Below are 55,574 nucleotides of genomic sequence, written 5' to 3'. Positions count from 1 at the left end.
TTCCACCTGGACGAATTGGGCCGAGTGGTTTGCGGCGTTCTCCGTCCCGATGCCGAGCAAGGGCTTGGGCATGCATTGCAGCTTCTATACCGAGGCGATCTACGCCGCCTTGAACGGCCACGGCATCGCACTCGGCTGGCGCCGGCTGGTCGAGGACCTGCTTACCCAGAACCGGCTGGTCAGGCTGACGAACGAAGCCATCGTGACGCAAAATGCCTATTTCTTCATCGCGCCGCGGCGCAAGGCGAGGAAGGCGGCCGTCGACCTATTCATAGACTGGTTGAAGCGGGAAGCGAACGCTCCCCAACCGCAAGGCCAGGACCGCTTCGATCAGCTCATGCGAATTTGAACGAAGGCTGGAAGATCTCCTCGACCGGCGGATGACGCCAGGTGCGCAGCGGATACTTGTTGATCAGTCGCTCGAACTGGGTCTGGGCCCGCTGGCGATAGTCTTCCAGGTCGATGCCCGGCAATTGCCGATCGCGCATCACCACCCGGCCGTTGATGATAGCGGTCTTGAAATCCCGGCCGGTGCCGCTGAGCATCATGGTCTGGATGGGATCGATGACCGGGCCGAGCTCGAAGGCGCCGAGATCGAACAAGGTCATGTCGGCCTTGGCGCCGGCGGCGAGCCGGCCGAGATCGGGGCGCCCGAGGGCGTCGGCCGCCACGATGGTGGCGGCATTGTAGAAATCGGCCGAGCTGCAGGCAGTGACACTCGCATCGGCGACGCGGCACAGGCTGATGCCGACGCGCATGTTCTCCACCATGTCGGGCGGGAAGGTATCCGTGCCCAGGCCGATCGGAATGCCGTGGCGCTTGAGGCGCGCGAAGGATTCCATGGCGCCGCCATAGCGCGAGAGCACGAGCGGGCAATGGATCAGGGCGGCGCCCGATTGCGCCAGCAGGCCGACATCGTCGCCGGCCCGCGCCACCTTGGAGTGACCGGTCAGGTAGACGCCGTGGGGCAGCAGCGAGCGCCTGGAGAGGAAGCCGAGGGAGGCGAGCCATTCCACCGGCGTCTTGTCGTGGCGCTCGACGATCGTCTCGAACTCGTCCATGCCCTGGCAGCAATGCAGGCGGATCGGGCAATCGAGTTCGTTACGGATGCGGGCCGAACGCAGCAGCAGCTCAGGCGTGCAGTTCTCGACGCGGTCGGGTGCCAGCATGCCGCGGATCAGCCCGCCATGCGCGCCGTCATAGGCGCGGACATAGTCCCTGGCCGTCTCCAGTCCCTTGAGGCCACGCTCCTCGTCCCAGAAGGTATCGAAGCTGCCGTCCTCGCGAATGATGGTGACGCCAGTCATGTAGCAGGGGCCGAGATAGGCCCGGATGCCGATCTCCGCCGCACTGTCGGCCGAGCGCGCGAATTCGTCATAGGTCTCCGCCCATTGCCGGTAGAACATCGAGGTGATCGGCAGGGCCGTGGTGATGCCGTTGCGCACCAGCTGCGCGAAGGCATATTTCATCTTGAAGGTCTGCTCTTCGGCCGAATACATCTCGATCGGGCCGGCGGCGAGGTAATCCTCGGGCCAGACGCGTCCCTTCGCCCAATCGGGCTGGTTGTCGAAGGCGAGGACGGTGGTGTCTAGATCGCCCAGGGCGTTGAGATCGATGAAGCCCGGCCCGAGAATGGCATTGCCGCCATCGATTTCCTCGTCGACCTCGCCCGGATAGCCGCGCCCGACGAAGAGGATGGTGTTGCCGCGATAGACGACCTCGGCGTCCTTCAATGTCCGATGCTGCTCGCCGTCGAAGCCGATGACATAGCGCGCCTTCACTCTGGTGGTGGTCATGATATCCAGTCCGTTCGGGATGGTGGAGGAGGAATCAGGGCGTCATCGGCCCCGCCCAGCGGTGCATGCCGACCGGCGTTGCGAGAGCCTGGCGGTACATGCGCCGGTAATGGGGTTCGAGTTCATCGGCGGCGGATTTGCAGCGGGCCATGTAGTCGGCGAATTCGCCGGCCAGGAAGCGGGCTTCCTGCTTGAGGGCGCTTTCGTCGACGGTGAGCAGGCGCCGGTTCTCGACGACGACGTGCCCGCCCACCAGCACAGTGCTGACCGACGAGCCGGTCTCGCAATAGACGAGCTGGCGTTTGAGATCATTGAGCGGCGTGAAGGCGAAGCTGTCGAGGTCGAGCAGGATGATGTCGGCCTGCCAGCCCGGCGCCAGCCTGCCGGTTGGGCGGGGCAGGCGCATGGCCCTGGCACCGGCCGAGGTCAGTGCGGTCAGGATTTCCAGGGGCAGGGGCCAGCGGTCGAAATCGGGATCGGCGACGTTGTGGACGAGGCCGGCGACCTTACCGACGGTCCACAGATTGATGCCGTCATCGGTGGCCGCTTCGTCATTGCCGAGGCAGACATTGATGCCGCGCTGGCGCAGCCGTCGGAACGGCATGATGCCGCTGCCGATCTTGAGGTTCGACACCGGATTATGGGCGATCGAGCAGCCGGAATCGGCCAGGAGCGCCAGGTCGTCCTCATCGATCCAGATGGCGTGGATGACCATGGCCTGCTCGTTGAGCACGCCCCTATCATGGGCATAGCGGATCAGCGACTTGCCGTAATTGACCTCGCCGAGCACACGCTGCAGGCGCGTTTCCAGGATATGCATGTTGTAGGGAAGGTCGCGTTCGCGGGCGAGCGCGCCGAGCGCCTTGAAATAGGAGCGTGTGACGCGCTGGGGCGCCGAGCACGACACCGCACAGCGCAGCCGTCCCCCGGCGCGATCATGCCAACGCTCGAGGAAGCCCTTGTAATGGGCGAGCAGGTCGGCGTCCGACATCAGGGGCACCGCTTCCATGCGCTCGCGCAGGTGGGGCGGCAGCAGATCCTTCAGGAAGGGGTATTTGGCGTGCTCGACCACATTGGGCTGGTCGAGCGTTACCGTGGCCCGCATGCCGGCATCTTCATAGGCCTGCATGACGTTGTCGACTTCCGTCTGTGTGACCACCGGCACGAAGAAGCAGTCGTCATGCACGGAGGTGACGCCCTGGCGCAGCATCTCCATGGCGCCGAGCATGGTGCGCACATAGGCAAAGCGCGCGGAGACGACCTCGCGCATCAAAGGCGGCACCTCATAGAGCATGAAGAGCTCGAGCGGCCAGTTGTCGAGCGCGCCTTTCATGAAGTTGGCCGGGGAATGAAAATGGCCGTTGACCAGGCCCGGCATGGCGAGCTGGCCGGCGGCTTCGATCACCCGCACCCCGTCGGTGGTGACCTGCGCGGCGAGATCCGGGGCGATCGCCTCGATGGTGTCGCCGCGGATGAGGATGTCGGCCTTCAAATGCTCGCCGTCGGCCTCGTCGAGCGTGAGGACGCGGGCATCCTTGATCAGGGTCAGCATGGCCTCACGGCTCCTTATCGGCCGGATCGGCCCGGTGCTTGACCAGTTGCAGGCGCGTCTTGGGATCGAGGGAGTCACGCAGGGAATCGCCGAGCAGGTTGAAGGCCATCACCAGGATGGTGATGGCGAGGCCCGGAATGGCGGCGATATGCGGCGCCACGAACACGAAGCTGCGGCCTTCGCTGGTCATGATGCCCCATTCGGCGATCGGGGGCTGCACGCCGAGGCCGAGGAAGCTCAGGCCGGCGGCGGTGATCACCACCGCGCCGACGATGGTGCAGCTATAGACGACGGAGGCGGCCACCACGTTCGGCAGCATTTCCACGAACAGGATCTTGAGATCGGGCGTGGCCATGGCGCGCGAGGCCTCGACATAGGCAAGGTCGCGCTCCTGGCGGGCCGCGGCATAGACCACCCGGGTGTTATAGGGCACCAAAGTCACCACCAGGGCGATCATCATGTTGACGAGGCCGGGGCCCATCAGCGCCGCGAGCATGATGGCGAGCAGCGCCATGGGGAAGGCGAACAGCACGTCCATCAGGCGCATGATCGCCTCGCCGAGCCGGGGATACCAGGCGCCGATGAGGCCGAGTGGGATCGAGATGGCCGCCCCCAGGAATACGGGGATGACGCCTGAGATCAAGGTGAGGCGCGCGCCGTAGATCAGGCGCGAAAGGATGTCCCGGCCCTGCTGGTCGAGCCCCAGCAGATGGCCCGGCGTGCCAGGCGGGCGAAGCCGCAGGGCCGGATTGGCTTCGTTGGGCGGGAACGGGGCGAGAAGAGGCGCGAAGATCGCCGTGAGGACCAGCACGATGATGATGCCGGCGGCGATGCGGGCAACGGGATCGCCGAGTACGCCGCGCCAGACGAAGTAGAGATTGCCGCGGCGCTGCGGCGAAAGCTTGCTGGCCGGCGCCAGGGAAGGGACCGCGGTCATGGCAGCCTCACCGTTGCTTGGGATCGAGGGCGTGGACGATGACGTCCGAGATCAGATTGCCGAGGACGAAGACGATGGCGACCGCGAGCACGCAGCCCTGGATCACCGGCACGTCGCGCTGCATGATGGCGTCGAACAGGAGTTGGCCGACGCCGGGCCAGTTGAAGATGATCTCGGTGAAGATGACGCCACCGAACAGATAGCCGATCTGCAGGCCGCCGATGCTGGCGAAGGTCGGCAGGGTGTTACGCACGCCGTGGCGCAGCACGATCTGCCGGCGGCTGAGGCCGCGGGCGCGGGCGGCCAGGATATAAGGCTGGCCGAGGACATCGAGCATGCGCGAACGGGTGACGCGGGTGACGACGGCGATCGAGGAGGCCGCGGTCGCGATCGCCGGCAGCACCATATGATGGAGCAACTGCCCGAGGCCGCCGGGATCGATCATGTTGTACATGCCGGAGATGGGGAAGAGCTTCCATTTGAAGCCGAAGAAATAGAGCAGCACGATGCCGAGCCAGAACACCGGCAGCGAGGCCAGCACCAAGGTGAGAGCCACCACCGACTTGTCGGTGAAGGTGCGGAAACGCGGCGCCGAGAGCACGCTGAGCCCGAAGCCGCAGGCCAGCACGATCACGAGGCTGCCGGCCATCAGGATGAGCGAGTTGAGGATCTTGGGCAGCAGGATCTGCAGCACCGGCAATTGCTGCGAGACGGAATTGCCGATGTCGCCATGCAGGAGATTCCACAGCCAGCGCAGATATTGCAGGATCAGCGGCTGGTCGAGACCGAGGCGCTGGCGCAAGGCTTCGAGCTGCGCTTCGGTGGCCATGCGCCCGAGCAGTGTCAGGGCGATATCACCGGGAATGAGCTGGAGCGACAGGAAAACCACCAGTGTCACGCCAAGCAGCACCGGAATGGCATAGAGCAGCCGATTGCCGGCAAAAGCGAAGATGGACATGGAACCCCTCTCCTTGATGCGTCCGGCTACTCCCACTGAGCTCCTGGATTCGCACATTTTGACCGGGACGAATAAAGCGCTGAGATCCCTCCCCGGCTTCGGGGAGGTCGCACACACAATTTGTGTGTGCTGGGGCCGGCAAAGCCGGCTCGGGTGGGGGAGAGTGGCGCCAATGGCAACTGACCGGTCCACGGTCGTGCCGCTCGCCCCCATCCGCCGGTGCCGAGCACCGGCACCTTCCCCGAAGTCGGGGAAGGATTTCAGCTCTTCACTCGTCCCGGTGCCGGGTTGTGAATACCGCAGCCTCACCGGGGCGACGGCGGAACGAGGATTGCTGCTATTGCTTGGTGATGCCGGTGAGGTCGAACCAGTGCTGCGGCGCCAGCACGAAGCCCTTCACCTCGGGCCTGGCCGCATAGACGGAGTCGGCCGTGTAATAGGAGGTGAAGGCCATGTCGGTGGCGATGGCGTCGCGCGCCTCATGCAGCTTCTTGTCCATGGCCTCGGCCGAGGCGGAACCGCGGGCCTCCGACAGCAAAGTGTCGATCTTGGGGTTGTTGTAATAGCCCGAATTGCAGCAATTGGGCGGCAAGGCGGTGGTGGTCACCATCTGGTCGAGCCAGGCGAAGGTGCTTTCACCCCAGGAGGCCGAGGTCAGGCCGGTGCCCTCGCGCATGCCCTTCGACATCATCTCCCAGAAGGTGTTGTTGTCGAACATCTCGATGCTGGCTTTGATGCCTATCTTCTCGAAATCGCGCTGCAGCCACTCGGCATCGCCCTTGGTGTTGACGTCGGCGCCGGCGCCGAAGGTCCAGTCCATCCGCGTGGTGAAGCCATTGGGATAGCCGGCCTCGGCCAGCAGCTTCTTGGCGCCCTCGGGATCGTAATTGCAGTCTTTATAGGCAGGATCGAAGCCCGGGCCGCCGGGATTGAGCACGCCATAGGCCGGACGGGCCAAGCCCTTGCGCTGATATTTGGCCATGTCGTCGCGATTGATCGCCATGCAGGCGGCCTTGCGCACACGCACGTCCTTGAAGTGCTCGTCCTTGTGGTTGAGCCAGAGCACATAGATCATCGGGCTCGGCCCCGAGATGATCTGGATGCCTTGCTGCTTGAGGAAATCGAGGGAATCGGGGGAGGGGGTGCCGATCACGTCCACTTCGCCACCGGCCAGTGCCAGTTCGCGCGTGGAGACCTCGGGAATTCCCCTGAAGATGATCTGGTCGGCCTTGGGCTTGCGCGCCGGATCCCAGTAATTGTCGTTGCGGGCGATGACGAGCTTCTCGCCCACCACCCTTTCCACGAATTTGAAGGGCCCGGTGCCGATCGGGTGCTGCTCGATCTTGTCGTTGCCATAGGTTTCGACGGCGGTGGGGCTGATCATGCGCGGCGCGCCCGAGCCGCCGGCGGCCATACGGCGCAGGAACTCGGCGTTCGGCTGCTTGAGATTGATCTTGAAGGTATAGTCGTCGACCACCTCATAGCCGGCGAGGTCCTGCCACATCCAGCCCATCAGGCCGGGTGAGACGGGCTGGAAATACTTGAAATTCTTGTCCGTCATGCGGTCGAGATTGAACTTGGCTGCCTGCGCGTTCCAGGGCGTGCCGTCATGGAACTGCACGCCCTTGCGCAAATGGAAGGTATAGCTCCTGCCGTCGGGCGAGACGTCCCAGCTCTCGGCCAGGGCCGGCACGATCTTGGGCGCGACGTCGGGGCCCTTGGTGAGATCCTCCTCCACGAAGGTCTCGAACAGATGGCGCACCACCTTGAAGGTGTTCCAGGTGCGTGAGGCATGCGGGTCAAGCCGGCTGAAATCCGATTCCACCGCGAAGGTGATGGTGTTGCCGGCCGCGAAAGCCTGTGGCGCGTCGAAGGCGGCATAGGCGCCGGCAATCAGCGCGGCCGCCGTCACGCCGGCGCGCAGCAGGCGGGCCCAGGATGCGTGCGGGCTCGTTCGATCGTATCGATGCTCTGTCGTCATGATGGTTCCCCTCGTGATTTTTGATTGTCGTTGGGATGGTGTTCGGACGTTCAGGGCCCGCTGTGGCGGAAGCAGGCGACCCTCCTTTCGCCGGCGAGGGCCGTCAGGGCGGGTGCCGAACGGTTGCAGGGCTCGAAGCGCTCGGTGCAATTGCCGGCATAGATGCAGCCCGATCCCGCCAGGCTTGCGGTGCCTTCCAGGTCCTCTGCCCGCTCGGCCGCCTGTTCCCAGCGCGTGTCCTTGCGCAGATGCAGCACGGTGCCGAGAAAGTCGCGCGTGAAGGGGTGCAGCGGTTCGGCATAGACCTCCTCGCTGGTCCCCTGTTCGAGCACGCAGCCGCGATACATCACCATGGTGCGGTCGCAGAACTGCTTGACGATCTTCAAATCGTGCGAGACGAACAGGAAGGTGAGGTCGAGCTTTTTCCTCAACTCCGCCAGCAGGTTGAGGATCTGGGCCTGGATCGAGACGTCGAGGGCCGAGACCGGTTCGTCCAGGAACAGGAATTCGGGCTCGAGTGCCAAAGCGCGGGCGATGGCGATGCGCTGGCACTGGCCGCCGCTATATTCATGCGGATAGCGGTAGGATTGGCGTGGATCGAGGCCGACGAGATCGAGCAATTCATCGACGCGCCGGTTGGCAGCTGTGGTCGACACGCCGAAATTGAGCAGGGGCCGGGCGATGTTCTCGGCAACCGTGCGCCGCGGATTGAGCGATTGCAGCGGATCCTGGAAGACGATCTGCAGCCGGCGGCGATATTGGCGCATCTGCTCGCGCGTCAGGGCGCGCAGATCCGCGCCGCCATAGCGCACTTCGCCGCTGTCGGGCTCGATGAGGCGCAGGATGATGCGCCCGAGCGTGGACTTGCCGGAACCCGAGCCGCCGACACAGCCCAGGATCTCGCCCTTGGCGATGGTCAGGCTGACATCGTTGACCGCCTTGGTGCTGGCGGCGGGCCGGCGAAACAGGCCGCCCTTGCTGACCGTGAAGGTCTTGTTGACGGAACGGACCTCGATCAAGGGAGGGCGGCTCATTGGGTCGCTCCCGCGGCGGCGAGGTGGCAGCGCACCATCCGGCCCGGACCGGCAGCACGCCAATCCGGCAGTTTCTGGTGGCACAGTCCGATCGCCTGGTCGCAGCGCGGTGCGAAGCGGCAGCCCGGTGGCGGTGCCAGCAAATTAGGCGGCTCGCCCTTGATGAAGGTCATGGTGTCGGCAGGCGCATCCGGATCGGGAATGGAGCGGATGAGAGCCTTGGTATAGGGGTGCAGCGGCTCGGTCAGGAGTTCGTCGATCTCGCCGGCCTCCTGGACATGGCCGCCATACATGACGAGGACACGGGTGGCGATGGCACGGACCACGCCGATATCGTGCGTGATAATGACGATCGGCAGGCCGGTCTCGCGGCTGCGCTTCTTAAGGAGCAGCAGGATCTTGGCCTGGACGCCGACATCGAGGGCCGTCGTCGGTTCATCGGCGATGAGCAGTTCCGGCTTGCAGGCCAGCACCATCGCAAGGCCGATACGCTGGCACATGCCGCCGCTCAGCTGGTGGGGATAGCTTGCCAGCACGCGCGGGATGTCGGGAAAGCCGACTTCCTGCAGCGCCTTGGTCGCCGCGGTGCGGGCGCCCTTGCGGCCGAGGGCCGGGTCGTGGCGCATCAGCGTCTCGACCAACTGGGATTCGATGGTGAAGGAGGGATCGAGCGAGGCGCGCGGGTTCTGGAAGATCATGCCGATGGTCTTGCCGCGAACCGTCTCCATCGCCGTCTCGTCGAGGCTGAGGAGGTCGCGGCCGCCGATCTCGATCGTACCGCCGAGATAGCGCCCGGGCGGGGTGGTGATCAGCCGGATCAGCGAGAGCGCCGTCACGGTCTTGCCCGAGCCGGATTCGCCGATGATCGCCAGGATATCGTTGCGATGAAGATCGAAGTCGACGCCGTCGACCGCCACCACCATGCCTGCCGGCGTGGCAAACCCGGTCTTGAGATTGCGCACCCTGAGGACAGGGTGGTTATCGCCATCCATCGACATCTCCCTTGCAGGCGGTTCTGTCGGATACGATTCAAAGCCTCACATGTATACAATTATGTGTCAACAATGAAATTCAATCTGGAGTAGAATTGCATCCTAAGGTGATGAGGCATCGGATTTGGCGCGCCAATGTGGCTTTTCGTTCGAGATACGTGACGATCTGGGGTCATTTTGGAGCGATCCGTCGGACTTGAGGCGCCCGGTGCGCTGGCCGAGCACGCCATGGGGCGCGGATATCGTCGCGCATCAATGGCATTGACGCTTGCCGGAAATCACATAAAGATACAATGTAGTATACAATATTAAGAACAAGACTGCGTGCCCCCCGTCCGAGGAACCCCATGCGCATCAAACTCATCAATCCCAACACCACGGCCTCGATGACCGAGGCGATGCGTGTCAGTGCCAGCGCCGTGGCGGCGCCCGGCACCGAGATCGTCGCCGTGACCTCGCGTTCGGGGGCGGCCTCGATCGAGGGGCATTTCGATGAAGCCATGAGCGTGATAGGCCTCGTCGACGAAATCCGCGACGGGCCGCCGGCCGATGCCTATGTGATCGCCTGTTTCGGCGACCCCGGCCTGCTGGCGGCGCGCGAGATCACCGACGCCCCGGTGATCGGCATCGCCGAGGCGGCCATGCATGCGGCGGCCTTCGTGGCGACCGGCTTTTCCGTGGTCACCACACTGGAGCGCACGCGCATCATCGCCGAGCACCTCGTGCGCAATTACGGCATGCACCACCATTGCCGCCGGGTGCGGGCGACGGAATTGCCGGTGCTCGAGCTCGAACAGCCGGGCACGCGGGCGCGCGACATCATCCTGGCCGAATGCCGGACGGCCTTGCAGGAAGACAAGGCCGGGGCGATCGTGCTCGGCTGTGCTGGGATGGCCGGGCTGGCCGACTATCTCGAGGACAGGCTGCAGATCCCGGTGATCGACGGCGTCTGCGCTGCGGTCAAATTTGCCGAGGCCCTGGTCGGCATGGGCCTCAAGACCTCCAAGCGCGGCGATCTCGCCTATCCTCTTGCCAAGCCCTATGCCGGCAAGCTCGCCGCTTATGCCCCTGCGGACTGGTGGGGATCAGCCCAGCGGCCGGAAGAGCGACTTGAAATCGATGCGGGCCGGAACGTCTGACAGGTCGACCTGGGCCTCCACGTGGCGCAGATGGTGCTCCATGTTGCGGGCGGCATCTTCCGCATCGCGCTTGGCGAGCGCATCGACGATGCGCTTGTGCTCGTCATAGGCGCAGGGAACCGCGCCGGGGGATTCGTAGAGTGCGATCACCAGGGAAGAACGCGAGACGAGCTCATGCACGAAGTCCTTGAGAACGTCATTGCCGGCCATGGAGGCAAGTTCGCGATGAAAGTCACCGGAAAGCTGCAGGCGCCGGCGCTTGTCGCCCTGCTCCTGGGCCCGGGCCTCGGCTTCCACCGCGGCCCGCAGCCTGGTGATCTCCGCATCGGTGATGGTTGTGGCGAGGCGGCGGATGAGGATGCATTCGATCTCGCGACGGGCTTCGAAAACCTGCCGCGCTTCTTCCACCGAGGGGCGGGCCACGATCGCCCCCTTGTTGGGGATGAGCTCGACCAGCTTCTCGTGGGAGAGCTGCTGCAGGACCTTGCGGATCAGCGTGCGGCTGACGCCGAAGGCGGTGGCCAGGGCGTCCTCCTGCAGAGGCGTGGCCGGACGAAGCTGATGGTTGATGATGGCCGAATAGATCTCCGAATGGATCCGCTCATCGGCCCGTCCGCGGCGCTGGCGGGCAGCAGGCATTTGCTTGGCGAGGGGCCCGGACGTTGGGGGCATGGTATGGCCTTGCGATTTGACTCTAAGGAGGAAAACAAGTGTATTCTACATTGTATATTATCGAGTTGGAAACAACCTCTGTCGCGGCGGCCGCAGCCAAGGCGCGGCGCCCGGATTGCGAGGCGGCATGACCAGCGCGCACAATGAAGCAGGCAGGGCGACGCCGCTGCCTTCGCCGGTGCTGGAAGTCCGGGATCTGCGCATAGAATTCCCGGTGCGCACCGGCACGCTGGTCGCCATCGACAATGTCTCCTTCGACATCGCTCCGGGCGAGATTCTGGGCGTTGTCGGCGAATCGGGCGCGGGCAAGTCGATGACCGGCAATGCCCTGATCGGGCTGCTGCAGGCGCCGGGGCGCATTGCAGCCGGCAGTATCCGTCTGAGTGGCGAACGCATCGACAACCTTCCTCCCCATCGTCAGCGCCTGATCCGTGGCCGTCGCATCGGCGCCATTTTCCAGGATCCGCTGACGAGCCTCGATCCGCTGTTCACCGTCGGGCGCCAGCTGACCGAAACCATCCGCACGCATTTTCCGGCTCTCGGTCGCGAGGAGGCCCGCAGCCGGGCGATCCGCCTCCTCACCGAAGTTGGAATCGCCGATCCCGTCAATCGTTTCGAGCAGTATCCCCACCAGTTTTCCGGTGGTATGCGCCAGCGCATCGTCATTGCCCTGGCGCTGGCCGGAGAGCCGGAACTGATCATCGCCGACGAGCCGACGACGGCGCTCGACGTCTCGATCCAGGCCCAGATCCTGGCCTTGCTCAAGCGGCTGGCGCGGGAGAAGAACACCGCCATCATGCTGGTGACCCACGACATGGGGGTGATTGCCGAGATCGCCGACCGGGTGGCGGTGATGTATGCCGGCCGCGTGGTCGAGATCGGCCCGGTGGAGGCCGTCGTGCGCCGGCCCAGCCATCCCTATGCGGCCGGCCTGATGGCCTCGATTCCTTCACTGGGCCGCCAGGTCGAGCGCCTGGCCCAGATCGACGGGGCGATGCCGCGCCTGGGCAACTGGCCCAAAGGCTGTGCCTTCCATCCGCGCTGCCGGCAGAGCGGTCCGCGCTGCGAGGCCGAGAGCCCTCGGCTTGCCATGGCGGGCGCCACCACGGCGGCCTGTTTCTTGCATCAAGGCGGTACGACGCTCTGACGATCGCGCGGGAATGACGTTTTCCGCGCCAGGGGAAACTCGTCTTCAATGATGCCATACAAGATTGTATACTCGATATAGTACAAATTTGTAGACGGCTGTGGCCGCTTATGGAATGATCGCAGTGCCCGATCCGAGGGACGGGCAGGGGAATGGATCGTCTGCTGTGAACGGTGTCACCGGCCGTCCGACAAGCAGCCGGTCGCTTGGTGACGAAGCGTGAGACAACAACAAAGCCGCGCCGTCGTGACCGCCGACGAAGGACCGTTTAACCGGGAGATGTCCGTGAAGACCTATTTGAAGATCCTGCTGATCGCTTCGTGCGCCGTGCTGGCCACGGGAGCAGCCAGCGCCAAGACGCTGCGTTTTGCCGAAGCCCAGGAAATCAGTTCCATGGACCCGCATGCGGCGCGTGACGACTTCACGCTCAGCCTGCTCAGCAATGTCTATGAGGGATTGGTGCGCTGGAACCGCGACCTCAAGCTCGAGCCGGCCCTGGCCGAGAGCTGGGAGACGATTTCGGACACCGAGTGGCGGTTCCACCTGCGCAAGGGCGTCAAGTTCCACAATGGCGATCCCTTCACCGCCGACGACGTGATCTTCTCCTTCGAACGGGCGGGCGCGCCGGGCTCTCCCTTCGCCGGCCTGCTCGAGCCGATCGCCAAGATCACCAAGGTCGACGACCACACGGTCACGGTGACGCTCAAGCGCAAATATGCGCTGCTGCTCAATGATTTCGCCGGCTGGTACATCCTGGACAAGAAATTCCAGGAATCGGTCGGGGCAACCAAGCCGATCGACCTGTCCTCCAACACCGGCGGCGCCATGACCACCCAGGGCATCGGCACCGGGCCGTTCAAGCTGGCTTCCCGCCAGCCCGACATCCGCACCGTGCTGGTCAAGAACGAGGACTGGTGGGACAAGCCCCAGCACAATCTCGACGAGATCGTCTATACGCCGATCACCAATGCCGCCACCCGCGTCGCCGCCCTGCTGTCGGGCGAGGTCGACTTCATCCGCAACGCACCGCCCCAGGACGTCGAGCGCATCGCATCGACACCCGGCATGAAGATCATGCGCGCGCCGCATCTGCGCTCGATCTTCTTCGGCATGGACCAGCAGAGCAAGACGTTGCCGAACAGCGGCGTGGATGGCAATCCGCTCGCCGATGTCCGGGTGCGCAAGGCCATCTACCAGGCCATCGACATCGAAGGCATCAAGCGCAGCATCATGCGCGGCAATTCGCGCCCGACCGCAGTGCCGTTCGCGCCCGAGCTACCCTATTACGATGCCAGCCTGGACGTGCGCTTTCCCTATGACGTAGCCGCATCCAAGGCGCTGCTGGCCGAGGCGGGCTATGCCAAGGGCTTCACCCTGCCGATGGACTGCCCGGCCGGCTCCTTCATCAATGACGAACGGATCTGCCAGGCCGTGGTCGGCATGCTCGCCAAGATCGGCATCAAGGCCCAGCTGACCATGCACACGCCGGTCCAGACCGATACCGAGCTGCCGGCAGGCAAATATTCCTTCTATATGCTGGGCTGGGCCGGCCTGCCTTCGATCGATGCCTACAACATCATGTCGGCGACGATCCACACGCCGACGGGCGATCTCGGCACCTGGAACCCCAAGGGCTATTCCAACCCCAAGGTGGACAAGCTGATCGAACAGATCGGCACCGAATATGATCCGGCCAAGCGCCAGGCGATGATCTCGGAAGTGGTGAAGATCCACCGCGACGAAGTCGGCAAGATCATGCTGCACCAGCAGTTCCTGACCTGGGGCATGAGCGACAAGGTCAATGCCGACGTGCCCGCCGACGAGTATACGCGCTTCTGGTACTACACCATGAATTGAGGCGCACGAGGGCAGGGCGCCTGCCGCGCCGCGCTTCGGCCTTCGCTTTGCCGCATGATGTTTTTTCCGGGTCCCCCGAAACTGTCCGGCATCATGCGCAGACGGAGGGGCGGTATCTCCCACCGCCCCTCCGCAAGCCTTCGTGCAACGACGCACCGGCTGATCCCTTCCGGCGAGGGGAGCGCAAGCCGGGGGGCGTTGCCATTGAGCCGTGGCCTTTATTCAACTCCTTGTCTTGACGCACTTTCTCAATCGGAAACCCCGTAGGCTCTTCCGGAAGATGCGCCAGGGATCGAGAGACCCTCATGATCTCCATGCTCGCAACCCGCCTCACCAGCGTCATCCTGGTCATGCTGGTCGTCACCGGGTTGTCCTTCTGCATCTTCAACTTCCTCGGCGACCCCGTGAACAATGTGCTCGGCGTCAATGCGACGCTGGCCCAGCGCGAGGAATTGCGGGCGGCGCTCGGCCTCGACCAGCCGACGATCGTGCAATTCTGGCGCTTCGTCGAACGCGCGGCGGTCGGCGATTTCGGCGTGTCCTACCGCAACCGGCAGCCCGTCCTCGACCTCATCCTCACCCGCCTGCCGGCGACGCTGGAGCTGGTCTTCGCGGCGACCCTGACTGCCCTGCTGGTCGGCATCCCCATGGGGGTCTATACGGCACTGAGGCCCCGCGGCCTGCTGAGCCGCCTGTTCCAGATGGGCTCGCTCCTCGGCATTTCCATGCCCCAGTTCCTGATCGGGATGCTCCTCATCCTGGTCTTCTCGGTGGAACTGCGCTGGCTTTCGGCCTTCGGACGCGGCGACACCGTGCGGATCGGCTGGTGGACCACGGGATTTCTCACGGTCAGCGGCCTCAAGGCCCTGATCATGCCCACCATCACGCTCGCCGTCTTCCAGGTCTCGATGATCATGCGCCTGATCCGGGGCGAAATGCTGGAGGTGTTGCGCTCCGATTTCATCAAGTTCGCCCGGGCGCGCGGCCTGTCGGATCGGGCGGTGCATCTCACCCATGCGCTACGCAACAGTCTCTTGCCGGTGATCACCATCGTCGGCCTGCAGATCGGCTCGCTGATCGCCTTCGCCATCGTGGTCGAGGCGGTGTTCCAATGGCCCGGCATGGGCCTGCTGATCCTGCAGGCGATCGAGTTCGCGGATTTCCCGGTGATGGCGGCCTATCTCGCCTTCGTCGGCTTCAGCTTCGTGCTGATCAATTTGATCGTCGACCTGACCTATCTCCTGGTCGATCCTAGATTGAGGGTGAAATGAGCCAACTTGCCGGCATCGTCCGAAGCGTGGCCGCCAGCGAACTCGCCTGGCGCTTCCGGACCTCGCCTGCGGTCATCATCGCCACGATCATCCTCGGCCTGCTGGTGCTGTGCGCGGTGGCCGCCAACCTGATCGCGCCGCATGATCCCTTCGATCCGGCGACACTCGACATCATGGATGCCCGCCTGCCGCCGGTCTGGTCGGAAGGGGGGAGCGCGCGCTATCTGCTCGGCACCGACGAGCAGGGCAGGGACATCCTGTCGGCGATCTTCTACGGCATGCGCGTCTCCCTTCTGGTCGGCGTCGCAGCGGTGCTGTTCTCGGTGACGCTGGGGGTGATACTCGGCCTGCTCGCCGGCTATTTCGGGGGTTGGGTCGATGCCGTGATCATGCGCCTCGGCGACGTGCAGCTCTCCTTTCCCACCATCATGATCGCCTTCTTCATCGATGGCGTCGCCAAGATCGTGATGCCGGCGGCGCTGCGCGAGGACATGCGCTTCTACGTCGTCATCCTCGCCATCGGCGTCGCCGACTGGGTGCAGTTCGCCCGAACCGTCCGTGCCACCACCATGATCGAACGCCGCAAGGACTATGTCGCCGCCGCGCGGATCTCCAAGGTGTCGAGCTTCAGGATCGTGCTCTCCCATATCCTGCCCAATACGATCGGGCCGGTGCTGGTGCTCGCCACGCTGGGTCTCGGCGTCGCCATCCTCACAGAGGCGATCCTGTCCTTCCTTGGGCTCGGCATGCCGCCATCCCAGCCTTCGCTCGGCACGCTCATACGCGCCGGCAACGATCTCCTGCTGTCCGGCGAATGGTGGATCTCCCTGTTCCCCGGCGCGGCGCTCGTCCTGCTCGTCCTGTCCGTCAACATCGTCGGCGACTGGCTGCGCGATGTCCTCAATCCCCGTCTCCGTTGATGCCCGAGTTGTGAAATGACCGATCTTTTTCTCGCCAATGTCCGCCCCGATGCCGGGGAAAGCGCCGACATCCTGATCCGCGCCGGCCGGATCGTCGCAGTCGGCCGCGACCTCAACCGGCCCGAGGGCGTGCCGGTGGTCGACGGCAAGGGAGCCATCGCCATCGCGCCCTTCGTCGAGGCCCATGTCCATCTTGACAAGATCCTGTGGGGCCTGCCCTGGCACTCCATCAACGTGCCGCCGTCGCTCCGGGCGATGATCGACAACGAGGTCGCCATCCGCAAGGACCTGCCCTGGGGAGTGCCGGAGCGCGCCGGCAATCTGATGCGGCGCTGCGTCGAGATGGGCTCGACCCATATCCGCAGCCATGTCGATATCTCCACCGGCTACAAGCTCGACAATCTCCATGGCGTCCTGGAGGCCTGGGAGAAGGTGAAGCATGCCGTCGGCCTCGAACTCGTCGCCTTTCCCCAGACCGGCCTGATGATCGACCCCGGCACGGCGGATCTGATGGAGGCGGCGCTGGACGAAGGCGCTTCCGTCATTGGCGGCATCGATCCCGCCACCATCGATGCCGATCCCAAGGGCCATCTCGACACCATCTTCGGCATTGCCAGCCGCAAGGGCGCCAAGATCGACATCCATTTGCACGAGCCGGGGGAACTCGGGCTGTTCGAACTGGGCATGATCGCCGAGCGCACGCGGGCGCTGGGCATGCGGGGGCGCGTCGTCGTAAGCCATGCTTTCTGCCTCGGCGATGGCCCGCCGCACAAGGTGCAGCGCATGATCGACGTGCTGGCCGAGGCCGGGATCGGCATTATTTCCGCCGTGCCGGGCGAGATCGGTTTCCCGCCGATGTTCGAGCTGGCGGCACGCGGCGTGCGCTGCGCCGTCGCCTCGGATTCCCTGCGCGATACCTGGAACCCGCATGGCGATGGCGACATGCTCGACCGTTGCCGGCTCCTGGCCTATCGCACCCATTGCCGCACCGATGCCGAACTGCTGCGGGCCCTGGACATGGGCACGCGTCGCGGCGCCGACCTGCTCGGCCTGGAAGGCTATGGGCTCGAGGCCGGCTGCGAGGGCAGCCTCGTCCTCATCGAGGGCGAGAACCTGGCGCAGATCCTGGTGGATCGTCCGCCGCGCGCTCTCGTGGTGAAACGAGGCCTCATGGTTGCCGCCGACAATCAATGGATCGATGGCGGGGCACCATGAAGCAGGACAACGCCGCCGCTCTGGTCGAGGTCACCGACCTTTCCAAGGTCTTCGACGTCTCCGCCCCCTTCCTGCAGCGCATCGCGACGCGCGCCGGCCGCAAGCTGGTGCGGGCCGTCGACGGCGTGAGCTTTTCGATCCCGCGGGGCACCACCTTCTCGATCGTCGGCGAGTCCGGTTGCGGCAAATCCACCATCACCCGCCTGATCGCCGGGCTGGAGGCGCCGAGTACTGGCCGCATCGACTTCGCCGGCAAGGGCGGCAAGCCCGTGCAATTGCAGATGGTGTTCCAGGATCCGGTCGGCAGCCTCAATCCGCGCTGGCGCATCGGCCGCAGTATCGCCGAGCCGATGCGACATCTGCCGAGGGGCGAGCGCCGTGCCCGGGTGGGGGCGCTGCTGTCGACCGTCGGGCTGGCGCCTGGCGACGGCACCAAATATCCGCACGAATTCTCCGGGGGCCAGCGCCAGCGCATCTCCATCGCCCGCGCCCTTGCTGCCGAGGCCGAATTGCTGCTCTTGGACGAGCCGACCTCGGCCCTCGACGTCTCGGTCCAGGCGCAGGTGCTCAACCTGCTCAAGGACCTACAGCAGCGCCTCGGCCTGACCTATCTGTTCATCAGCCATAATCTGTCGGTGGTGCGTTTCCTGACCGACCGCATCGGCGTGATGTATCTCGGCCGCCTGGTGGAGGAGGGGCCGGGCCACACCGTGTTCGACAGGCCGCGTCACCCCTATACGCGCCTGCTGCTCGAAACGATCCCCGATATCGAAAATCCCAACCGAGACCGGGCTCCCCTGGCCGGCGACCTGCCGAGCCCGCTCAATCCCCCGCCGGGCTGCGCCTTCCATCCGCGCTGCCCGCTGGCCATGGAGATCTGCAAGCGCGAAAGGCCGCAGATGCGGACGATCGAGGATGATGTGCGCGTCGCCTGCCATGCGATTGATGCCGGCGGTGGGCAGCCGACACAGGCTTGAAGCCCGGACAGAAGCCTGATCGTCCCGTCCGCTGCCAGTTCAGGCAATATCGCGATCCATGGCGTTCCTGTATTCCCCTTTAGGCCTGCGCACTCATCGACTTTTCAGGTGTTGTCGTGGAACGTTGAGCGGCTGAACGCATTCTATGGTCAAGAAGCGCTGCCTCGGGTCGGCTGCAAACCGCTCCGGATTTCGAAGAAGTCGGGCAGCATTGGCCTTGAACGCGAAAGGACAGGCAATGGCCGTCGCCAAGAATACGATCTGCGTGTGGTATGACAAGGACGCCGAGGCTGCGGCCCGCTTCTATGCCGAGATCTTTCCCGATAGCACGGTACATGCCGTCCACCGCGCGCCTGGCGACTACCCGTCGGGCAAGGAGGGCGATGTGCTGACGGTTGAATTCACCGTTGCCGGCATTCCCTGCCTCGGCCTCAATGGCGGACCCGCGTTCAAGCACAGCGAAGCCTTTTCCTTCCAGATCGCCACGGACGACCAGAAGGAGACGGACCGCTACTGGAATGCCATCGTCGGCAATGGCGGCCAGGAAAGCGCGTGCGGCTGGTGCAAGGACAGATGGGGCATCTCCTGGCAGATCACGCCGCGGGTGTTGACCGAGGCGATAGCCGCCGGTGGCGCGGAAGCAAAACGTGCCTTCGAAGCAATGATGGAAATGCGGAAGATCGACGTCGCGGCGATCGAGGCGGCCCGCCGGGGCTGACGGTGCCGCCATCCCCAGGGCCATTTGCAGAAATCACCATTGGTCTTTCGGGTAAGTTTTATTCTTTCAAGTCAATATGTTGAATCAAGATATTCGACAATCGCCTTCACGTCGGTTTCGGCAATCGGCGCCTTGTAGGTCTTGATCATCTTGCTGACTTCGGCAGCCCAGAAGGCCTGTCCCTTCTTCGGCGGCTGGGTGCGGATATAGTCCGCCGAATGACAGGCGGTGCAATTGTTCTGCGCAATTTCGAGGTTCGGCCCGTCCCTGAATTTGGAAGCCTCGTCGGGAAGCTGGTAGGTCAGCGGCTGGGCCAGGACCAGCGAAACAGGCAGCAGAGCGAAGGCGGCTGCCAGGGGCGTGGTGACGATGCGTTTCATCATGGCTCTCCTCAGGCTGCCGTGACTCTGGTGGCTTCCACGCAGTTGCGCATGTAGCCGGCCGGGTTCCACAGCGGCTTGTCGGGCTGGGTCTTGCCGTCATTGCCGGTGGCCCGCACCTTGAGCACGTGCGGGCCTTTTTCGAGCCGGATATCGGTGGTCCATTCCCGGAAGGAATATTTGCCGAGATCCTCCCCGAGACGCGTCGGCTGCCAGGTGGCGCCGTCGTCGGTGGAGACGGAGACCCGCCTGATGCCCGAGCCGCCGTCGAAGGCGAAGCCACGCAGCTTTACCGGGACGCCGGCCGGCACCTTCTGGCCGTCGAGCACGCTGGTGATGAAGGAGCGCACATTGAACCGGTTGATCGGCACGGTCTTGTCCGGCGCCTTGCCGGGCTCGGTGCACGCGCAGTCATTGTCGGGAATGCGGTAGGCGGACTTCATCCAGAAGCCGTCGAACACCTTGTCGAGCACGGTGATCTCGTTGAGGTGCTTGAGCCAGTAGGTGCCGTACCAGCCGGGTACGACCAGGCGCACCGGAAAGCCGTTCAGCCAGGGCAGGTCCTCGCCGTTCATGGCATAGGCCAGCATCACCTCGCCATCGCGGGCGTGGTCGATGTCGATGGCCTTGACGAAATCGGGTGTATCGGGTGCGGCCGGGCCGTCCAGGCCGCCGAACGACACCTGCACGGCGCCGGGCTGCACGCCCGCCTTGTCGAGGATGGCCCTGAGGGGAACGCCCTTCCACCTGGCATTGCCCATGGCGCCGTTCGCGAGCTGGCCGCCAGCGACGCGCGGTTCGACGAAGCCGCGGCTGTTGCCCGAGCACTGGAGGGCAGCCACCAACTCGACAGGTTCATAGGCTTTGAGATCGTTCAGCGACAGGGACAGCGGAGTCTTGACCAGTCCCTTGACCTCGATCCGATAGGTCTGCGGATCGATCTCGAGCGGGATGTCGGAGAGATGGTAGCGTACGAAGAAGGCATCGTTCGGCGTGAGGATGCCTTCGTCAAAGACCTGGAAGGGCGTTTCGAGTTGCGGTGGGCGCTCGGTCAGCCCGATCAGCGGGCGCTTGCCGGGATATTTCACCAGGGGCCGCCCGCCATTGGCAAAGGGCAGGGTGATTGTCTCTTCCGCGCGGGCGAGAGGGGGCAGCATCAATCCGCCAGCCAAGGCGGCGGCGGTCGAGCCGCCCAGCTTCAGGACATTGCGTCGGCTGATCATGGTCACCTTCCTGGGGTTGCCGTTGGTGGCGTCGTGCGGTCTTTTGCGCAGGTATGCGGGTGTCGACTTGATCGGAAAAACGCGAGGCCGGCTGCCTTGTTCCTGCCCCTTGCCTCAAGCTTGCCGCTGGCTGTCACAGGGAGCAGCCACCGTCGGCTGCCGCGCATCGACTGCCTGCAGCGTGGTGACCGCGATCATGTGGTAGGCATCCTCGGCGCTGCAGCCGCGGGAGAGGTCGTTGGCGGGCCTGGCCAGCCCCTGCAGGATCGGCCCGATGGCCGTCGCCCCGCCGATGCGCTGGGCGATCTTGTAGCCAATATTGGAAGAGTCGAGATTGGGGAAGATGAAGACGTTGGCAGCGCCATGCAGGGGCGAATTCGGCGCCTTGGCTGCGCTCACGGCTTCCACGAAGGCGCTGTCGAATTGCAGCTCTCCATCGATGGAAAGCTGGGGGTCGGCGGCTTGCGCCAGGCGCGTCGCCTCCACCACCTTGGAGACGCGTTCATGTGAGGCGCTGCCGACGGTGGAAAAAGACAGCATCGCCACCTTGGCCGTTACGCCGGCCAAGGCCTCGTAGGAGCGCGCGGAGACGCGGGCGATGTCGGCGAGCTCCGCCGCGTCGGGATCGATGACGAGGCCGCAATCGGCAAACAGGAAGGCACCCTTCTTCACGTGATAGGGTTGGCACAGCATCATCAGGAAGAAGCTGGAGACCAAGGCGGCGCCGGGCGCCCGGCCGATGCATTGCAGGGCCGCGCGCACCGTATTGGCGGTGGTCGCCACGGCCCCGCCCACCGTGCCGTCGGCTTCGCCCTCTCGCACCATCATGGCGGCGAAGGTCAGCGGCGAGCGCAGCGCCTCGGCGGCTGCCTGCGCGTCGACGCCCTTGGACTGGCGCAGCCGGTGAAAAGCAGCGGCCAGGCGAGGGGCGAGCGGCGAGGCTGCCGGATCCTCGATGCGGATCTCTTCGGTCGTGGCGCCGGCCTCGCGCAGGCGCTGCCCGATGATGCCAGCGCTGCCGACGAGGATGACGCGGGCAATGCCGTCGCGGCTCGCCCGCAAGGCGGCCTCGACGATGCGCGGATCCTCGCCCTCGGCGAGGACGATACGTTGGGGAGCAGCCTTGGCTGCCGCGATGATGCGGTCGAGCGGTTTCATGACACATGCCCCAGGAGATACATGCCGGCCAGGATGAAGAAGGCGAGGAAGGCGGTCTCGGCGACGATCAGGGCGACAGCGTCGCCGCCGACGTCGAGCACCCGGCGCAGCGCCGTCTTCATGCCGACCGAGACGATGCCGGCCAGCAGGGCCCAGCGCGAGACCTCCGAGCCGGCTTCGGCAACCACCCTCGGGATCAGGCCGAACGAATTGATCGCGGCCAGGATCAGGAAGGCGATGACGAAGCCGGGCAACAGCGGCGGGCGGCCGGAAGCATCGTCCGGGCCGGCGATGTTGCGGGTCGCCAGCGAATAGACCAGCACCACCGGCGCAAGCATGGCGACACGGATGAGCTTGACCAGCGTGGCCGCTTCGCCGGCCTCGGGCGAGACGGAAAAGCCGGCGCCGACGACTTGGGCGACGTCATGGATGGTGCCGCCGAAGAAGATGCCGGTGGCGCGCGCGTCCAGCCCGATCGCATGGGCGAGGATCGGATAGACGATCATGGCGATGGTGCTGAGCACGGTAACCGACAGCACCGTGAAGATCAGATTGCGCTCGGAGAACTCATTCTTGGGCAGCACGGCGGCGATGGCCATGGCCGCCGAAGCACCGCAGATGGCGACCGAGCCGCTGGTGATCAGCGCCAGCCGCCAGCCGCGCCCGAGCAGCTTGGCGGTGAGCAGCCCGAAACCGATGGTGGCGGCGATGGCCGCGACCAGCAGGAGGATGGTGCCGGCGCCGAGCTCGATCAGCAGGTCGACGCTGATGCGCATGCCGAGCAGGGCCACGCCGAGGCGGAGCACCTTCTTGGCGCACAGGTCGATACCGGCGACGCAGCGTCCTTCCTCGGACAGGAAGTGCAGGGCGATGCCGAGCAGCAGCGCCATCAGCATGGCCGGCGCGCCATAATGGTCGGACAGGAACTGGGCGGCGATGGCGGTGGCGCCGGTCACCGCCACGCCGGGCCAATAGCGGGCGGCTGCCGAGGGAAGCCCTCCGAACCGGCTCGGCGTTACGGCTGAGGTCGCCATGGGCGCGTTTCCTGTGGTGGCATACGGCAGGAGAACGGCCTGCCCCCAAGGGGAGGCAGGCCTGGTCGATCAGGTGTGCTGTTGCGGACGCATGTCGGCGCGATCGATGCCGGCCACCGGCACGGGCTTCTTCATGGCGTCGCGGCGGAAGGGCTCGCCCAGTTCCTGGTTGAGCACGACCTCGACGAAGGTGGTCACGCCCCTGGCCTGGTCGTCGAGCGCCCTGGCGAGGGCCTCGGTCAGGCCGGCCGGCGTGTCGACGCTGACGCCCTTGAGCCCGCAGCCCTCGGCCACCTTGGCATAGCTGAGATTGGGGTTGAGCTCGGTGCCGACGAAGTTGTTGGCGTACCACAGCGTGGTGTTGCGCTTTTCCGCGCCCCACTGGTAGTTGCGGAAGATCACCATGGTGATGGCCGGCCAGCCTTCGCGGCCGATCGCGCCCATTTCGTTCATCGAGATGCCGAAGGCGCCGTCGCCGGCAAAGCCCACCACCGGCGTGTCGGGGCAGCCGATCTTGGCGCCGACGATGGACGGGAAGCCATAGCCGCAGGGTCCGAACATGCCGGGCGCCAGATATTTGCGACCCTGCTCGAAGCTCGGATAGGCGTTGCCGATCGCGCAATTGTTGCCGATATCGGTGGAGATGATCGCCTCCTTCGGCAGCGCCGCCTGGATGGCGCGCCAAGCCTGGCGCGGCGACATGCGGTTCGGCTCGCGCCGGCGGGCCCCGTCATTCCACTCCGTGCCCGGGTCGTCGTCCTCGTGGTCCATCGAGGAGAGTTGCTGCAGCCAGGCCGAGCGGGTCTGGTGGATGGTGGCGACGCGCTCCTTCCGGCCGGTGTCGCCGGCCACCGGCGACAATTGCGCCAGGATCTGGCCCGCCACTTGCCTGGCGTCGCCGCAGATGCCGACGGTGACCTTCTTGGTGAGGCCGATGCGGTCGGCGTTGATGTCGACCTGGATGATCGAAGCCTGCTTGGGCCAATAGTCGATGCCGTAGCCCGGCAGGGTGGAGAACGGGTTGAGGCGGGTGCCGAGCGCCAGCACCACGTCGGCCTTGGCGATCAGCTCCATCGCAGCCTTGGAGCCGTTATAGCCGAGCGGCCCTACCGCGAGGCGATGGCTGCCGGGAAAGGCGTCATTGTGCTGATAGCCGCAGCACACCGGTGCATCGAGCCGTTCGGCCAGGGCCATGGACTCGCCGATGGCGTTGCCGATGACGACGCCGGCACCGTTGAGGATGACCGGGAATTTCGCCTCGGACAGCAGCTTGGCGGCCTGGGTAATCGCCTGCGGCCCGCCGGCCGGGCGCTCGAAGCGCACGATCGCCGGCAGGTCGACGTCGATGACCTGGGTCCAGAAGTCACGCGGAATGTTGATCTGCGCCGGAGCGCAGCCGCGCCAGGCCTTCTCGATCACCCGGTTCAGCACTTCGGGAATGCGCGAGGGATCGCGCACCTCTTCCTGGTAGCACACCATCTCCTCGAACATCGCCATCTGGTCGACTTCCTGGAAGCCGCCCTGGCCGATGGTCTTGTTGGCCGCTTGCGGGGTGACCATCAGCAGGGGCGTGTGGTTCCAATAGGCCGTCTTCATGGCGGTGATGAAGCCGGTGACGCCGGGCCCGTTCTGGCCGATCGCCATGGCCATGGTGCCGGTGGCGCGGCTGAAGCCGTCGGCCATCATGCCGGCATTGGTCTCGTGGGCGCAGTCCCAGAACTTGACGCCGGCCTTGGGGAACAGGTCCGACACCGGCATCATGGCTGAGCCGATGATGCCGAAGGCATGCTCGATGCCATGCATCTGGAGGACTTTGACGAAGGCTTCTTCGGTGGTCATTTTCATGGCGTGGTTCCTTTCGAAGGGGCCATTCGGCCTTGAGAGAGTGGAGAGATGTTCAATTGTGATTTCAAAGAGATGGGCTGGTTTTCGAAACCAGTTTGATCGGAGGGTGATCTAGAAGATCTCGTCCTTGAGGTAGTACCAGCGGTACATGCCCCACTGCCCGAGGCGCCTGAACGGCGTCAGCAGCCCGTGGCTCGGCAGCGGCGAGGTGAAGATCGGCAAATCGAGGCCGCCGCCCTTGCCGGCGACCATCTGGGCCATGCGGCGGCCGGCCTGGGCCGAGTACATCACGCCATTGCCGCCATAGCCCATGGCGTAGAACAGCGGCTGAGCCGGGTCGGGACGGAAGATGCGCGGCATCATGTCGTGGCTGACATCGACCCAGCCCCACCAGGAATAGTCGATCTCGATGCCGCGCAGGATCGGGAACTTCCGGTGGAGCCCTTCGAGCAGCAGGTTGAGATGCTTGGGATTGGCCGCATCACCGCCGGTGATGGCGCTGCGGCTGCCGATCTGCACGCGACCATCCGGCAGCATGCGATAATAGTGGCGCAGGGTGCGCGTGTCGGTGAGCGGGATGCGCGCCTTGAAGTTCAGCGCCGTACGCTCCTCGTCGGTGAGCGGCCGGGTGACCACGGAATTGGACAGGATCGGCATCAGCCTGTGCCGGGTCAGCGTGTGCAGCCCGGGCGAGGTATAGCCGGCCGTGGCGATGCAGACGGCGCGGGCGCGGACGGTACCGCCCAGCGTTCGCAGATGATGGACGCCGCCCTTGAAGTCGCAACCGAGCACCGGGCTCGAGACATGCACCCGGGCGCCGAGCTTGCGTGCCAGACTGAGATATCCGAAAGCGAGCTTGGCCGCATGGATGCCGATGCCGTCGGGCTCGTACATCGCGCCCTTGGCCTCTGCATCGCGCACGAAATCGCTGTGGATCTCGTCGCGGCCGACCATGCGGGCACGGTATCCGAACACCTGGTTCAGCAGCCGCGTCTCCTTCTCCAGCGCCGGCAGCATCTTGTCGCGATGGGCGATGTAGAGATGGCCGCCATCCTGGGGCTCGCAGTCGATCTCGGGCTCTCGGATCAACCCGCGGAACAATTCGAAGGCATCGGCGATCTCGGCATGGAGCTTTCTGGCGACGTCCTCCCCCCAGCGCTCGATCCATTGCGAGCGCTTCAGCCGGCCCGAGGAAATCTGCGCCTGTCCGCCATTGCGGGTGGAGCAGCCCCAGGCGACGCCATTGGCTTCCAGCACCGTCGCCTTGATGCCGTGCTCCCTGGCCAGATGAATGGCGCAGGACAGGCCCGTATAGCCCGAGCCGATGACGGCTACGTCGACGTCGAGATCGCTGGTGACCGGCCCGTCATCGGCGGGCGGCGTGCCCGCCGTGCCGATCCAGTAGGTCGGCGCGTAGTCCTTTCCGGCACCCGGATTGGGGGCATGGATCGGGTCGTACGCCGGATCGAAGGGCTGCCTCGGCGCCGTCGCCCTGATGAGCTGCTGGTCCATCGGATTGTCCTCCCGCGCTGAGCTCAGCCCTGCGCAGCCTGTGGCGGCCGGTTCTTGCGGAAGGCCTGCTTGCGGATGATCTTGCCTCCGGCGAGGGTGAAGAGGTCGCAGCCCTCAGCCTCGATGCGGCTGCCGTCGGCCTGGGTGCCGGAAAAGACCCATTCCGAAACCGCCCGATCGCCATGGACGAGATGGCTGTGATGGGCCCAGCGTGCGTCGGGCATCGCCTGCCACACGCCGCTGAAGGCCTCCGCGATGGCCTGGGTGCCGGAGAAGCGCGTGCCGTAGACCTCGGGGCCGCCGACCGCGTCGAACACGCAGTCCGGAGCGAAGAAGGCCATGACGCCGTCGATGTCATGCCGGTTGAAGGCATCGAAGAGGCGGGCAAGATCGTCTGGGGACATCGACATTTCAGTTTCCTCATGTCTTTCGCGGGAGCCCTTTGGGCAAGGCTTCGCCGTCGGCCGGGCAGGCCGGCCAATTGGTCTTGTTCTCAAGGTTGGTGCCGTGGGCGCCAGCGTCGGGCGGTTAGCCCGAGGCGGGCACCACGAAATGCGGTTGCGCCGTCGTCAGATCTTGCCCTTCCAGGGGATGAGCGCCTTTTCGAGGTAGCGGATCAGGAGGTCGAAGGCGAAGGCGAAGATGCCGATGATGAAGATGCCCATGATCACGGTATCGCTTTCGAGATTTTCGGCCGCGTTGAGGACCATGAAGCCGAGGCCCCGGTTGGCGGCGACCATTTCGGCGGCGACGAGCGTGGTCCAGCCGACGCCGATGCCGATGCGCATGCCGGTGAAGATCTCCGGCAGGGCGGCCTTGAGGATGACCTGGCTGATGACCTGGCCGCGCGTGCCGCCCATCGCATAGGCCGCATGGACCTGTTCGGTGGAGACCGAGCGCACGCCGGCCCGTGCTGCGATGGCCATCGGCGCGAAGATCGCCAGGTAGATCAGGAACACTTTCGGGAACTCGCCGATGCCGAGCCAAATGATAATCAGCGGCAGATAGGCGAGCGGCGGCAATGGGCGGTAGAACTCGATGATCGGGTCGAAGAGCCCACGCACGAAGCGGTTGACCCCCATCAGGATGCCGATCGGCACGGCCGTCACCAGGGCAAGCAGGAAGGCGCCGACCACGCGCCCGAGGCTCGCCATGGTGTGCTCGGCCAGGGTCGAGTTGGAGACGCCGTCGGTGAGCGCCAGCACGAACTTGTCCCAGACCGCCACCGGGGAGGGCAGGAACAGGGGCTTGACCCAGCCCGTCTCGGTGACAAGGAACCACAGGGCGATCAGGACGATGGCGGTGGCCAGGCTGATCAGGCCGCTGCTGCCGTCGCCGGGCGCGCCGAAGATCTTGCCGGGCTGGACGGGCCGCGCCTTCAGGACACCCTCAAGCATGGGCAGCCTCCGGATTGGCGCGCTCGTCGCCATAGATGATGCCGAGTATTTCTTCGCGCATCCTGATGAACTGGGGGCTGGACTTGATGGCACGGGCGTTACCCTCCGCGAGGAACTGGCGATTGAAATCGAGTTCGTAGGTATGGGTGATGCGGCCGGGGCGCGGTGACATCACGATCAGCCGCGAACCCAGGAACAGCGCTTCCTCGACGCTGTGGGTGATGAAGAAGAACATCTTGTTGGTGAGCTGCCAGACCTTGAGCAGCAATTCCTGGATGGTCTCGCGGGTCAGCGCATCGAGCGCCGCCATCGGTTCGTCCATCAAGAGCATGGCCGGGTCGCAGGTCAGGGCCCTGGCGATGCCCACGCGCTGCTGCATGCCGCCCGACAGGTGGTAGATCATGTGGCGGTGGAAATCCTGCAGGCCGACCAGCGCCAGGTTCTTGGCGGCGAGCTCGCGCCGCCTGGTCTTGTCGACGCCGCGCAGCTTGAGGCCGAACTCGGTGTTGTCGATCACGTTGAGCCAGGGTAGTAGCGCGTGCTTCTGGAACACCACGCCCCGGTCGGCGCCCGGACCGTTGATCCGATTGTTCCCGAGCGAGATCTCGCCGTCGGACGGCGCCATGAAACCGGCCATGATGTTCAGCAATGTGGTCTTGCCGCAGCCCGATGCGCCGAGGGCGACGACGAAATCGCCGCTGTTGATACTGAGATTGACGCCCTTGAGGGCGATGACGGCTTGGTCTGAATAGAGGCCCGGATATGTCAGGCTGACGTTCTTGACACTGAGCGTTTCCATAACGAATGCCTCCCTGCACCTCGGTCACGGGGCGCGTTGGACGTCCTGTCGGCCGCCCGCAGCAAGTGCTGCGCGGGCGATCGACGGTGTGGGCGGTGTGTCGAAGGGGCGTTCTATTTGGCCGCGCTCTGGGCAAAGCTTGCATTCACATAGGGCGCGTAGTCGTCGAGCGACTTGCTGATCTGTTTCTGCTCGACCAGGAATTTCGCACTTGCGTTGAGGGCGCGCACCGCGCCGCCGCCGAGCCAGCTATCCGAAGCCTGTTCGGCTGCGTTGGGGAAGGAGAGCAGCTTCAGGGCCTCCACCGTGCTGGGGCCGTCGCCGCCGATCAGCTTGACGATGCCGCGGACCTGCGGCGAGTCGGCCGTCCAGGCCGCCTTGTTGGCGTTGTAGTCGGCATAGGCCTGCGCCAGGACCTTGGTGAAGGCGGCCATCAGCTTGGGATTCTCTTCTGCCCAGCCCTTGGCGACCACGAGGCCGTCGAAGGTCGGTACGCTGGCGGCGCCGATGCCTTCGGAATCGGCGATCACCTTGCCCGATTTCAAGATTTCCGACAAAGCCGGGGGCCAGACATAGGCTGCATCGATGTCGCCGCGCTGCCAGGCGGCGACGATCTGCGGCGGCTTGAGGTTGAGGATGTTGACCTCGCGCGGGTCGATCTTCCAGACCTGCTTCATGCCGACGAGCAGATGGAAGTGGGAGGTCGAGACGAAGGGAACGGCGACCTTCTTGCCCTTCAGGTCCTCCGGCTTGGTGATGCCGGAGCCCTCGCGTACCACCAGCGCTTCGGACTTGCCGATATTGTCGAGGATCCAGAACAACTGCAGGTCGACCCCTCGGGTGGCGGCAGCGGCGGTACCGGTGGAGCCGATGACCCCGATCGGCACATCGCCCGAGGCCAAAGCGGTGGTGATGTCGCCGGCCGAGCTGAACTGGCGCCAGTCGATCTTGTAGCCGGCCTCCTTGGCCGCGGCGTCGAAGCGACCGTCGGCGATCGCCGTCACGAACGGGCCGACGATCTGCTGGTAGCCCACGACGAGATTGGTTTCGGCATGGGCGAAGGCGGCACTGAAGAGACCGGCGGCCACCGTCACGGCGCCGGCCATACGCTTGACCAGTTGCATGATCATTCCCCTTTGGCTTGCGGCAACCGGGGATCCCGGTGCCACCGGCTGTTTTCGCCGGATTTTCACCGGTGTCATCAGACCCGGTCTTATTGGCTTAAGGGATAAATCACGTTGGCCTGTTGCCTTAGAGCCAGTTGGCAAGTTGAATGAGTCCAGTTTGCCGGAGCAAGGCGCGCCCGCACGCCATCGCCGCTCCAGGAAAACGTGTCAGGGATGAGCTGGATGAGCCAGACGGCGATTTCCGAGACGATCTTCTTCGTCGACAAGGCGAGCCGGATCGGGCTCCAGGCCCAAATCCGCGAGACCGTGGTCTCCTCCATCCTGGCGGGGCGCTTGGGCCCCGGCCTGCATCTGCCTTCGACGCGCAAGCTCGCCGCCTATCTCACCATTTCCCGGATCACGGTGACGCTCGCCTATCAGGAACTGGCATCGCAGGGCTACATCCAGGCCTCGAGCCGCAGCGCCTATCGCATCGCCGACAACCCGCCCTTCAACACGCTGGAGATCGCCGCGCCTTCGATCGAGGCGGAGCGCATCGACTGGAGCGCCAAATTGCGCTCGAGCTTCATCGTCGCCAAGCAGATCCGCAAGCCGCTCGATTGGCGACGCTACCCCTATCCCTTCCTGTATGGCCAGATGGACAGCTCCCTGTTCGACCTCAATGCCTGGCGCGACTGCGCGAGGCGTGCCCTGGCCCGCGAGGATTTCGAGCTGATGGCCGGCGATTTCGCCGCGGCCGACGACGCCCGGCTCGTCGACTATATCTGCTCACGGACGCTTCCCAGCCGCGGCATCCGCGCGACCCCCGACGAGATCCTGGTGACCGTGGGCGCCCAGAACGCCTTGTGGATCGTCATTCAGCTCCTGTTGGGCCGAGGTTCACGGGCGGTGTGCGAAAATCCGTGCCATCCCGACATGAGCGCCTCCCTGCAGTTGAGCGGGGCTGACGTCACCGCCATCGACGTCGACGGGGAGGGGCTGCCGCCCGACGCGCTGCCCGAGCAGGTGGACGCCGTCTTCGTGACGCCGAGCCACCATTGTCCGACGGGAGCGACCATGCCCGTCGAGCGGCGCGTCGCCCTGCTGGAAGCGGCGGCCAGGAAGGATTTCATGATCGTCGAGGACGACTACGAGTTCGAGATGAGCTTCCTGGCCCCGCCTTCGCCGGCGCTCAAGGCCTTCGATCGCAGCGGACGGGTCCTCTATGTCGGCAGTTTCTCCAAATCGCTGTTTCCGGGCCTGCGGCTCGGCTATCTGGTCGCGCCAGCGGCGTTCATTCGGGAGGCGCGGGCCTTGCGCGCCCTCATGTTGCGTCATCCGGCCGGCCATCTGCAGCGCAACGTCGCCTATTTTCTCGGGCTCGGGCATTACGATGCCCTCGTGCACCGCATGCGCGGCGCCTATCACGGGCGTCACATCGTGATGGCCGAGGCGCTCAGAGAGCAGGGCCTGGTGATCGCCGGTTCCGCTGCCTTCGGCGGCAGCTCCTTCTGGATCGCCGGCCCCGACGGCCTGGATGCCGACCGGCTGATGACGGATCTCAAAGAAGATGGCGTGCTGATCGAGTCGGGCTCGCCCTTCTTTGCCAGGAACGAGGGGCCTTGCCGGTTCTTTCGCATGGGCTTTTCCTCGATCCACCGCAACAGCATCGCGCCGGGGGTGGCGCTCACCCGCAACTGCATGGACCGGCTGCGGCCGGGGTCGTGAGCCTCCCTGAAATCCCCACGACTGCCAAGGCCGTTGCGCGACCGGGCACTCGCAAGGCGGAACTGCTTCGGAACCAAGTTCCTCAACGTCGGTTCCAACAGGGACGATCTGCCCGTCACGGCAGGCAAGGGCGGTGGGGATGGCAACGAGCGGCAAGAAACAGGCAGCCAAGGCGAAGCGGTCGCATTTGATGCAGGCCATGGCCGAGCCCCTGCTGCACGACGATGAAGCGGAGAGCTTCGTGCAACAGGCCATCCAGGACCTGTGTGCGTGTGATGTTCCATTTCTGGTGGCCGGTACCTTTGCCGTCAGCGCCTATACCGGCATCACCCGCCTGACCAAGGACCTGGATATCTTCTGCAAGGCGGGGGATGCCCAGCGCCTGCTCGCCTATTTCCAAGCCGAGAACTATGCCGTCGAGATCGAGGACGATCGCTGGCTCGGCAAGGTTTTCAAGGGCAAGAAGTTCTTCGACGTCATTTTTGCCTCGCCGAACGGTACGATGCCGGTGGGAGACGACTGGTTCGAGCAGGCGCGCAGGATCCATCTCTACGATTGCAAGGTCGGCATCGTCGGGCCGACCGACCTCATCTGGTCCAAATGTTTCGTGCAGATGCGTCATCGTTATGACGGGGCCGACGTGGTCCATCTCATCCTCAAGACGCATGAGCAGATCGACTGGCAGCGCCTGCTTGCGCATATGGAGGTGCATTGGGAGGTGCTCCTGATGCATCTGCTCAACTTCCGCTGGATCTATCCATCAGAGCGCGACGTCGTTCCGGCCTGGCTGCTGACGGAACTGCTCGACCGGCTTGGCGCACAGCGGCAATTGCCGCCGCCGCAGATGAAGATCTGCCGGGGTCGCATGTATTCACGCATAGACTTCGAGATCGACGTCAAGGAATGGGGATTTGCCGATGTCGGCGGGGAGGGGGACCGCCGCTCTTCCAAGGGACGCAGAAGCGATGAATGACAAGCCAAAGGCCATCACGGTAGCGGCCCTGGCCGACCTGCATGTCAAGGACACACCGGTAGACTCCTATCGCGATCTCTTCAAGGAGATTTCGGAGGCGGCCGATGTGCTGGTGCTGGCCGGGGATCTCACCGATCTCGGCAAGCCGAAACAGGCCGAACACCTTGCCGCCGACCTTGCCGCCTGCAGCATTCCCGTGGTCGCCGTGCTCGGCAATCACGATTATGAGGCGGGCGAAGCGGACAAGCTGGCTGCCATCCTGGAGGCAGCGAAGGTACATCTGCTCGATGGCCAGCATGTCGAGATCGAAGGGGTCGGCTTCGTCGGCGTGAAGGGATTTGCAGGTGGCTTCGGCCGCTTCATGCTGAGTTCGTTCGGCGAACCGGCCATCAAGGCCATGGTGGCCGAGGGCATCGATCAGGCGATGCGCCTGGAAAATGCCATGCGGCAGGTTCGCGCCGATCGGGCGGTGGTGGTGCTGCACTACGCCCCCATCGTCGAGACGGTGCTGGGAGAGCCGCTCGAAATCTATCCTTTCCTGGGCTCCTCCAGGCTTGCCGAGACCATCGACCGCTTCGAGGTCAGCGCGGTCGTTCACGGCCATGCCCATCGCGGGGCCTATCAGGGCAAGACGTCGCGAGGCGCACCCGTCTATAATGTGGCGGCCCATATCGAAAAGCCGACGGGACGACCCTACGCTCTGCTCGAGATCTGAGCGCGTCACCAGCCCCTTATCGCAGGATCGGCCTCAGTTGCTCCTGCACGGCGAGCAGGGCCGGCAGATAGCGTCCGGTCAGATCCGCTAGCGGGCCGGAAGCCGGCAGACCGGTGTTCAGCGCCGCGATCACCCGACCGCGGGCATTCAGGAGCGGTACTGCGACCGAGCGCAAGCCCTCCTCGACCTCCTGGTCGATGGCGGCATAGCCCTGGACCCTCACCTGCGACAACTCGGCGATGATCGCCTCGGGATCGGTCAAGGTACGTGAGGTGCGAGCAGGCAGCATGTCGGTGCCCAGAATGGCGCGGGCATCCGGTTCCGGCAGCCCCGCGAGCAGGACCCGACCCATCGACGTGCAATAGGCCGGCAGGCGCGAGCCAGGCATCAGCACCACCGACATCACCTTCTTCTGCGCGGCGCGGGCGACATAGACGATCTCGCCGCCGTCGAGAATGGAGACCGAAGAGCTTTCGCCGATCTCCTCCGACAGCCTGTCCAGCATCGGCTGCACGATCTGCGGTAAGGGCATGGTCGCAAGGCAGGCCGTGCCGAGCCTGAGGACGCGAGGGGTCAGGGTGAAGAACTTGCCGTCGTAGTCGGCATAGCCCTGGTGTGCGAGCGTCAGCAGGCAACGCCGCGCCGTCGCCCGGTCCAGTCCCGAGGCGGCCGAGACGTCGGAGATGGACTGGCGCGGGCGTTCGGCAGTGAAGGTCTCGATCACCGCCAGCCCCTTGGCAAGGCCACCCATGATGTCGCGCTCGCTGATGGTCATCCGTAAATCCAGTTTGTGCGATATGTAAACAAATATAGCATATCGCACAAACTGGATTTACGGAAGAAGTCGTTGCGCCTAATTGTGCGCCTCGAGATCGCGTTCAGGCCACGGGGCCTCCACTTGGATGGATTGAGATGGACGAGACAGTCGCGAACCTCGCCGGCGCGGTAGCGCCTATCGGGGACGGAATGACCGTGATGATCGGGGGGTTTGGTGGCGCGGGATCGCCGATCGAGCTGATCCACGCCCTGATCGACCGCTATCGTGCCACGGGACATCCCAAGGACCTGACGGTGGTGAACAACAATGCCGGCAACGGGCATGTCGGTCTCGCCGCGCTGATCGAAGCGGGCATGGTACGCAAGCTGATCTGTTCCTTTCCGCGCTCGGCCGATCCGGTGGTGTTCACCGAGCTCTACCTTGCGGGCAAGATCGAGCTGGAGCTGGTGCCGCAGGGTACGCTGGCCGAACGCATCCGCGCCGGCGGGGCGGGCATTCCCGCCTTTTATACGCCGACCAGCTTCGGCACCGATCTGGCGGGGGGCAAGCCGGTGGAGGAGTTCGACGGGCGTTCCTATGTGCGCGAGCGCTGGCTCAAGGCCGATGTCGCGCTGGTGAAGGCCGAACTCGCCGATCCCTATGGCAATTTGACCTATCGGATGGCGGCGCGGAACTTCAACCCGCTGATGTGCATGGCGGCCGCCGTGACCATCGTGCAGGCCAGCCGCATCGTAGCCGCGGGCGAGATCGACCCCGAGGCCGTGGTGACCCCCGGCATCTTCGTCCAGCAAGTCGTCGAAGTCCCGCATCCGCGTCAGGAAGAAGACCTGAACCGCGCCAATGCCGCCTACCCGCTGGAGGCCTGAGATGAGCAGATTGTCGAGCAACCAGATCGCATGGCGCGCGGCGCAGGACATCGCTGACGGTGCCTATGTCAATCTTGGCATCGGCTTGCCGGAAAAGGTGGCCCAGTATCAGCCCGCCGGGCGAGAGGCGATCTTCCACACCGAGAACGGCATCCTGAATTTCGGCGAGAGCCCGGCAGAGGGCGAAGAGGACTGGGACCTGATCAATGCGGGCAAGAAGGCAGTGACGCTGAAGCCCGGCGCCGCCTTCTTCCACCATGCCGATAGTTTCGCCATGGTGCGCGGCGGCCATCTCGACGTGGCGATCCTCGGCGCCTATCAGGTTGCCCAGACCGGTGACCTCGCCAACTGGTCCACCGGGCCGAAGGGCGTGCCCGCCGTCGGTGGTGCCATGGATTTGGTGCACGGTGCCAAGCGCGTTGCCGTTATCACCGACCACGTCACCAAGGACGGCCAGCCCAAGCTGCTCGAACGCTGCACCCTGCCGTTGACCGGGGTGGGCTGCGTCACCCGGGTCTATACCAGCCTGGCCGTGATCGACATCGAAGGCGGCCGGTTCGTGCTGCGCGAGAAACTCCCATCGCTTTCCATCGACGCATTGCAGGCCGTGACGGGGGCAACGCTCCACCTTCCCGGTCCGGTTGCCGATCTCGTCGTTCCGGAGTTGTGACATGACCGAGGTTTTCATCTGCGACTATATTCGCACGCCGATCGGCCGCTTCGGCGGCGCGCTGGCGCCGGTCCGGGCCGACGACCTCGGTACCGTGCCGCTGAAGGCGCTGATGGCGCGCAATCCCGGTGTGGACTGGCAGGATGTCGACGACGTCATCTTCGGCTGCGCCAACCAGGCCGGAGAAGACAATCGCAACGTCGCCCGCATGTCGCTCCTGCTGGCGGGACTTCCGGTCGGCGTTCCCGGCACCACCATCAACCGGCTCTGTGGCTCGGGCATGGATGCCATCCTGGCCGCAGCCCGCGCCATCAAGGCCGGCGAGGCCGACCTGATGATCGCCGGCGGCGTCGAATCCATGTCGCGCGCACCCTTCGTCATGCCCAAGGCGGACAGCGCCTTTTCGCGCCATGCCGAGATCCACGACACCACCATCGGCTGGCGCTTCGTCAATCCGGCGATGCACAAGGCCTATGGCACCGATTCAATGCCGCAGACCGGCCAGAACGTCGCCGATGATTTCGGTGTGTCCCGCGAGGCACAGGACGCCATGGCGCTGGCCTCGCAGCAGAAAGCCGCCGCCGCGCAGGTCAATGGGCGGCTGGCCCGGGAAATCGGGGCGGTCACGATCCCGCAGCGCAAGGGCGATCCTGTGGTGGTGGAGCGCGACGAGCATCCCCGCGCCACCACGGCCGAGGCACTCGCCAGGCTCAAGCCGCTGTTCGAAGGCGGCTCGGTCACGGCGGGCAACGCCTCCGGGGTGAATGACGGCGCCGCCGCCTTGATCCTGGCCTCGGAAGCGGCGGCCAAGGCCCATGGCCTGACCCCGATCGCCCGCGTCCTGGGCGGCGCGATGGCCGGCGTGCCGCCGCGGATCATGGGCATCGGCCCGGCGCCGGCGTCGCAAAAGCTGATGGCACGGCTGGGGTTGGCGCAAGGCGATTTCGATGTGATCGAACTGAACGAAGCCTTTGCCGCACAAGGACTTGCCACCCTGCGCCAGCTCGGCGTTGCCGATGACGATCCGCGCGTGAACCCCAATGGCGGCGCCATCGCACTCGGTCATCCGCTCGGCATGTCCGGTGCCCGCATCACTGGAACGGCGGCGCTGGAACTGGCGGGCAAGGGAGGCAGGCGCTCGCTTTCCACCATGTGCATCGGGGTGGGGCAGGGCATCGCCATCGCGCTCGAGCGCGTTTGAGGTCCGATTACCCAATCCCTGCCTGCCATCCTCTCTGCGCTGTTTACGGCCATGCCCTGTACGGAGCGTGGCCGTAACGGATGCGAGATTGCCAGGGTGATCAGGCCGGATCCACCTGCAGGAACGACAGCACTTCCGCTAAGAATTCCTGTGGGAACTCGATATTGCTGAGGTGAACGGCGGGCAGCACCTTCAGCCGGGCGCCGGGAATGGTAGCGGCGATCTCCTCGCTCTTGCCGAGCGAGGTGACCGTATCGAATTCGCCGGCGATGACCAGAGTGGGGGCGGCGATCAGGGCAATGGTGCGGCGCAGGTCGGCGTCGCGTACGGCCGCCCAATTGCCGGCAAGGCCCTGGCGCGACGTGTTCAGCAGCATCTCCCGGAAGGTCCGGATGGCGGGCCCGTTCGCTGCGATCATGGCCTTCGGGAACCAGTTGCCGAGGAAGGTTTCCGCGGTCTGCGTCATATCCGGCGCGGCGAGCACGGCGGCGATGGCTTCGTCGAAATAGGCTGCGGGCCCGAGATGGGCGGCCGTGTTGCTGAGGATCAGGCGCTCGATGCGCTCCGGGGCATGAATGGCAAGCCACTGGCCGACGAAGCCGCCCAAGGACAGGCCCAGGAAATGGGCGCGCGCGATCCCGAGCCAATTCATCAACTCCAGCACGTCGCGGCCGAGCCGGCCGTCGGAATAGGCGCCGGCTGGAACGTCCGAGGCGCCGTGACCGCGGAAATCATAGCGAACGACCTGGAAATGCTGTGACAACTGGGGGATTTGCAGATCCCACATGTGCAGGGTCGTGCCGATGGAATTGGACAGGATGAGCGTCGGGCGGTCTTCCGGGCCGTCTATCGTGTAGGCGATCCTGACGCCGTCTCCGCTGGTGAAGAATGACGGGGTTGCCGGCTGTTCGCGATCGAGCGTAGCCAGGCGGGCGATGGTATTGGTCATGATATGCACCTTCTCATGCGTCGCTTGTCCCGGCGCTACCGCCGGGATCGAGGCGACGTCTCGAAAATAGGGTCCAGAAATTTCGATAAAAATTGAAAAGATATTACGATCATTGTAATAAAAATAGACAATGCATGCCTTTACGCTCCAGGAAATCCAGTGCTTCGATGCGGTGGTCCGCGAAGGCGGCTTCCAGGCCGCGGCCACCCTGCTCAATCGCTCCCATGCGGCGATATTTGCGGCGATCGCCAAGCTGGAGGCCAATCTCGGCGTCCTTCTGCTCGATCGCAGCGGCTATCGCGTATCCCTGACCGAGGCCGGCCGCTCGTTCCATCGCAAGGCCCAGTCTCTGCTCGGCGAGATGGAGGGGTTGCAGGTGCATGCCCGCCAACTTGCCATGGGCGAGGAGACGCATCTGCGCGTCATCCTCGGCGACACCTGCCCCCTGCATGAAGGCCTGCATTTGTTGGGCGGCTTCTTCGCCCAATGTCCGCAGACACGGCTCGACCTGCATTTCGAGACGATCGGCGGCCCGTCGGAACGGCTTTTGGAGGACGAGGCCGACCTGATCTTGCATTGGGTCGAAAAGGCCGATCCCCGCCTGGAATGGATCGATCTGGGCAAAATATCGTTCGTGCCGGTGGTCGCGCCCGGGTTCTTGCCGTTCGCTCTCACCCGCCGGATCTCGCCGGACCAAATGCGCGGCCTCACCCAATGCATCATCCGCGATACCGCCCGGGTGGCGGCGAAGGTGAGCTTCTACGTCTTGGAAGGCGCGCCGCAATGCACCGTCGCCGATCACGCGATGAAGAAGGAGGTCATCATCCGCGGCATGGCCTGGGGACACCTGCCGCGCTTCATGATCGAACAGGAGCTGCGCGACGGACGCCTTGTTTCCATCGCCGGAAACGCCTTTCCGGGTATCGAAACCGAACTGGTCGCCGCGCGGCGCCGGGATCGCCCGCATGGACCCGTCGCCAATCGTCTCTGGGACTATATTCGCGTCCATGTCCCGGCGCTGTGGGCGGACTGGAGCGCTTTCGAGAAAAGTTGATAGACTTTTCGATCAAGAAAACGCGTCACAATAAATGGCTAGAGAAAAATGACGATTCGGCGAAAAGTCATTTTTCTCTAGAAGCGACCATGCTCAATTCTTGATGGTCCCGTCAAATTGCCGACACCTCAGGCGGCTTCCTCATATCGTGACAGATTGCGGTTCAGGATCTCCAGGACCCTGTCCCTGGCCGGATCGCGCACGCCCTTCAGCCAGGCAGCTGAAAGCGGCAGCCTGTTGGTCATCGCGCCCGGCTCGACGGCGAGCGGCACGAAAACGACGCCGCTGACCGCCAGGCGGGTGGTCCATTGCGGCACGATGGCGATACCGATCCGGGCGGCCACGAGGTTGACGATGGTCTGCTTCTCGTCCGCCAATTGCGCGATCCTGGCCTGCAGTCCAGCCTCGGTGAACAGCTTGATGGTGAGGTCGTGGCTGTGGGGGCGTGACCGCCGTTCCGGCACGATGAGCGGTTCGTCCACGAGTTCATGGACCGCGACATTGGTCCGCTCCGCCAGGCGATGATGAATAGACATGGCCACCACCGCAGTTTCGTGAAACAGCCGGAGCGTCTTGATGTGAGGGTCGATCGCATCGGGCGGGCGGATGAAGGCGAGATCGATGCGACCGGACAGCAAGCGTGGCAGGAGCCGGATGGTCTTGTCCTCGATGAGCTGGGTCGTCATGTCCGGATGAGCCGTTCGGAGATCCTGGAGCAGCAGCGGCAGCAGGCCGGCGGCGGCGCTGTCGATCGCGCCGATCCTCAACGGCTTGGCCGAGTTGCCGCCCAAGGCCCTGAAGCGCGCCACGATGTCGTCGGATTGCTCCAGGAGTTGGCGCGCCTGGGGCAGGAGTAATGCGCCCTCGCCGGTCAGGCCAACATTGCGCGTCGTGCGCAGCAGCAATTGCGTGCCCAGCGATTCCTCCAGGAGCCGGATATGTCGGCCCAGTGAAGCCGGCAGCATGCCGAGCTTTTGGGCGGCCCGGCCGAAATGCAGTTCCTCCGCCACGACGACGAAACAGCGGAGTTGGCCGAGGTCCATGATCTCCTCCTGATTATATAAGTAAATTATATAATCTTGGCTGCATTGCAGTCCAGCGCGTCTGCGCAGAAAAACAACGAACAAGCGCAGCAGACGCGTTCCATACAAAAATCGGGAGGAAATTATCGTGGCAGACGAGCTGGAAAGGCGTGTCTTAAGCAAGATTTCATGGCGCATCGTGCCCTTCATCATGCTGCTTTACTTCATCGCGTTCCTCGATCGCGTGAATATCGGTTTTGCCGCGTTGGAGATGAACAAGGATCTGGGCTTCTCCTCGACTGTATTCGGCTTGGGAGCCGGTATCTTCTTCCTTGGCTATTTTCTGTTTGAGGTGCCGTCCAACCTGATCCTCGACAAGGTCGGCGCTCGCATCTGGATCGCACGGGTGATGATCACCTGGGGCCTCATTTCCGGCCTGATGGCGTTCGTGCAGGGTGTGACGGGTTTCTACATTCTGCGTTTCCTGCTCGGCGTTGCCGAAGCCGGCTTCTTCCCCGGCATCATCCTCTATCTGAGCTTCTGGTTTCCCGCGCGCCGCCGCGCCGCGGTCACGGCGATCTTCATGGCGGCAGCTCCCCTGTCCACGGCGCTGGGGTCGCCGATCTCAGGTGCGCTCATGGAAATGCATGGTTTGTTGGGCCTGGCCGGATGGCAGTGGATGTTCCTGATCGAGGCCGCGCCGGCGCTGGTCTTCGGCATCGTCGTGCTGTTCTATCTCACCGATCGCCCCGAAAAGGCGAAATGGCTGACGGAGGAGGAGCGCGCCTGGCTGGTCGGGACAATGGCGGACGAACAGAAGGCCAAGGGCGCCAGGGCCAACCACAGCATCTGGTCGGGCCTGGCCGATATCCGCGTCCTCGCCCTCGCCCTGGTCTATTTCGGCACCTCCGCGGGCCTGTATACGCTTGGCATCTGGGCACCCCAGATCATCAAGGAATTCGGCCTTACATCGCTGGAGGTCGGCTTTCTCAACGCCATTCCGGCCGTGGTGGCCGTTATCGCCATGGTGTTCTGGGCCCGTCATTCCGACAGGACCGGCGAGCGCACCTGGCATGTCGTCTTCGCCTGCCTGCTGGCGGCGGCCGGCCTCGCCTTTGCGTCCAACGCCAGCGGCATCGCCTCCGTCCTGATCGCCCTGACCTTGGTCAATATCGGCATCAGTTGCGCGAAGCCGCCGCTGTGGAGCATGCCGACCCTGTTCCTGTCCGGCCCGGCGGCGGCAGCCGGCATCGCCACGATCAACTCCATCGGCAATCTCGGCGGCTTCGTCGGCCCAGCGATGATCGGCTGGATCAAGGACGTGACGGGCGGATTTGCGGGCGGGCTCTATTTCGTCGCCGGTCTTCTGGTGCTGTCGGCCGTGCTGACGCTGATCCTCGCCCGTTCCGCTGCCGCGACCCCCGGCACCGCCGATGCTGCCCGCCAGCACCTGTAATTCCCCTTTTTCCTCCTGGAGCATAGACGATGCGCGAATATTCCATCGCAGCCATTCCCGCCGACGGTATCGGTCCCGAAGTCATCGCAGCCGGTACCACGGTTCTGGCAGCCCTCGCGAGGCGGGATGGCGGGTTGAAGTTCCATATCGAGAATTTCGACTGGGGTTCGGACTATTACAAGAAGCACGGCGTCATGATGCCGGCCGACGGGCTGTCGAGGCTCAAGAAATTCGATGCGATCTATTTCGGCGCGGTCGGCGCGCCCGACGTCCCCGACCACATCACGCTGTGGGGGCTGCGCCTGCCGATCTGCCAGGGCTTCGACCAGTATGCCAATGTCCGGCCCACCAAGATCCTGCCGGGTATCACCTCGCCCCTGCGCCATTGCAGGCCGGGCGATCTCGACTGGGTGATCGTGCGCGAGAACTCGGAAGGCGAATATTCCGGACATGGCGGCCGCGCCCACCGTGGGCTTCCCGAGGAGGTCGGCACGGAGGTGGCGATCTTTACCCGTGTCGGCGTCACCCGCATCATGCGCTATGCCTTCAGGCTGGCCCAATCGCGTCCGCGCAAGTTCCTGACGGTGGTCACCAAGTCGAATGCGCAGCGCCATGGCATGGTGATGTGGGACGAGATCGCCGCCGAGGTCGCCGAGGAATTTCCGGACGTGACCTGGGACAAGATGCTGGTCGACGCCATGACGGTGCGCATGACGCTCAATCCCAGGAGCCTCGACACCATCGTCGCCACCAATCTCCATGCCGATATTCTCTCCGACCTCGCCGGCGCGCTTGCCGGCAGCCTCGGCGTGGCGCCGACGGGCAACATCGATCCGGAGCGGCGCTTTCCCTCGATGTTCGAGCCGATCCACGGCTCGGCGTTCGACATCACCGGCAAGGGCATGGCCAATCCCGTGGCGACGTTCTGGACGGCCGCCCAGATGCTCGACCATCTCGGGGAGGCGGAAGCCTCCGCCAGGCTGATGCGGGCGGTGGAGAGGGTGACGGGCGCCGGTATCCTGACGCCCGATGTCGGCGGCACGGCCACCACCAGGGACGTGACCGATGCCGTGATCGACGCGATCCATTCGTCCAACGTCTGAGTGATCCGGGGATGGTCATGACATTGCCGGGGCTTTCGACTCGAATGAATCGCCGAGATATTCTGATCGGCGCTGCCGCGGGAGCGACGGCGCTGGTAACGGGACAGGACGGGAAGGGTGCGGTGGCGGCTGAAACTCTGGAGGGTGTGAGGGCACTGACCTTCGACGTGCAGGGGACCTGCGTCGATTTCTACCAGCCCATCCTGCGCCTGGGCGAGAATCTCAACCGTGCCAAGGGCATCGACGCGGACTGGGCACGCCTGTCGGCCGAATGGCGCGATCTCTACCGTCGCACGCTCGACGAGGTCATCGCCGGACAGCGGCCCTGGATCCGGGTGGACGCGATCTATCAGCAGGCGCTCGATGTCCTCCTGGAGCGCCATGCCTTGTCGGCGCGTTTTTCGGTTGCGGAGCGGGACGAACTCAACCAGGTCTGGACGAGGCTCGATGCCTGGCCTGACAGTGCTGCAGGGCTCGGCCGGCTCGGGCGCAAATTCGTGACCTCGACCTTGTCGAATGCCGGCATGGCCGCGGTGGTCGCCGTGGTCAGGCATGCCGGCCTGCCCTTCGATGCGGTGCTGACGGCGGAGCTGGCACGCAGCTACAAGCCTGCCCCGGCCGTCTATCAGCTCGCCGTCGACTATCTCGGCTACCGGCCCGACCAGATCATGATGGTCGCCTGCCACAAATACGACCTCAAGGCCGCCAAGGCTTTCGGTATGCGGACCGCCTTCGTCGCGCGGCCGCAGGAGTTCGGGCCGGATGCCCGGCCGGACATCATGGCCGAGCCCTGGTTCGACATCCATGCCGGCAACTTCACCGAACTGGCCGACAAGCTCGGCGCCTGAAGAACTCAGGCGAGGGCAGATCGAGCGGCCTGGCGTCGCTGCCGGCGCCATTCGAGCAGGATGGCGAGCAGGGTGTAGCCGATGGCGAGTGCCCACAGGCCGAGGAACTGCATCCAGACATCGTCGATCGAGGCCCCCATCTCGACCACCTGGGTCATGCCGGTGATGGCGATGCTGCCAGCTGCGGTTCAGTTCGTTCCGGCCAGTGCCACGGCATCGGCGCCGGCGGCGAGGCGCTGAGGGCAAAACGGGTCGGTTGCCGCGCGCCACACCGCTTCTGCAACGTCCTGTGCCTTCGTTGTTGCTGTTGCCTCTCCCCATTCGGCGAAGACCTGCTGTGCCAGGCTGGCATAGGCTTCGGGGATGCCTTCCTTCATGCGGGCTCGCGCATTTTCGCCGAAACGGGTCTCGGGAGCCCGCCCGGGCAGCATCAGGCGAACGCGCACGTCGAAGGGAGCGAGTTCGAGTGCCAGCGATTGAGTGAAGGCATTTACCGCCGCCTTGCTGGCGCTATAGACGGCAAGCAGCGGAAGTGGCGTGTAGGTCACGCTCGAAGTGACATTCACGATGACGCCGGTCCGGCGCTGCCGAAACTGGGGCAGCAGGGCCTGTGTCATTGCGATACTGCCGAGCGTGTTGGTCTCGAAGACCTCGCGGATGTCAGCCATCGACGTGCCTTCGAGGGCGTTCAGCACGCCGATACCGGCATTGTTGACCAGAACGTCGACTGGTCCCGCGGCTTCCACGGCCCGGCTGATACTACGGGGATCGGTGACGTCGAGGCCCAGCAGGCGCACATGCTCGGAGCGAGGCAAGATCTCCTCGCGTGGTGTGCGCATCGTGGCAATGACCTTCCAGCCACGGTCGAGGAAATAGCGGGCCGTTTCGAGGCCGAATCCGGACGAGCATCCGGTAATCAGGACGGTTTTCATCGGGTTTCCACGGATGAGGTTGGTGAAGCTGGGAGGCTAGATCGTCACGCCCGGACTTGCTACAATGAGAAGTCCAAATTTCATTCGCATAAGTCCAGATTTGACCGATCCGCTCGCCGACATCGTCACGCTGCTCCAGCCAGAAGCCCGCTTTTCGAAAATCGTGGGTGCGGCGGGGCCCTGGCGCGTGCGCCGCACCGAGGCCGGCCGGCCGTTCTACTGCGTGGTTCTCGAGGGGACATGCAGCCTCGCAGCCGATGGGCATGAACCGATCATGTTGCGAGCGGGCGATTTTGTGCTGATCCCCGCAGCCTATGGTTTCGCTATGTCCAGCCCGGTCCCAATGGCCTCGGATGCCGCTGACAGCACGCCGGTTGCCCTGGGTGACAATGAATTCAGGCTCGGCTATCCCGACGGACTGCCGGACGTCGTGCTGCTGGTCGGCTATTGCCACTTCGCTTCGCCGGACGCGGCCCTGCTGGTTTCACTGCTGCCGCAGCTCGTCCATGTGCGTGGCGAAAACCGGCTCGCCACCCTGGTGAAGCTGGTCGGCGAGGAGTCACGCGGGCTGCGACCCGCGCGTGAGGTCGTCTTGGCACGCCTGCTGGAGGTCCTTCTCATCGAGGCGCTGCGGTCGTCAGCTCGGACCACCGCTTCCCCCGGCCTCCTGTGCGGTCTTGCCGATGGGCGCCTCGCGCCGGTGATCCGGCGCATGCACGAAGATCCGGCCCGGCCATGGACGGTGGCGCTATTGGCGCAGGCGGCAGCCCTGTCCCGATCAGCCTTTTTCGAGCGGTTCCGGCATGTGGTCGGTGTCTCGCCGATGGAATATCTGCTGTCCTGGCGCATGGCCCTGGCCAAGCGCCAATTGCGAAGCGGGCAGGGCGGTATTGCCGAGATTGCCGAGCGGGTGGGCTATAGTTCGGCGAGCACGTTCAGCGTTGCCTTCACCCGGCATGTCGGCCTGCCGCCGGCCCATTACGCCCGACGGTATCAGGGAGAGCGTGAAAGTGCGAGCGCCAAGGAAGCTTTCCCGGCAGCCTGAAGTCGAGCGCATGCATCTCGTATTACCCGGTTGTGTCGTCGTGCTCGAGTCCGCCGTCCCGAAGGCACGTTGTCACGGCGAAATCACGAGGTCGTGCGAAAATCGAGATACTGCCAGCGCCTGCCTTAGGAGGAGCTGGCAGGTGACAGGTCCTAAGACACGACCTTGCCCGGCGTTCAACACGTCGGGCTCTTTCTGAATGAAGCAGAGGCAGCGAGCCATTTGCCTGTGCCATCCGGAATAGCCTGCCCGGTGGCTTGCCGAAGACATTGTACGCGATCCCAACGAACGGCGTTTCCGGGGGCCTTGGTGTCTTTGGCAGAAGTTGGAATCCGCATCGGGTGCCGAAAGCCGGGATTGAAGCCTCTTGGGGGAGGCTCAGCATGAGCACTGGTACTGTCAAATGGTTCGATCCCGCCAAGGGATATGGCTTCATCGCGCCGGACAATGGCAGCCGGGATATCTTCGTCCACATCAGCGCCGTGACGCTTTCTGGCCTCGACGAGTTGCGGGAGGGGCAAAAAGTGAGTTTCGAACTCGTCATCGATCGCAAGACGGGCAGCTCGAAAGCAGGCGCGTTGAAGCTTTGCTGAGGTCGTCGTCGCCACGGTGCCGCTTTTAGCCGGGAGAACGGCTCTCCATCAATTTGCCGTCCTCTACCGACATGCAAGGCGAGTAAAGGAAACGTAACGCTTCCAGGCTAGCGTGACCCCATGCCGATTGCGGCCGTGCTCGCCTGGTCTTCGCATCGCCTGGTGCCGTGCCTTCTTCGCGGGCTGGTTCGGCGAAAAGAGGAAAGAACTCACGATGGCTCGGTTGGCGCATATGCTCAAGGCGACCCCTCGCACCCGTGGAATGGAGACCCGGGGAGCCTTTGGGACCCGCTTTGGAGGGCCCTCAAGCTTGCTGCAGCCGAAATCCAGGCTGGCGAAAGGCGTGGGTATCGCCTGCCTGTTCTTCGGTGCCGCCAGCGGCGGTGGATCGAGCGAGGCTCTGGCGGCCGGCATTCCCTCCTGGCTGATGAGCTATGTCGGCGAGGGGCAGGGACAGATCGCCTTGCCGGTCCTGCAAAGAGCCCGTGCGCTCTATATTCAGAAGGCGAGCCAGGGAGCCGTCAGCAACCCCTGCTACTTCGCCATGGATGCGACGCGGCCCAACGATCCCGGCAGTTCGGGCGGGCGCTTCTATATCATCTGCGAATCCCAGCATACCTTCCGGGCCATTTCAGCCGGGCATGGCGGCGGCCGCAATCTGAGAGGCGTAGCGGACTTCGCCAATGGGCGACGCTGCGCCAGGCATTTCAGCAATGCGCAGGATTCGGAACTGACGACCGGCGGTTCCTATGTGACGGCCGAAACCAAGACCTCTTTCAAGGGCTATTATCGCGTCGCGGCGAACCAGGATGCGGCATTCCTGCGATCCTTCATCCAGTTCGATGGCGTGGGCGAGACCGCCAATGCCCGCCAGCGCGCGATCGGCGGCCATGCCGCCGTCGCCCTGAAGGGCGTGTGCCTGCGCAAGGCTCCGAGCAGTCCCTATGCGAACCAAGATGGTTATGTTCCCTTTGGGAAGCTGGTGGACTATGCCGGCGGCCGCAGCAATGGCTGCACCAGCTGGTCGCTCGGGGATGTGAAGCAGATCCTGTCCATGGTGAAGGACTATCCGACCACGCTCTATATCTATCCTGAAGCCGCCGACGTCAGCAATGTCGCGCGCGCGGTGGCAGCCGGTCAGTCGCCCGCCCGGGCCGGCCTTTATTGGAACACAGCCTGCCTGGGGGAGATCGGTGCCCCCAAATATTGGTCGAAACAAACTCTGGAGCCGATCTTGGCTCAGTACAAGCTCGACCATCCCGCCCCGCCGCCGCGGCCAACCCCGATCTGCGAGGGCAGCGAATAAGCGCGATTGCGAGGCTGCTTGCGCTCAGCGCTGGCAGCGCCAATAGCGATGGCCATCCCTCGTATAATAGACGCGATGGCAGCCGACGGCACTCGCTGGCTTTCGGGTGGCCTGTCGACGGGCTTCGCTGGGCGGCGCCGGCGGTGGCGTCGGTGGGTTTTCCGGGGCTTCCGCCGTCTCGGCAGGGGATTCCGGAGCCTGCGCTCCCTCGGTAGGAGCGGAACCGATCGGCAGCATGGCCTGCAGGCCACGCAGGCGAACCCCAACGACCTTCGCGATCTGGCGAGCATCCTCCTCGTCGCAGGCAAGCCGGGTAAGCTGGGTGAGGGCTGACATCTGGCCGATCACCAAGGCGGCCTGCACCGGCGCGACCGGCAGCGGTCCTCGCTCGATGCGCATCAAGTCCATATTCGCGGAGACCAATGCGCGCTTGATGTCGCTGCAACTGGCACCATTGGCCCAGGCCGGGGCGATGCCCAAGCAGGCGATCAGGCCAGCGCAAGACAAGGCGAAGGCAATCCTCATTGGTGAACTCTCCAGATCGGAGGATGATATTGACGACTTTCTTGAAGCCGTTCAATCGTCAGGCCGTCATAACGGCGGCTATTCCTGGCAACTGTGAGGCTGGCCTGGGTCTTCGCTGCGGCAGACGAGAGGCGCGTGGCGCCAGCCAATGGGCAGCTCAAGGTCAAACCACCTCACTCCAGGAATAAGAACGACTGCCTTTTTCTTAAGCATATCGACAGTCTTATGCGTGATGGCCGAAGGCCGAGCCGGTCAAATCGCCAACACTATCGGTGTTGCCTGAGGACAGGCTCAAAGACCTGCCTGACCCGGCTTTACATCAGTGGAAATTTGCTTGAGTGTCACAGACTCGCCGCGGCAATAGGGTCCACAACGCTGCGGTCACTAAGAAAACTTCACTCACTTTGAAATCAACACAACAATGAAAGTGGCTCAACGTGCTTGAAGCTGACACGAAACTGGTCGACCTCACGGTCGATATCGTCTCTGCCTATGTGGCGAATAATCAGGTCTCCTCTTCGTCCCTTTCCGAACTCATCAGATCGGTACATGGACGGTTGAGCGATCTGAATACCGGAAGGCCAATCGAACCCATCGTCGCGGCAACGCCGGCGGTGCCGATCAAGAAGTCCGTCACGCCCGACTATGTCATATGCCTGGAGGACGGACGCAAGTTCAAGTCGCTGAGCCGGCACCTGCGCAGCGCCTATGACATGACGCCGGAGCAATACCGGGAAAAATGGGGACTGCCTGCGGACTATCCCATGGTGGCGCCGAATTACTCGGCCCATCGCTCACGGTTGGCCAAGGAACTCGGCTTGGGGCAGCAAGGCCGGCAGACCAAGGAGAAAGCCCCGGTTCGCACTGCGCGCGGCAGGGCCAAGAAGAGCAACGCCTAAGGCGTTTTCCAGAAAGGCCGGTCGGCTTTTCGATCAAGAAAATGCGTCGAAACAAGGGGATGGAGCAAGGCGTGGTTTTTAAGAACGCACTTTGGCGCCGGCCCTTTGTTTCGGCGCGCCCTCACGGATTCCCGTGACCCCTTCGAATCGCAGACGCTTTTGGGTGAGGTAGGCCGTCCATCCTCCACCAATCTTGCGGCCATCGTCGCTGCGACGATCTTGCTTGTTCGGGCAACTTGCACGAGACGACCGCCTTAAAAGGTTGGTGCACTCTCCCGATCCCCCTATGGTACCTGCATGGAGAGACTAGGTAGGGTTTCCCTGCGAGTCCCGCGGACGGGCCTCGCCGGGAAATCCTGCAGATGTCTGGTATCTTGCAGATTCCTCTCGATCGCCCTGGTGGCTCGGTCGGGGGAAGGTGCTTAGGGGAGAGTGCTGCGTGACCGGTGAGGTAATCTTGTTGGACGGTCTCGGCATTGTGGCCAGCGATCTGGTCGAGCCGGGAACAGTGGCGATCATGCTGCGTGGCGGCGATGTGCAGGTCGTGCCGGTGAGAGAGCTGCGGGCAACCGTCAACCAGCTCGGAAGCGACAAGATCGAGGGACTGTCGATGGCCCCCGCCGACTTCACGCAGGTGCAGGCGGTGATCGAACGCCGCAAGGCCGATGAGGATATTCAGGACAAAGACCAATAGTCATCCGGCCACGCCCGCCTTCAGCCGAGCTTCCCGGCCGCCTCGCGGATGGTCCTGAGCAGAATGGCAAAGGCAGGCTGGGCGACCATGTCGGTGCGCATGGTCAGGCCGACTGGTCCCTTGGTATCGCTGGTCTCGATAGGCAGGGTTCTGAGGGTGGCCTCCTCGATGTCGTTGCTGACCACACCGTGCGAGATGACCCAGATCGCATCGCTCTGGCGCACGAAGGCTCGACCGAAGGAGTCCGACACCGTTTCGATTTCCGTGGGAACGGACGCGATGCCGTTGGCGATGAAGATGCGCTCCACGAAGGGGCGGATGACGGAGCCGCGCGTCGGCATCAGCACGGGATAGGCGCTCATCTGCTCAAACAGGTTGCCGCCGCTGTCGAGGAGCGGATGTCCGGGGCGTACCACGAACACGACCTGTTCCGAATAAAGGTGCTCGAAGAAAAAGCCGGTCATCTTGTCCGGCGCCGCCAGGCGCCCGACCACGAGGTCGAGTTCACCGATACGCAACTGCTCCAGGAGAACACTGTTTTCCCCGGTCACGATCTTGACGGTGACGCCGGTATCCTCCTTGAGGAAGAACTGCATGGCGAGCGGCATGATATGGGCCGAGACCGTCGGCAATGCGCCGATGCGAAGGGGCGGCCCGACCTTGGCGCCGGCGAGGGCGACGGAGTCGATCCCTTGCCTGAGGGCGCTGACGGCGAGGCCGGCATGCTGCATGAACACTTCGCCGGTCCGGGTCATCCTGATGCCGCGGCCGTCCCGCTCGAACACGCTGACGCCCAACGCCTCCTCGAGTTCGCGGATCGTCTTGGTCACCGCTGGCTGGCTGACATGCAGCACGCCGGCTGCCTTCACCACGCTTTTCTGGCGGGCGACCTCCAGGAACGTCTGGAGATGGCGAAACTTGACACGGCTGTCGATCATGGCGATCCATAACCCAGCAGTTAAGAGAACGCTAGAAAATATGATTTTACCAAACCAATAGTGTCATCCATCTTCGTGGAGAGGAGACGGCCGTGAAGTTCATTTCCATCGGCGGCATCACGCTGCATTTCGACCACAGACCAGCCGGGCGGGACAGGAGCCACCTCGTCTTCATCAATTCGCTCGGCACGGATCTGCGCATCTGGAACGAGGTGGTCGGCGCGCTCGGTAGCTCGGTCGCCACGCTCGCCTATGACAAGCGCGGTCATGGGTTGTCCGATCTCGGCCCCACCCCTTATGCGATCGAGGATCACGTCGACGATCTCCTCGGCCTCATCGACCATCTCGGCATCGAGGACGTGGTACTGTGCGGCCTTTCGGTCGGTGGCCTGATCGCGCTCGGCCTCGCCAGCCGGCGGCCTGAGATCGTCAGGGGGCTGATACTGTGCGATACGGCGCACAAGATCGGTACCGCCGATGGTTGGAACAGCCGGATCGCCACCGTTCAGAAGGACGGGATCGCCGCGATTGCTGATGCAGTAATGAAATTGTGGTTTACGCCGCATTTCCATGCCGAGCGCAAGCCGGAACTGGACGGTTGCCGTACCATGCTCGCCCGTCAATCCGTGGCGGGTTATGCAGCGACCTGCGCGGCGATACGCGATGCCGACTATACCAGGGCCGCCGAGGCGATCGCCGTTCCCACACTTTGCATTGTCGGCGATCAGGACGGTTCGACGCCACCGGCTCTGGTGCGCTCGATGGCCAGGATCATTCCCGGCTCTCAATTCGAGGTCATCGCCGGCGCCGGCCATATTCCCTGCATCGAGCAGCCTGCCATGCTCGTTGCCCACATCACTCAATTTCTCGCACGCCTGCCATCGGAGTGAGCCTGCCATGAGTGTTCCGGCGCCACGCTCGGCCAGATATCGCGAGGGCCTCGCCGTTCGCCGCGCCGTGCTCGGTGACGCCCATGTCGACCATGCGGAGGGCGCTTCGACCGAGTTCGACCGGCCGTTCCAGGAACTGATCACCGAGGCTGCCTGGGGCACGGTATGGTCGCGTCCGACCTGGACGAAACGGGAGCGCTCGATCGTCACCCTGGCCTTGCTGGCGGCACTCGGCCATGACGAAGAAGTGGCGATGCATGTGAGGGCAACCGCCAATACCGGAGCGAGCCGGGAGGACATCTGCGAGGCCTTCCTGCATGTGGCTGTCTATGCCGGCGTGCCGGCAGCCAATCGCGCCATCAAGGTCGCCAAGCAGGTGTTTGCCCAGATGGACGGGGAGGTCGTAAAGTCCGATGTCCGCTGAACATACCGATCGCCGGCCCGAAACGGGCGCCTTCTTCCAGCGCGACCGAGGCTGGCATCCGCCGGCCCTGACGCCTGCCTACAAGACATCCGTGCTGCGCTCGCCGCAAAAAGCGCTGCTGTCGCTCGACAACACGCTGTCCGAGATCACCGGCCCGGTCTTCGGCCATGATCTATTGGGGCCGCTCGACAACGACCTCATCCATAATTTCGCCAGGCCGGGCGAGAGTGCCATCGGCGAGCGCATCATTGTGTATGGACGTGTCCTCGACGAGCGCGGCAAGGGCGTGCCGGGTGCGTTGCTCGAATTCTGGCAGGCCAATGCCGGCGGGCGCTACCGGCACAGGAAGGAAGGCTATCTCGCGGCGCTCGATCCGAATTTCGGCGGCTGCGGCCGCACCATCGCCGATCAGGACGGCGGCTATGCCTTCCGCACCATCAAGCCCGGTCCCTATCCCTGGCCGAACGGCGTCAATGATTGGCGCCCCGCCCATATCCATTTCTCGGTGTTCGGCCACGGCTTTGCCCAGCGCCTGATCACCCAGATGTATTTCGAGGGCGATCCGCTGATCTGGCTCTGCCCAATCGTGAAGACGATCCCAGACAGGGCTGCGGTCGAGACCTTGATCGCGGCTCTCGACATGCAGGCGACCATCCCCATGGATGCCCGAGCCTACAAGTTCGACATCGTGCTGCGGGGCCGCCGCTCGACGATGTTCGAGAATCGGCTGGAGGGCAATTGATGGTTCAGGCTCTCAATCGCCTCAAGGAAAGTCCCTCGCAGACCGCCGGTCCCTATGTCCATATCGGGCTGACGCCGAATTTTGCGGAGATAACGGGCGTTTACGACCGTGACCTCGGCGACGTCATGGTCAATGCCGGCACCAAGGGTGAGCGCATCGGCGTGCGCGTGCGCGTCCTCGACGGCACCGGGACGCCGCTCAGGGATGCACTGGTCGAGATCTGGCAGGCCGACCATGCGGGTCTCTACAATTCGCCGTCGGAACGGCGCGGCACCGCCGATCCCAATTTCACCGGCTGGGGCCGCAAGGCGACCGATATGGAGACGGGCGAATGCCTGTTCGAGACGGTCAAGCCCGGCCGGGTGCCGTTCAAGGACGGCCGGCTGATGGCCCCGCACATCACCTTCTGGATCGTCGCCCGCGGCATCAATCTCGGCTTGCACACGCGCATGTATTTCGCCGACGAGGAAGCGGCGAACGGGGAGGATCCGGTGCTTGCGCGGATCGAGCACCGCCAGCGTGTCGCCACGCTCATCGCCGCCCGGAAGGGGGATGCCTATGTCTTCGACATCAATCTGCAGGGTGAGCGGGAAACGGTATTCTTCGATATCTGAACCATGACAGTCTCACCCTTCGACCATCCCTATCTGTCCGCCCTGCTGGGCGACGAAGAAACCGCGGGCCTTTTCTCGCTTGAAGCGGAGATGGCGGCGATGCTCGCTTTCGAGCACGCCCTTGCCGAGGCCGAGGCGGAGGAGGGCGTGATCGAGGCCGACGCGGCTGGTGCGATAACGGCATCGCTGGCGTCTTTCACGCCGGACATCGCCGCGCTTAGGGTCGGCGTCGCACGCGACGGTGTTGTCGTGCCCGAACTCGTGCGCCAATTGCGGGTTGCCGTCGGCGCTCCCCATGACGCCAGGGTGCATTTCGGTGCGACCAGCCAGGACGTCATCGATACGGCGCTGGTGCTGAGGTTGGCTGTGGCGGCGAAGCGCTTGGATGACCTGCTGGAAGAGGTGATCACGGCACTGGCGGGACTGGAGCATCGGTTCGGAAGCCGCCGACTGATGGGCCGAACGCGCATGCAAGCGGCGATCGCCATCACGGTCGCCGACCGAGTCCGCAGCTGGCGCGAGCCGCTGGAACGGCATAGGAAGCGGCTCCAAGCCATGCGGCCTGGTCTTCTCGTGGTGCAATTTGGCGGGGCTGCCGGCACGCTGGACAAGCTCGGGGTCAAGGCTGCTGCCGTCCGGGCTGGGCTCGCGGCTCGCCTCGGCCTCGGGGACGCCCCGCAATGGCACAGCCAGCGCGACCGGCTCGCCGACTTCGCCAATCTGCTGTCGCTGATCACGGGAACCCTCGGCAAGTTCGGCCAGGATGTCGCCCTGATGGCCCAGGACGGCGGCGAGATTGGCTTGTCCGCAGGCGGGAGATCCTCTGCCATGCCGCACAAGCAAAATCCGGTGGCGGCGGAGGTGCTGGTCACGCTCGCACGCTTCAACACCACGCAGCTTGCCGGCATGCATCAGGCTTTGCTGCACGAACAGGAACGCTCAGGCGCGGCGTGGACATTGGAATGGCTGCTTTTGCCGCAGATGGCTGTGGCGGCCGCGGCGTCGCTGCGGCTGGCGGGTGAACTCGCCACCCAGATCGACAGTCTCGGTGTGCTCGCCGACGGATAGTCGCGATCCCGAAGCAGGAATGGAACGAAAACCGACCCGGGCCTGCCGATGGCATGGAACTCGCGGCGATGAGGGCAGGAAATGCGCACACAGGTCGTCATCATCGGCTCGGGACCTTCCGGCCTGCTGCTTGGACAATTGCTGGCCAATGAGGGCATCGCCAATATCATCCTCGAACGTGCCGGCCGCGATCATGTGCTTGGCCGCGTGCGGGCGGGCGTGCTCGAACAGGGCACGCTGGATCTCATCGACGAAGCCGGCGCAGGCGAGCGCATGCATGCCGAAGGCCTGCCGCATGACGGCATCTCGCTGGCCTTCGATGGCAGACTGCACCGCATCGACCTGGCAGCCCTGACCGGCGGCAAGCACGTGATGGTCTATGGCCAGACCGAGGTGACGCATGACCTGATGGACAAGCGCGAAGTTGCAGGCCTGACCACCATCTACGAGGCTGGGAATGTCGAGCCCCACGGCTTCGATGGCGAGGCGCCCTATGTCACCTATGAAAAGGACGGCGTCGACCATCGCATCGATTGCGATTTCATCGCCGGCTGCGACGGCTTCCATGGTGTCAGCCGCAAATCGATACCGTCGACCGCGCTCAAGACCTATGAGCGGGCCTATCCCTTCGGCTGGCTCGGCATTCTCGCCGAGGTGCCGCCGGTCGGCCACGAACTGATCTATGCCAACCATCCCAGGGGCTTTGCGCTGTGTTCGATGCGCTCGACCCATCGCAGCCGCTACTATGTGCAGTGCCCGCTCGACGACAGGACCGAGGATTGGAGCGACGATCGCTTCTGGGACGAGCTGCGCCGGCGCCTGCCGCCAGAGGCGGCTGCCGGTGTCGTCACCGGTCCGTCCTTCGAGAAGTCGATTGCGCCGCTACGCTCCTTCGTTGCCGAGCCCATGCGTTTCGGGCGCCTGTTCCTGGTCGGAGACGCCGCCCATATCGTGCCACCGACCGGGGCCAAGGGGCTCAACCTCGCCGCCAGCGATGTGCGCTATCTCTATTGGGGAGTGCGGGAATTCTATCGGGAGAAGTCATCGGCTGGCATCGATGCCTATTCGAGACGGGCGCTTTCCCGCGTCTGGAAGGCGGTGCGTTTTTCATGGTGGATGACGATGATGCTGCATCGCTTCCCGGATACGGACGATTTCGGGCAACGGATCCAGGAGGCCGAACTCGACTATCTCGTTCATTCGCAAATGGCGTCCGCAGCACTTGCCGAAAACTATGTCGGGCTTCCCTACTGAAATCACGGCAGCGCCACCTTTGTCATGCCCGGGCTTGACCCCGGCATCCAGCGGTCATGTGTTCGTTGTCGGGAACGGATTGGATTGCCGGGACAAGCACGGCAATGACAAAGGTCTGGCTAACTCGATCCGATTGCTCACGGGCGAATCCCTAGCCCCAGGCTCGTCACATATCCTGTAGGTTATGTTTCGAGCATTTGTTTTCATTTTACATTACCAATTATCACGGCACATTTGATCAATAAGCAAAGCCTGCGATCGGCGCGCCTGAGAGGTGCCGGTTCCGGCCTTTGGAGGAAACGATGAAAAAACCCGTTCTCGCCAAATCCGTTCTCGCTACCCTGGCGATCGTCATGCTGTCCGGCAGCGCCCTGGCTGAGACCATCAAGATCGGCGTCATCGGTCCGTTCTCGGGGCCCTTCGCCATCCAGGGCAAGAATTTCAAGGCCGGCATCGACGCCTACCAGGCCCTGCATGGCAGCAAGGCCGGCAGCGACGACATCCAGATCATCTATCGCGACGTGCCCCAGGCCGATCCTGCGCAGTCCAAGGCGCTGGCCCAGGAACTCGTTGTGAAAGAACGCGTCCAGTATCTCGCCGGCTTCTATTTCACGCCGGATGCCATGGCTGTGACGCCGCTGCTGAAGCAGGCCAATGTGCCGCTCGT

General features: G+C 64.3%; 57 protein-coding genes (2 of these 57 running past the window's edge). 32 read left to right on the top strand and 25 right to left on the bottom strand.

The genetic code is table 11. The features are described from left to right. Window positions 1-349 carry the 3' end of a LysR substrate-binding domain-containing protein gene (locus U1R88_RS16085; RefSeq protein WP_322432135.1) on the top strand. 692 nt of this gene lie to the left of the window's left edge, so only the last 349 of its 1,041 coding nucleotides appear in the window; its start codon lies off the left edge, out of view; it ends in the stop codon at window positions 347-349. Here U1R88_RS16085 and U1R88_RS16080 read toward each other — a convergent pair. From U1R88_RS16080 to U1R88_RS16050, 7 genes are all read right to left on the bottom strand, one after another. Continuing rightward, window positions 336-1,796, bottom strand: coding sequence for an amidohydrolase family protein (locus U1R88_RS16080; RefSeq protein ID WP_322432134.1), 1,461 nt, complete (start codon window positions 1,794-1,796; stop codon window positions 336-338). The genes U1R88_RS16085 and U1R88_RS16080 overlap by 14 nt on opposite strands. A 34-nt stretch (window positions 1,797-1,830) precedes the next feature. After that, window positions 1,831-3,348 carry an amidohydrolase family protein gene (locus tag U1R88_RS16075; RefSeq protein WP_322432133.1) on the bottom strand — a complete coding sequence of 506 codons (1,518 nt, stop codon included), beginning with the start codon at window positions 3,346-3,348 and terminating at the stop codon, window positions 1,831-1,833. A gap of 4 nt (window positions 3,349-3,352) precedes the next feature. Beyond that, window positions 3,353-4,285, bottom strand: coding sequence for an ABC transporter permease (locus U1R88_RS16070; RefSeq protein WP_322432132.1), 933 nt, complete (start codon window positions 4,283-4,285; stop codon window positions 3,353-3,355). Window positions 4,286-4,292: 7 nt separating this feature from the next. Next, window positions 4,293-5,243 carry an ABC transporter permease gene (locus U1R88_RS16065; protein WP_322432131.1) on the bottom strand — a complete coding sequence of 317 codons (951 nt, stop codon included), beginning with the start codon at window positions 5,241-5,243 and terminating at the stop codon, window positions 4,293-4,295. A gap of 337 nt (window positions 5,244-5,580) precedes the next feature. Continuing rightward, window positions 5,581-7,224, bottom strand: coding sequence for an ABC transporter substrate-binding protein (locus tag U1R88_RS16060; protein ID WP_322432130.1), 1,644 nt, complete (start codon window positions 7,222-7,224; stop codon window positions 5,581-5,583). A gap of 50 nt (window positions 7,225-7,274) precedes the next feature. Further along, window positions 7,275-8,258, bottom strand: coding sequence for an ATP-binding cassette domain-containing protein (locus U1R88_RS16055; RefSeq protein ID WP_322432129.1), 984 nt, complete (start codon window positions 8,256-8,258; stop codon window positions 7,275-7,277). Then, window positions 8,255-9,250, bottom strand: coding sequence for an ABC transporter ATP-binding protein (locus tag U1R88_RS16050; RefSeq protein WP_322432128.1), 996 nt, complete (start codon window positions 9,248-9,250; stop codon window positions 8,255-8,257). Before U1R88_RS16050 ends, U1R88_RS16055 begins: the two co-directional genes overlap by 4 nt. 347 nt (window positions 9,251-9,597) lie before the next feature. Between U1R88_RS16050 and U1R88_RS16045 the strand changes: the two genes are divergently transcribed. Next, a complete protein-coding gene (locus tag U1R88_RS16045; RefSeq protein ID WP_322432127.1) occupies window positions 9,598-10,389 on the top strand; it encodes an aspartate/glutamate racemase family protein in 792 nt (263 codons plus the stop codon). Here the strand turns inward: U1R88_RS16045 and U1R88_RS16040 are convergent. Beyond that, window positions 10,336-11,061, bottom strand: coding sequence for a GntR family transcriptional regulator (locus tag U1R88_RS16040; protein ID WP_322432126.1), 726 nt, complete (start codon window positions 11,059-11,061; stop codon window positions 10,336-10,338). The two genes, U1R88_RS16045 and U1R88_RS16040, sit on opposite strands and share 54 nt — an antisense overlap. 127 nt (window positions 11,062-11,188) lie before the next feature. On the opposite strand from U1R88_RS16040, the gene U1R88_RS16035 reads away from it, so the two are divergent. The 7 genes from U1R88_RS16035 to U1R88_RS16005 all read left to right on the top strand — a co-directional run bounded on the left by U1R88_RS16035 (window position 11,189) and on the right by U1R88_RS16005 (window position 19,166). Then, a complete protein-coding gene (locus U1R88_RS16035; protein WP_322432125.1) occupies window positions 11,189-12,208 on the top strand; it encodes an ABC transporter ATP-binding protein in 1,020 nt (339 codons plus the stop codon). A gap of 285 nt (window positions 12,209-12,493) precedes the next feature. Beyond that, on the top strand, window positions 12,494-14,065 hold the full coding sequence (locus U1R88_RS16030) for an ABC transporter substrate-binding protein (RefSeq protein WP_322432124.1): 1,572 nt from the start codon (window positions 12,494-12,496) through the stop codon (window positions 14,063-14,065). A 305-nt stretch (window positions 14,066-14,370) separates the two neighbouring features. Then, window positions 14,371-15,336 carry an ABC transporter permease gene (locus U1R88_RS16025; RefSeq protein WP_068299388.1) on the top strand — a complete coding sequence of 322 codons (966 nt, stop codon included), beginning with the start codon at window positions 14,371-14,373 and terminating at the stop codon, window positions 15,334-15,336. Further along, window positions 15,333-16,256: an ABC transporter permease gene (locus U1R88_RS16020; RefSeq protein WP_322432123.1), complete on the top strand. Its 924-nt coding sequence runs from the start codon at window positions 15,333-15,335 to the stop codon at window positions 16,254-16,256. The genes U1R88_RS16025 and U1R88_RS16020 overlap by 4 nt, the downstream gene beginning before the upstream one ends. Window positions 16,257-16,271: 15 nt before the next feature. Further along, a complete protein-coding gene (locus U1R88_RS16015; protein ID WP_322432122.1) occupies window positions 16,272-17,471 on the top strand; it encodes an amidohydrolase family protein in 1,200 nt (399 codons plus the stop codon). After that, window positions 17,468-18,448, top strand: a complete 981-nt coding sequence (locus U1R88_RS16010; RefSeq protein ID WP_322432121.1) for an ABC transporter ATP-binding protein — start codon at window positions 17,468-17,470, stop codon at window positions 18,446-18,448. The genes U1R88_RS16015 and U1R88_RS16010 overlap by 4 nt, the downstream gene beginning before the upstream one ends. 238 nt (window positions 18,449-18,686) lie before the next feature. Next, on the top strand, window positions 18,687-19,166 hold the full coding sequence (locus U1R88_RS16005) for a VOC family protein (protein WP_322432120.1): 480 nt from the start codon (window positions 18,687-18,689) through the stop codon (window positions 19,164-19,166). A 71-nt stretch (window positions 19,167-19,237) separates the two neighbouring features. On the opposite strand, the gene sorB is transcribed toward U1R88_RS16005, so the two are convergent. From sorB to tauA, 10 genes are all read right to left on the bottom strand, one after another. Continuing rightward, window positions 19,238-19,546, bottom strand: coding sequence for a SorB family sulfite dehydrogenase c-type cytochrome subunit (sorB, locus tag U1R88_RS16000; RefSeq protein WP_322432292.1), 309 nt, complete (start codon window positions 19,544-19,546; stop codon window positions 19,238-19,240). Window positions 19,547-19,557: 11 nt separating this feature from the next. Further along, window positions 19,558-20,769, bottom strand: coding sequence for a SorA family sulfite dehydrogenase catalytic subunit (gene sorA, locus U1R88_RS15995; RefSeq protein ID WP_322432119.1), 1,212 nt, complete (start codon window positions 20,767-20,769; stop codon window positions 19,558-19,560). A 114-nt stretch (window positions 20,770-20,883) separates the two neighbouring features. Then, entirely contained in the window at window positions 20,884-21,927 is a 1,044-nt protein-coding gene (pta, locus tag U1R88_RS15990) for a phosphate acetyltransferase (protein ID WP_322432118.1), read from the bottom strand. Next, entirely contained in the window at window positions 21,924-22,961 is a 1,038-nt protein-coding gene (locus tag U1R88_RS15985; RefSeq protein WP_322432117.1) for a YeiH family protein, read from the bottom strand. The genes pta and U1R88_RS15985 overlap by 4 nt, the downstream gene beginning before the upstream one ends. Before the next feature lie 69 nt (window positions 22,962-23,030). Then, complete coding sequence (gene xsc, locus U1R88_RS15980) at window positions 23,031-24,806, bottom strand: sulfoacetaldehyde acetyltransferase (RefSeq protein WP_322432116.1); 1,776 nt, start codon at window positions 24,804-24,806, stop codon at window positions 23,031-23,033. A gap of 111 nt (window positions 24,807-24,917) precedes the next feature. After that, complete coding sequence (locus U1R88_RS15975; protein ID WP_322432115.1) at window positions 24,918-26,318, bottom strand: NAD(P)/FAD-dependent oxidoreductase; 1,401 nt, start codon at window positions 26,316-26,318, stop codon at window positions 24,918-24,920. Window positions 26,319-26,341: 23 nt separating this feature from the next. Then, a complete protein-coding gene (locus tag U1R88_RS15970) occupies window positions 26,342-26,722 on the bottom strand; it encodes a nuclear transport factor 2 family protein (protein WP_068294296.1) in 381 nt (126 codons plus the stop codon). A 165-nt stretch (window positions 26,723-26,887) separates the two neighbouring features. Next, window positions 26,888-27,715, bottom strand: coding sequence for an ABC transporter permease subunit (locus U1R88_RS15965; protein ID WP_068294273.1), 828 nt, complete (start codon window positions 27,713-27,715; stop codon window positions 26,888-26,890). Next, window positions 27,708-28,514 (bottom strand): taurine ABC transporter ATP-binding protein, encoded by an 807-nt coding sequence (locus tag U1R88_RS15960; RefSeq protein ID WP_322432114.1) that lies wholly within the window; start codon window positions 28,512-28,514, stop codon window positions 27,708-27,710. The genes U1R88_RS15965 and U1R88_RS15960 overlap by 8 nt, the downstream gene beginning before the upstream one ends. 113 nt (window positions 28,515-28,627) lie before the next feature. Next, entirely contained in the window at window positions 28,628-29,638 is a 1,011-nt protein-coding gene (gene tauA / locus U1R88_RS15955) for a taurine ABC transporter substrate-binding protein (RefSeq protein WP_425545439.1), read from the bottom strand. A gap of 225 nt (window positions 29,639-29,863) precedes the next feature. Between tauA and pdxR the strand changes: the two genes are divergently transcribed. The 3 genes from pdxR (at window position 29,864) to U1R88_RS15940 (ending at window position 33,036) form a co-directional block, all read left to right on the top strand. Continuing rightward, window positions 29,864-31,348 carry a MocR-like pyridoxine biosynthesis transcription factor PdxR gene (gene pdxR, locus U1R88_RS15950; RefSeq protein WP_322432112.1) on the top strand — a complete coding sequence of 495 codons (1,485 nt, stop codon included), beginning with the start codon at window positions 29,864-29,866 and terminating at the stop codon, window positions 31,346-31,348. Between the two features lie 139 nt (window positions 31,349-31,487). Then, window positions 31,488-32,321, top strand: coding sequence for a nucleotidyltransferase family protein (locus U1R88_RS15945; protein ID WP_425545438.1), 834 nt, complete (start codon window positions 31,488-31,490; stop codon window positions 32,319-32,321). Then, window positions 32,314-33,036, top strand: coding sequence for a metallophosphoesterase family protein (locus tag U1R88_RS15940; protein WP_068294262.1), 723 nt, complete (start codon window positions 32,314-32,316; stop codon window positions 33,034-33,036). Before U1R88_RS15945 ends, U1R88_RS15940 begins: the two co-directional genes overlap by 8 nt. A 16-nt stretch (window positions 33,037-33,052) precedes the next feature. Here U1R88_RS15940 and U1R88_RS15935 read toward each other — a convergent pair whose 3' ends face one another. Then, a complete protein-coding gene (locus tag U1R88_RS15935) occupies window positions 33,053-33,811 on the bottom strand; it encodes an IclR family transcriptional regulator domain-containing protein (protein ID WP_322432111.1) in 759 nt (252 codons plus the stop codon). A 137-nt stretch (window positions 33,812-33,948) separates the two neighbouring features. Here U1R88_RS15935 and U1R88_RS15930 point away from each other — a divergent pair, with 137 nt between their 5' ends. Genes U1R88_RS15930 through pcaF form a run of 3 tightly spaced genes read left to right on the top strand, consistent with a single transcriptional unit; the run spans window position 33,949 to window position 36,551 of the window. Further along, the gene (locus U1R88_RS15930) at window positions 33,949-34,680 is read left to right on the top strand and encodes a 3-oxoacid CoA-transferase subunit A (protein WP_322432110.1); all 732 of its coding nucleotides are present in this window, start codon (window positions 33,949-33,951) and stop codon (window positions 34,678-34,680) included. Window position 34,681: 1 nt separating this feature from the next. Beyond that, window positions 34,682-35,350 carry a 3-oxoacid CoA-transferase subunit B gene (locus tag U1R88_RS15925; RefSeq protein ID WP_322432109.1) on the top strand — a complete coding sequence of 223 codons (669 nt, stop codon included), beginning with the start codon at window positions 34,682-34,684 and terminating at the stop codon, window positions 35,348-35,350. A gap of 1 nt (window position 35,351) precedes the next feature. Then, window positions 35,352-36,551, top strand: a complete 1,200-nt coding sequence (pcaF, locus tag U1R88_RS15920) for a 3-oxoadipyl-CoA thiolase (RefSeq protein ID WP_322432108.1) — start codon at window positions 35,352-35,354, stop codon at window positions 36,549-36,551. A gap of 100 nt (window positions 36,552-36,651) precedes the next feature. Here pcaF and U1R88_RS15915 read toward each other — a convergent pair whose 3' ends face one another. Then, complete coding sequence (locus U1R88_RS15915; RefSeq protein WP_322432107.1) at window positions 36,652-37,500, bottom strand: alpha/beta fold hydrolase; 849 nt, start codon at window positions 37,498-37,500, stop codon at window positions 36,652-36,654. A 130-nt stretch (window positions 37,501-37,630) separates the two neighbouring features. Here U1R88_RS15915 and U1R88_RS15910 point away from each other — a divergent pair, with 130 nt between their 5' ends. Continuing rightward, entirely contained in the window at window positions 37,631-38,554 is a 924-nt protein-coding gene (locus U1R88_RS15910) for a LysR family transcriptional regulator (RefSeq protein ID WP_322432106.1), read from the top strand. Window positions 38,555-38,682: 128 nt separating this feature from the next. Here U1R88_RS15910 and U1R88_RS15905 read toward each other — a convergent pair whose 3' ends face one another. Beyond that, window positions 38,683-39,597 (bottom strand): LysR family transcriptional regulator, encoded by a 915-nt coding sequence (locus tag U1R88_RS15905; protein ID WP_322432105.1) that lies wholly within the window; start codon window positions 39,595-39,597, stop codon window positions 38,683-38,685. 127 nt (window positions 39,598-39,724) lie between these two features. On the opposite strand from U1R88_RS15905, the gene U1R88_RS15900 reads away from it, so the two are divergent. From U1R88_RS15900 to U1R88_RS15890, 3 genes are read left to right on the top strand one after another with little or no spacing between them, the layout of a single operon-like run. Next, a complete protein-coding gene (locus U1R88_RS15900; RefSeq protein WP_322432104.1) occupies window positions 39,725-41,032 on the top strand; it encodes an MFS transporter in 1,308 nt (435 codons plus the stop codon). A gap of 29 nt (window positions 41,033-41,061) precedes the next feature. Further along, window positions 41,062-42,135: a tartrate dehydrogenase gene (locus U1R88_RS15895; RefSeq protein WP_322432103.1), complete on the top strand. Its 1,074-nt coding sequence runs from the start codon at window positions 41,062-41,064 to the stop codon at window positions 42,133-42,135. Window positions 42,136-42,179: 44 nt separating this feature from the next. Next, complete coding sequence (locus tag U1R88_RS15890; protein WP_322432102.1) at window positions 42,180-42,983, top strand: haloacid dehalogenase type II; 804 nt, start codon at window positions 42,180-42,182, stop codon at window positions 42,981-42,983. A 5-nt stretch (window positions 42,984-42,988) separates the two neighbouring features. Here U1R88_RS15890 and U1R88_RS15885 read toward each other — a convergent pair whose 3' ends face one another. Both U1R88_RS15885 and U1R88_RS15880 read right to left on the bottom strand, forming a co-directional pair. Beyond that, entirely contained in the window at window positions 42,989-43,141 is a 153-nt protein-coding gene (locus tag U1R88_RS15885; RefSeq protein ID WP_322432101.1) for a hypothetical protein, read from the bottom strand. 30 nt (window positions 43,142-43,171) lie between these two features. Then, on the bottom strand, window positions 43,172-43,915 hold the full coding sequence (locus U1R88_RS15880; protein WP_322432100.1) for an SDR family oxidoreductase: 744 nt from the start codon (window positions 43,913-43,915) through the stop codon (window positions 43,172-43,174). 100 nt (window positions 43,916-44,015) lie between these two features. Between U1R88_RS15880 and U1R88_RS15875 the strand changes: the two genes are divergently transcribed. From U1R88_RS15875 to U1R88_RS15865, 3 genes are all read left to right on the top strand, one after another. Continuing rightward, on the top strand, window positions 44,016-44,960 hold the full coding sequence (locus U1R88_RS15875) for an AraC family transcriptional regulator (RefSeq protein WP_322432099.1): 945 nt from the start codon (window positions 44,016-44,018) through the stop codon (window positions 44,958-44,960). A 383-nt stretch (window positions 44,961-45,343) separates the two neighbouring features. Then, the gene (locus U1R88_RS15870) at window positions 45,344-45,553 is read left to right on the top strand and encodes a cold-shock protein (protein WP_068294222.1); all 210 of its coding nucleotides are present in this window, start codon (window positions 45,344-45,346) and stop codon (window positions 45,551-45,553) included. A gap of 358 nt (window positions 45,554-45,911) precedes the next feature. Then, window positions 45,912-46,859 (top strand): hypothetical protein, encoded by a 948-nt coding sequence (locus tag U1R88_RS15865; RefSeq protein ID WP_322432290.1) that lies wholly within the window; start codon window positions 45,912-45,914, stop codon window positions 46,857-46,859. 24 nt (window positions 46,860-46,883) lie between these two features. Here the strand turns inward: U1R88_RS15865 and U1R88_RS15860 are convergent, their stop codons facing one another. Beyond that, entirely contained in the window at window positions 46,884-47,258 is a 375-nt protein-coding gene (locus U1R88_RS15860) for a hypothetical protein (RefSeq protein WP_322432098.1), read from the bottom strand. Here U1R88_RS15860 and U1R88_RS15855 point away from each other — a divergent pair. The 3 genes from U1R88_RS15855 to U1R88_RS15845 all read left to right on the top strand — a co-directional run bounded on the left by U1R88_RS15855 (window position 47,251) and on the right by U1R88_RS15845 (window position 48,977). Further along, a complete protein-coding gene (locus U1R88_RS15855; protein ID WP_322432097.1) occupies window positions 47,251-47,481 on the top strand; it encodes a hypothetical protein in 231 nt (76 codons plus the stop codon). The two genes, U1R88_RS15860 and U1R88_RS15855, sit on opposite strands and share 8 nt — an antisense overlap. 340 nt (window positions 47,482-47,821) lie before the next feature. Further along, entirely contained in the window at window positions 47,822-48,283 is a 462-nt protein-coding gene (locus U1R88_RS15850; protein WP_322432096.1) for a Ros/MucR family transcriptional regulator, read from the top strand. 439 nt (window positions 48,284-48,722) lie between these two features. Continuing rightward, complete coding sequence (locus U1R88_RS15845) at window positions 48,723-48,977, top strand: hypothetical protein (protein WP_322432095.1); 255 nt, start codon at window positions 48,723-48,725, stop codon at window positions 48,975-48,977. Between the two features lie 20 nt (window positions 48,978-48,997). Here the strand turns inward: U1R88_RS15845 and pcaQ are convergent, their stop codons facing one another. Continuing rightward, complete coding sequence (pcaQ, locus tag U1R88_RS15840; protein ID WP_068294209.1) at window positions 48,998-49,915, bottom strand: pca operon transcription factor PcaQ; 918 nt, start codon at window positions 49,913-49,915, stop codon at window positions 48,998-49,000. A gap of 92 nt (window positions 49,916-50,007) precedes the next feature. Here pcaQ and pcaD point away from each other — a divergent pair, with 92 nt between their 5' ends. The 7 genes from pcaD to U1R88_RS15805 all read left to right on the top strand — a co-directional run. Next, window positions 50,008-50,805 (top strand): 3-oxoadipate enol-lactonase, encoded by a 798-nt coding sequence (gene pcaD, locus U1R88_RS15835; protein ID WP_322432094.1) that lies wholly within the window; start codon window positions 50,008-50,010, stop codon window positions 50,803-50,805. 7 nt (window positions 50,806-50,812) lie between these two features. After that, the gene (pcaC, locus tag U1R88_RS15830) at window positions 50,813-51,229 is read left to right on the top strand and encodes a 4-carboxymuconolactone decarboxylase (RefSeq protein WP_322432093.1); all 417 of its coding nucleotides are present in this window, start codon (window positions 50,813-50,815) and stop codon (window positions 51,227-51,229) included. Continuing rightward, a complete protein-coding gene (gene pcaH / locus U1R88_RS15825; RefSeq protein WP_322432091.1) occupies window positions 51,219-51,971 on the top strand; it encodes a protocatechuate 3,4-dioxygenase subunit beta in 753 nt (250 codons plus the stop codon). The genes pcaC and pcaH overlap by 11 nt, the downstream gene beginning before the upstream one ends. Next, complete coding sequence (pcaG, locus tag U1R88_RS15820) at window positions 51,971-52,585, top strand: protocatechuate 3,4-dioxygenase subunit alpha (protein WP_322432090.1); 615 nt, start codon at window positions 51,971-51,973, stop codon at window positions 52,583-52,585. Before pcaH ends, pcaG begins: the two co-directional genes overlap by 1 nt. A gap of 3 nt (window positions 52,586-52,588) precedes the next feature. Then, window positions 52,589-53,653 carry a 3-carboxy-cis,cis-muconate cycloisomerase gene (locus U1R88_RS15815; RefSeq protein ID WP_322432089.1) on the top strand — a complete coding sequence of 355 codons (1,065 nt, stop codon included), beginning with the start codon at window positions 52,589-52,591 and terminating at the stop codon, window positions 53,651-53,653. An 81-nt stretch (window positions 53,654-53,734) separates the two neighbouring features. Further along, window positions 53,735-54,907 (top strand): 4-hydroxybenzoate 3-monooxygenase, encoded by a 1,173-nt coding sequence (gene pobA / locus U1R88_RS15810; RefSeq protein ID WP_322432087.1) that lies wholly within the window; start codon window positions 53,735-53,737, stop codon window positions 54,905-54,907. A 353-nt stretch (window positions 54,908-55,260) separates the two neighbouring features. After that, on the top strand, window positions 55,261-55,574 hold the 5' end (the start) of the coding sequence (locus U1R88_RS15805; protein ID WP_425545444.1) for an ABC transporter substrate-binding protein. Its footprint extends 823 nt past the window's final position; the window shows 314 of its 1,137 coding nt (coding positions 1-314); it begins with the start codon at window positions 55,261-55,263; its stop codon lies off the right edge, out of view.

Source organism: Labrys sedimenti (assembly GCF_034424805.1).
Classification (GTDB): domain Bacteria; phylum Pseudomonadota; class Alphaproteobacteria; order Rhizobiales; family Labraceae; genus Labrys; species Labrys sedimenti.
This window is presented reverse-complemented; position numbering and strand designations above follow the sequence as displayed.

Coding starts and splice junctions, on each gene's coding strand:
- pcaH (WP_322432091.1), top strand. CDS start 51,219: ATGTCCGCTGAACATACCGATCGCCGGCCCGAAACGGGCGCCTTCTTC.
- U1R88_RS16075 (WP_322432133.1), bottom strand. CDS start 3,348: ATGCTGACCCTGATCAAGGATGCCCGCGTCCTCACGCTCGACGAGGCC.
- U1R88_RS16005 (WP_322432120.1), top strand. CDS start 18,687: ATGGCCGTCGCCAAGAATACGATCTGCGTGTGGTATGACAAGGACGCC.
- U1R88_RS15945 (WP_425545438.1), top strand. CDS start 31,488: ATGGCAACGAGCGGCAAGAAACAGGCAGCCAAGGCGAAGCGGTCGCAT.
- U1R88_RS16055 (WP_322432129.1), bottom strand. CDS start 8,258: ATGAGCCGCCCTCCCTTGATCGAGGTCCGTTCCGTCAACAAGACCTTC.
- U1R88_RS15880 (WP_322432100.1), bottom strand. CDS start 43,915: ATGAAAACCGTCCTGATTACCGGATGCTCGTCCGGATTCGGCCTCGAA.
- U1R88_RS15965 (WP_068294273.1), bottom strand. CDS start 27,715: ATGCTTGAGGGTGTCCTGAAGGCGCGGCCCGTCCAGCCCGGCAAGATC.
- U1R88_RS15870 (WP_068294222.1), top strand. CDS start 45,344: ATGAGCACTGGTACTGTCAAATGGTTCGATCCCGCCAAGGGATATGGC.
- U1R88_RS16070 (WP_322432132.1), bottom strand. CDS start 4,285: ATGACCGCGGTCCCTTCCCTGGCGCCGGCCAGCAAGCTTTCGCCGCAG.
- U1R88_RS16080 (WP_322432134.1), bottom strand. CDS start 1,796: ATGACCACCACCAGAGTGAAGGCGCGCTATGTCATCGGCTTCGACGGC.
- sorB (WP_322432292.1), bottom strand. CDS start 19,546: ATGAAACGCATCGTCACCACGCCCCTGGCAGCCGCCTTCGCTCTGCTG.
- U1R88_RS16025 (WP_068299388.1), top strand. CDS start 14,371: ATGATCTCCATGCTCGCAACCCGCCTCACCAGCGTCATCCTGGTCATG.
- U1R88_RS15860 (WP_322432098.1), bottom strand. CDS start 47,258: ATGCGCATCGAGCGAGGACCGCTGCCGGTCGCGCCGGTGCAGGCCGCC.
- pcaQ (WP_068294209.1), bottom strand. CDS start 49,915: ATGATCGACAGCCGTGTCAAGTTTCGCCATCTCCAGACGTTCCTGGAG.
- U1R88_RS15895 (WP_322432103.1), top strand. CDS start 41,062: ATGCGCGAATATTCCATCGCAGCCATTCCCGCCGACGGTATCGGTCCC.
- pcaF (WP_322432108.1), top strand. CDS start 35,352: ATGACCGAGGTTTTCATCTGCGACTATATTCGCACGCCGATCGGCCGC.
- U1R88_RS16010 (WP_322432121.1), top strand. CDS start 17,468: ATGAAGCAGGACAACGCCGCCGCTCTGGTCGAGGTCACCGACCTTTCC.
- U1R88_RS15970 (WP_068294296.1), bottom strand. CDS start 26,722: ATGTCCCCAGACGATCTTGCCCGCCTCTTCGATGCCTTCAACCGGCAT.
- U1R88_RS15925 (WP_322432109.1), top strand. CDS start 34,682: ATGAGCAGATTGTCGAGCAACCAGATCGCATGGCGCGCGGCGCAGGAC.
- U1R88_RS16035 (WP_322432125.1), top strand. CDS start 11,189: ATGACCAGCGCGCACAATGAAGCAGGCAGGGCGACGCCGCTGCCTTCG.
- U1R88_RS16050 (WP_322432128.1), bottom strand. CDS start 9,250: ATGGATGGCGATAACCACCCTGTCCTCAGGGTGCGCAATCTCAAGACC.
- pcaG (WP_322432090.1), top strand. CDS start 51,971: ATGGTTCAGGCTCTCAATCGCCTCAAGGAAAGTCCCTCGCAGACCGCC.
- sorA (WP_322432119.1), bottom strand. CDS start 20,769: ATGATCAGCCGACGCAATGTCCTGAAGCTGGGCGGCTCGACCGCCGCC.
- U1R88_RS16015 (WP_322432122.1), top strand. CDS start 16,272: ATGACCGATCTTTTTCTCGCCAATGTCCGCCCCGATGCCGGGGAAAGC.
- U1R88_RS15885 (WP_322432101.1), bottom strand. CDS start 43,141: ATGACCCAGGTGGTCGAGATGGGGGCCTCGATCGACGATGTCTGGATG.
- tauA (WP_425545439.1), bottom strand. CDS start 29,638: ATGCAACTGGTCAAGCGTATGGCCGGCGCCGTGACGGTGGCCGCCGGT.
- pta (WP_322432118.1), bottom strand. CDS start 21,927: ATGAAACCGCTCGACCGCATCATCGCGGCAGCCAAGGCTGCTCCCCAA.
- U1R88_RS15915 (WP_322432107.1), bottom strand. CDS start 37,500: ATGACCAATACCATCGCCCGCCTGGCTACGCTCGATCGCGAACAGCCG.
- U1R88_RS15935 (WP_322432111.1), bottom strand. CDS start 33,811: ATGACCATCAGCGAGCGCGACATCATGGGTGGCCTTGCCAAGGGGCTG.
- U1R88_RS15985 (WP_322432117.1), bottom strand. CDS start 22,961: ATGGCGACCTCAGCCGTAACGCCGAGCCGGTTCGGAGGGCTTCCCTCG.
- U1R88_RS15975 (WP_322432115.1), bottom strand. CDS start 26,318: ATGGACCAGCAGCTCATCAGGGCGACGGCGCCGAGGCAGCCCTTCGAT.
- pcaC (WP_322432093.1), top strand. CDS start 50,813: ATGAGTGTTCCGGCGCCACGCTCGGCCAGATATCGCGAGGGCCTCGCC.
- xsc (WP_322432116.1), bottom strand. CDS start 24,806: ATGAAAATGACCACCGAAGAAGCCTTCGTCAAAGTCCTCCAGATGCAT.
- U1R88_RS15930 (WP_322432110.1), top strand. CDS start 33,949: ATGGACGAGACAGTCGCGAACCTCGCCGGCGCGGTAGCGCCTATCGGG.
- U1R88_RS16020 (WP_322432123.1), top strand. CDS start 15,333: ATGAGCCAACTTGCCGGCATCGTCCGAAGCGTGGCCGCCAGCGAACTC.
- U1R88_RS15855 (WP_322432097.1), top strand. CDS start 47,251: ATGCGCATCAAGTCCATATTCGCGGAGACCAATGCGCGCTTGATGTCG.
- U1R88_RS15815 (WP_322432089.1), top strand. CDS start 52,589: ATGACAGTCTCACCCTTCGACCATCCCTATCTGTCCGCCCTGCTGGGC.
- U1R88_RS16065 (WP_322432131.1), bottom strand. CDS start 5,243: ATGTCCATCTTCGCTTTTGCCGGCAATCGGCTGCTCTATGCCATTCCG.
- pdxR (WP_322432112.1), top strand. CDS start 29,864: ATGAGCCAGACGGCGATTTCCGAGACGATCTTCTTCGTCGACAAGGCG.
- U1R88_RS15960 (WP_322432114.1), bottom strand. CDS start 28,514: ATGGAAACGCTCAGTGTCAAGAACGTCAGCCTGACATATCCGGGCCTC.
- U1R88_RS15890 (WP_322432102.1), top strand. CDS start 42,180: ATGAATCGCCGAGATATTCTGATCGGCGCTGCCGCGGGAGCGACGGCG.
- U1R88_RS16060 (WP_322432130.1), bottom strand. CDS start 7,224: ATGACGACAGAGCATCGATACGATCGAACGAGCCCGCACGCATCCTGG.
- pobA (WP_322432087.1), top strand. CDS start 53,735: ATGCGCACACAGGTCGTCATCATCGGCTCGGGACCTTCCGGCCTGCTG.
- U1R88_RS15910 (WP_322432106.1), top strand. CDS start 37,631: ATGCATGCCTTTACGCTCCAGGAAATCCAGTGCTTCGATGCGGTGGTC.
- U1R88_RS15905 (WP_322432105.1), bottom strand. CDS start 39,597: ATGGACCTCGGCCAACTCCGCTGTTTCGTCGTCGTGGCGGAGGAACTG.
- U1R88_RS16045 (WP_322432127.1), top strand. CDS start 9,598: ATGCGCATCAAACTCATCAATCCCAACACCACGGCCTCGATGACCGAG.
- U1R88_RS16040 (WP_322432126.1), bottom strand. CDS start 11,061: ATGCCCCCAACGTCCGGGCCCCTCGCCAAGCAAATGCCTGCTGCCCGC.
- U1R88_RS15940 (WP_068294262.1), top strand. CDS start 32,314: ATGAATGACAAGCCAAAGGCCATCACGGTAGCGGCCCTGGCCGACCTG.